This is a genomic window from Pseudomonas sp. ABa2, assembly GCF_056676075.1.
The window spans coordinates 1,116,988-1,173,090 of record NZ_CM155239.1 but is presented as its reverse complement, the minus strand read 5'-3'; the positions used below and the strand labels follow the sequence as shown (position 1 = coordinate 1,173,090).

At 66.8% G+C, this 56,103-nt stretch carries 53 protein-coding genes and 1 tRNA gene (2 of these 54 cut by a window edge); 20 read left to right on the top strand and 34 right to left on the bottom strand.

Annotated elements, in window-relative coordinates:
- The 17 genes from AC1G9C_RS05595 to trmJ form a co-directional block, all read right to left on the bottom strand.
- Positions 1-531, bottom strand: partial view of a tetratricopeptide repeat protein gene (locus AC1G9C_RS05595; RefSeq protein WP_397498536.1) — the 5' portion only. 114 nt of this gene lie to the left of the window's left edge; the window shows 531 of its 645 coding nt (coding positions 1-531); the start codon lies at positions 529-531; its stop codon lies beyond the left edge, outside the window.
- 52 nt (positions 532-583) lie between these two features.
- On the bottom strand, positions 584-1,864 hold the full coding sequence (gene hisS, locus AC1G9C_RS05590; RefSeq protein WP_480409655.1) for a histidine--tRNA ligase: 1,281 nt from the start codon (positions 1,862-1,864) through the stop codon (positions 584-586).
- A gap of 20 nt (positions 1,865-1,884) precedes the next feature.
- On the bottom strand, positions 1,885-2,997 hold the full coding sequence (gene ispG, locus AC1G9C_RS05585; RefSeq protein ID WP_021441919.1) for a flavodoxin-dependent (E)-4-hydroxy-3-methylbut-2-enyl-diphosphate synthase: 1,113 nt from the start codon (positions 2,995-2,997) through the stop codon (positions 1,885-1,887).
- Positions 2,998-2,999: 2 nt separating this feature from the next.
- The gene (locus AC1G9C_RS05580) at positions 3,000-4,064 is read right to left on the bottom strand and encodes a RodZ domain-containing protein (RefSeq protein WP_480409654.1); all 1,065 of its coding nucleotides are present in this window, start codon (positions 4,062-4,064) and stop codon (positions 3,000-3,002) included.
- Positions 4,061-4,822, bottom strand: coding sequence for a type IV pilus biogenesis/stability protein PilW (gene pilW, locus AC1G9C_RS05575; RefSeq protein WP_480409653.1), 762 nt, complete (start codon positions 4,820-4,822; stop codon positions 4,061-4,063). Before pilW ends, AC1G9C_RS05580 begins: the two co-directional genes overlap by 4 nt.
- Positions 4,823-4,835: 13 nt before the next feature.
- Positions 4,836-5,984 (bottom strand): dual-specificity RNA methyltransferase RlmN, encoded by a 1,149-nt coding sequence (gene rlmN, locus AC1G9C_RS05570; protein WP_021442756.1) that lies wholly within the window; start codon positions 5,982-5,984, stop codon positions 4,836-4,838.
- Positions 5,985-6,012: 28 nt separating this feature from the next.
- The gene (gene ndk, locus AC1G9C_RS05565) at positions 6,013-6,444 is read right to left on the bottom strand and encodes a nucleoside-diphosphate kinase (RefSeq protein WP_017675177.1); all 432 of its coding nucleotides are present in this window, start codon (positions 6,442-6,444) and stop codon (positions 6,013-6,015) included.
- Positions 6,445-6,544: 100 nt separating this feature from the next.
- Positions 6,545-6,745, bottom strand: a complete 201-nt coding sequence (gene iscX, locus AC1G9C_RS05560) for a Fe-S cluster assembly protein IscX (protein ID WP_021442757.1) — start codon at positions 6,743-6,745, stop codon at positions 6,545-6,547.
- Positions 6,746-6,758: 13 nt separating this feature from the next.
- Positions 6,759-7,100: an ISC system 2Fe-2S type ferredoxin gene (gene fdx / locus AC1G9C_RS05555; RefSeq protein ID WP_021442758.1), complete on the bottom strand. Its 342-nt coding sequence runs from the start codon at positions 7,098-7,100 to the stop codon at positions 6,759-6,761.
- 4 nt (positions 7,101-7,104) lie between these two features.
- Positions 7,105-8,970: a Fe-S protein assembly chaperone HscA gene (gene hscA, locus AC1G9C_RS05550; protein WP_480409652.1), complete on the bottom strand. Its 1,866-nt coding sequence runs from the start codon at positions 8,968-8,970 to the stop codon at positions 7,105-7,107.
- A gap of 45 nt (positions 8,971-9,015) precedes the next feature.
- On the bottom strand, positions 9,016-9,537 hold the full coding sequence (gene hscB, locus AC1G9C_RS05545; RefSeq protein ID WP_457787826.1) for a co-chaperone HscB: 522 nt from the start codon (positions 9,535-9,537) through the stop codon (positions 9,016-9,018).
- Between the two features lie 9 nt (positions 9,538-9,546).
- Positions 9,547-9,870: an iron-sulfur cluster assembly protein IscA gene (iscA, locus tag AC1G9C_RS05540; RefSeq protein ID WP_021442761.1), complete on the bottom strand. Its 324-nt coding sequence runs from the start codon at positions 9,868-9,870 to the stop codon at positions 9,547-9,549.
- Positions 9,871-9,884: 14 nt separating this feature from the next.
- Positions 9,885-10,271 carry a Fe-S cluster assembly scaffold IscU gene (iscU, locus tag AC1G9C_RS05535; RefSeq protein ID WP_003246233.1) on the bottom strand — a complete coding sequence of 129 codons (387 nt, stop codon included), beginning with the start codon at positions 10,269-10,271 and terminating at the stop codon, positions 9,885-9,887.
- Between the two features lie 43 nt (positions 10,272-10,314).
- Complete coding sequence (locus AC1G9C_RS05530) at positions 10,315-11,529, bottom strand: IscS subfamily cysteine desulfurase (protein ID WP_122108834.1); 1,215 nt, start codon at positions 11,527-11,529, stop codon at positions 10,315-10,317.
- Positions 11,530-11,559: 30 nt separating this feature from the next.
- The gene (gene iscR / locus AC1G9C_RS05525) at positions 11,560-12,054 is read right to left on the bottom strand and encodes a Fe-S cluster assembly transcriptional regulator IscR (RefSeq protein ID WP_122108835.1); all 495 of its coding nucleotides are present in this window, start codon (positions 12,052-12,054) and stop codon (positions 11,560-11,562) included.
- 136 nt (positions 12,055-12,190) lie between these two features.
- A complete protein-coding gene (gene cysE / locus AC1G9C_RS05520; protein ID WP_021442764.1) occupies positions 12,191-12,976 on the bottom strand; it encodes a serine O-acetyltransferase in 786 nt (261 codons plus the stop codon).
- Positions 12,969-13,748 carry a tRNA (cytosine(32)/uridine(32)-2'-O)-methyltransferase TrmJ gene (trmJ, locus tag AC1G9C_RS05515; protein WP_480410389.1) on the bottom strand — a complete coding sequence of 260 codons (780 nt, stop codon included), beginning with the start codon at positions 13,746-13,748 and terminating at the stop codon, positions 12,969-12,971. The genes cysE and trmJ overlap by 8 nt, the downstream gene beginning before the upstream one ends.
- A gap of 145 nt (positions 13,749-13,893) precedes the next feature.
- On the opposite strand from trmJ, the gene suhB reads away from it, so the two are divergent.
- Positions 13,894-14,709: a type III secretion system regulator SuhB gene (gene suhB, locus AC1G9C_RS05510; RefSeq protein ID WP_480409651.1), complete on the top strand. Its 816-nt coding sequence runs from the start codon at positions 13,894-13,896 to the stop codon at positions 14,707-14,709.
- Positions 14,710-14,767: 58 nt separating this feature from the next.
- Here the strand turns inward: suhB and AC1G9C_RS05505 are convergent, their stop codons facing one another.
- The 6 genes from AC1G9C_RS05505 to queA form a co-directional block, all read right to left on the bottom strand.
- Positions 14,768-15,310: a glycine zipper 2TM domain-containing protein gene (locus tag AC1G9C_RS05505; protein ID WP_480409650.1), complete on the bottom strand. Its 543-nt coding sequence runs from the start codon at positions 15,308-15,310 to the stop codon at positions 14,768-14,770.
- Positions 15,311-15,426: 116 nt separating this feature from the next.
- On the bottom strand, positions 15,427-16,344 hold the full coding sequence (secF, locus tag AC1G9C_RS05500; RefSeq protein WP_480409649.1) for a protein translocase subunit SecF: 918 nt from the start codon (positions 16,342-16,344) through the stop codon (positions 15,427-15,429).
- Positions 16,345-16,346: 2 nt separating this feature from the next.
- Entirely contained in the window at positions 16,347-18,215 is a 1,869-nt protein-coding gene (secD, locus tag AC1G9C_RS05495) for a protein translocase subunit SecD (RefSeq protein ID WP_480409648.1), read from the bottom strand.
- Positions 18,216-18,283: 68 nt separating this feature from the next.
- The gene (gene yajC, locus AC1G9C_RS05490) at positions 18,284-18,616 is read right to left on the bottom strand and encodes a preprotein translocase subunit YajC (protein WP_021442770.1); all 333 of its coding nucleotides are present in this window, start codon (positions 18,614-18,616) and stop codon (positions 18,284-18,286) included.
- 40 nt (positions 18,617-18,656) lie between these two features.
- Complete coding sequence (tgt, locus tag AC1G9C_RS05485; protein WP_397498609.1) at positions 18,657-19,772, bottom strand: tRNA guanosine(34) transglycosylase Tgt; 1,116 nt, start codon at positions 19,770-19,772, stop codon at positions 18,657-18,659.
- Between the two features lie 20 nt (positions 19,773-19,792).
- Positions 19,793-20,836: a tRNA preQ1(34) S-adenosylmethionine ribosyltransferase-isomerase QueA gene (queA, locus tag AC1G9C_RS05480; RefSeq protein ID WP_480409647.1), complete on the bottom strand. Its 1,044-nt coding sequence runs from the start codon at positions 20,834-20,836 to the stop codon at positions 19,793-19,795.
- 112 nt (positions 20,837-20,948) lie between these two features.
- Here queA and AC1G9C_RS05475 point away from each other — a divergent pair.
- From AC1G9C_RS05475 to AC1G9C_RS05465, 3 genes are all read left to right on the top strand, one after another.
- Positions 20,949-21,033, top strand: a tRNA-Leu gene (locus AC1G9C_RS05475).
- Positions 21,034-21,366: 333 nt separating this feature from the next.
- Positions 21,367-21,579 (top strand): cold-shock protein, encoded by a 213-nt coding sequence (locus AC1G9C_RS05470; RefSeq protein WP_003298189.1) that lies wholly within the window; start codon positions 21,367-21,369, stop codon positions 21,577-21,579.
- Positions 21,580-21,684: 105 nt separating this feature from the next.
- A complete protein-coding gene (locus AC1G9C_RS05465; protein WP_397498561.1) occupies positions 21,685-22,182 on the top strand; it encodes an RDD family protein in 498 nt (165 codons plus the stop codon).
- 60 nt (positions 22,183-22,242) lie between these two features.
- Here the strand turns inward: AC1G9C_RS05465 and lptG are convergent, their stop codons facing one another.
- Both lptG and lptF read right to left on the bottom strand, forming a co-directional pair.
- A complete protein-coding gene (lptG, locus tag AC1G9C_RS05460; protein ID WP_021442063.1) occupies positions 22,243-23,307 on the bottom strand; it encodes an LPS export ABC transporter permease LptG in 1,065 nt (354 codons plus the stop codon).
- A complete protein-coding gene (gene lptF, locus AC1G9C_RS05455) occupies positions 23,300-24,424 on the bottom strand; it encodes an LPS export ABC transporter permease LptF (RefSeq protein ID WP_021442064.1) in 1,125 nt (374 codons plus the stop codon). The genes lptG and lptF overlap by 8 nt, the downstream gene beginning before the upstream one ends.
- A 141-nt stretch (positions 24,425-24,565) precedes the next feature.
- On the opposite strand from lptF, the gene AC1G9C_RS05450 reads away from it, so the two are divergent.
- The 9 genes from AC1G9C_RS05450 to rlmF all read left to right on the top strand — a co-directional run bounded on the left by AC1G9C_RS05450 (position 24,566) and on the right by rlmF (position 36,614).
- On the top strand, positions 24,566-26,047 hold the full coding sequence (locus AC1G9C_RS05450; protein WP_480409646.1) for a leucyl aminopeptidase: 1,482 nt from the start codon (positions 24,566-24,568) through the stop codon (positions 26,045-26,047).
- Positions 26,048-26,175: 128 nt separating this feature from the next.
- Entirely contained in the window at positions 26,176-26,592 is a 417-nt protein-coding gene (locus AC1G9C_RS05445) for a DNA polymerase III subunit chi (RefSeq protein WP_480409645.1), read from the top strand.
- Between the two features lie 13 nt (positions 26,593-26,605).
- A complete protein-coding gene (locus AC1G9C_RS05440; RefSeq protein ID WP_480409644.1) occupies positions 26,606-27,022 on the top strand; it encodes a DNA polymerase III subunit chi in 417 nt (138 codons plus the stop codon).
- Positions 27,023-27,149: 127 nt separating this feature from the next.
- A complete protein-coding gene (locus AC1G9C_RS05435; protein WP_480409643.1) occupies positions 27,150-29,981 on the top strand; it encodes a valine--tRNA ligase in 2,832 nt (943 codons plus the stop codon).
- Positions 29,982-30,083: 102 nt separating this feature from the next.
- The gene (gene nhaC / locus AC1G9C_RS05430; RefSeq protein WP_397498565.1) at positions 30,084-31,514 is read left to right on the top strand and encodes a Na+/H+ antiporter NhaC; all 1,431 of its coding nucleotides are present in this window, start codon (positions 30,084-30,086) and stop codon (positions 31,512-31,514) included.
- A gap of 194 nt (positions 31,515-31,708) precedes the next feature.
- The gene (nhaD, locus tag AC1G9C_RS05425) at positions 31,709-33,085 is read left to right on the top strand and encodes a sodium:proton antiporter NhaD (protein ID WP_021443322.1); all 1,377 of its coding nucleotides are present in this window, start codon (positions 31,709-31,711) and stop codon (positions 33,083-33,085) included.
- A 15-nt stretch (positions 33,086-33,100) separates the two neighbouring features.
- Positions 33,101-33,397: a winged helix-turn-helix domain-containing protein gene (locus tag AC1G9C_RS05420; protein WP_021443321.1), complete on the top strand. Its 297-nt coding sequence runs from the start codon at positions 33,101-33,103 to the stop codon at positions 33,395-33,397.
- 226 nt (positions 33,398-33,623) lie between these two features.
- Positions 33,624-35,453 (top strand): SLC13 family permease, encoded by a 1,830-nt coding sequence (locus tag AC1G9C_RS05415; protein WP_480409642.1) that lies wholly within the window; start codon positions 33,624-33,626, stop codon positions 35,451-35,453.
- A gap of 159 nt (positions 35,454-35,612) precedes the next feature.
- The gene (gene rlmF, locus AC1G9C_RS05410; protein WP_480409641.1) at positions 35,613-36,614 is read left to right on the top strand and encodes a 23S rRNA (adenine(1618)-N(6))-methyltransferase RlmF; all 1,002 of its coding nucleotides are present in this window, start codon (positions 35,613-35,615) and stop codon (positions 36,612-36,614) included.
- Between the two features lie 67 nt (positions 36,615-36,681).
- Here the strand turns inward: rlmF and AC1G9C_RS05405 are convergent, their stop codons facing one another.
- The 7 genes from AC1G9C_RS05405 to AC1G9C_RS05375 all read right to left on the bottom strand — a co-directional run bounded on the left by AC1G9C_RS05405 (position 36,682) and on the right by AC1G9C_RS05375 (position 45,332).
- A complete protein-coding gene (locus tag AC1G9C_RS05405) occupies positions 36,682-37,926 on the bottom strand; it encodes an SLC13 family permease (protein ID WP_457787838.1) in 1,245 nt (414 codons plus the stop codon).
- An 86-nt stretch (positions 37,927-38,012) separates the two neighbouring features.
- Entirely contained in the window at positions 38,013-38,726 is a 714-nt protein-coding gene (locus AC1G9C_RS05400; RefSeq protein WP_021443916.1) for a type 1 glutamine amidotransferase domain-containing protein, read from the bottom strand.
- Between the two features lie 300 nt (positions 38,727-39,026).
- Positions 39,027-39,569: an isochorismatase family protein gene (locus tag AC1G9C_RS05395; RefSeq protein ID WP_480409640.1), complete on the bottom strand. Its 543-nt coding sequence runs from the start codon at positions 39,567-39,569 to the stop codon at positions 39,027-39,029.
- A 2-nt stretch (positions 39,570-39,571) separates the two neighbouring features.
- On the bottom strand, positions 39,572-43,006 hold the full coding sequence (locus AC1G9C_RS05390) for an SbcC/MukB-like Walker B domain-containing protein (protein WP_480409639.1): 3,435 nt from the start codon (positions 43,004-43,006) through the stop codon (positions 39,572-39,574).
- 167 nt (positions 43,007-43,173) lie between these two features.
- The gene (locus AC1G9C_RS05385; RefSeq protein WP_122108853.1) at positions 43,174-43,533 is read right to left on the bottom strand and encodes a hypothetical protein; all 360 of its coding nucleotides are present in this window, start codon (positions 43,531-43,533) and stop codon (positions 43,174-43,176) included.
- Positions 43,534-43,695: 162 nt separating this feature from the next.
- Positions 43,696-44,910: an exonuclease subunit SbcD gene (gene sbcD, locus AC1G9C_RS05380; RefSeq protein ID WP_480410388.1), complete on the bottom strand. Its 1,215-nt coding sequence runs from the start codon at positions 44,908-44,910 to the stop codon at positions 43,696-43,698.
- Positions 44,911-44,912: 2 nt separating this feature from the next.
- On the bottom strand, positions 44,913-45,332 hold the full coding sequence (locus AC1G9C_RS05375; RefSeq protein WP_021444208.1) for an Lrp/AsnC family transcriptional regulator: 420 nt from the start codon (positions 45,330-45,332) through the stop codon (positions 44,913-44,915).
- A 125-nt stretch (positions 45,333-45,457) separates the two neighbouring features.
- On the opposite strand from AC1G9C_RS05375, the gene yjeH reads away from it, so the two are divergent.
- Both yjeH and AC1G9C_RS05365 read left to right on the top strand, forming a co-directional pair.
- Positions 45,458-46,711 carry an L-methionine/branched-chain amino acid transporter gene (yjeH, locus tag AC1G9C_RS05370; protein WP_480409638.1) on the top strand — a complete coding sequence of 418 codons (1,254 nt, stop codon included), beginning with the start codon at positions 45,458-45,460 and terminating at the stop codon, positions 46,709-46,711.
- Positions 46,712-46,915: 204 nt separating this feature from the next.
- Positions 46,916-48,289, top strand: coding sequence for a TAXI family TRAP transporter solute-binding subunit (locus AC1G9C_RS05365; protein WP_480409637.1), 1,374 nt, complete (start codon positions 46,916-46,918; stop codon positions 48,287-48,289).
- Between the two features lie 85 nt (positions 48,290-48,374).
- On the opposite strand, the gene AC1G9C_RS05360 is transcribed toward AC1G9C_RS05365, so the two are convergent.
- The gene (locus AC1G9C_RS05360) at positions 48,375-49,985 is read right to left on the bottom strand and encodes a M28 family metallopeptidase (protein ID WP_480409636.1); all 1,611 of its coding nucleotides are present in this window, start codon (positions 49,983-49,985) and stop codon (positions 48,375-48,377) included.
- Positions 49,986-50,334: 349 nt separating this feature from the next.
- Between AC1G9C_RS05360 and yejK the strand changes: the two genes are divergently transcribed.
- Genes yejK through AC1G9C_RS05340 form a run of 4 tightly spaced genes read left to right on the top strand, consistent with a single transcriptional unit; the run spans position 50,335 to position 53,455 of the window.
- A complete protein-coding gene (gene yejK / locus AC1G9C_RS05355) occupies positions 50,335-51,342 on the top strand; it encodes a nucleoid-associated protein YejK (protein ID WP_021445742.1) in 1,008 nt (335 codons plus the stop codon).
- 50 nt (positions 51,343-51,392) lie between these two features.
- Complete coding sequence (locus AC1G9C_RS05350; RefSeq protein WP_021445743.1) at positions 51,393-52,280, top strand: DUF4344 domain-containing metallopeptidase; 888 nt, start codon at positions 51,393-51,395, stop codon at positions 52,278-52,280.
- 12 nt (positions 52,281-52,292) lie between these two features.
- Positions 52,293-53,138 (top strand): polyphosphate kinase 2 family protein, encoded by an 846-nt coding sequence (locus tag AC1G9C_RS05345; RefSeq protein WP_480409635.1) that lies wholly within the window; start codon positions 52,293-52,295, stop codon positions 53,136-53,138.
- Complete coding sequence (locus tag AC1G9C_RS05340; protein WP_480409634.1) at positions 53,135-53,455, top strand: glutaredoxin family protein; 321 nt, start codon at positions 53,135-53,137, stop codon at positions 53,453-53,455. Before AC1G9C_RS05345 ends, AC1G9C_RS05340 begins: the two co-directional genes overlap by 4 nt.
- A 12-nt stretch (positions 53,456-53,467) precedes the next feature.
- Here AC1G9C_RS05340 and qhpR read toward each other — a convergent pair whose 3' ends face one another.
- A complete protein-coding gene (gene qhpR, locus AC1G9C_RS05335; RefSeq protein WP_480409633.1) occupies positions 53,468-54,547 on the bottom strand; it encodes an AraC-like transcriptional regulator QhpR in 1,080 nt (359 codons plus the stop codon).
- Positions 54,548-54,935: 388 nt separating this feature from the next.
- Between qhpR and exaC the strand changes: the two genes are divergently transcribed.
- Positions 54,936-56,103, top strand: partial view of an acetaldehyde dehydrogenase ExaC gene (gene exaC / locus AC1G9C_RS05330; RefSeq protein ID WP_480409632.1) — the 5' portion only. 353 nt of this gene lie beyond the right edge of the window; the window shows 1,168 of its 1,521 coding nt (coding positions 1-1,168); the start codon lies at positions 54,936-54,938; its stop codon lies beyond the right edge, outside the window.

Here is a 56,103-nt window from a genome sequence, read left to right as displayed (position 1 = left end):
CCCCAGCTGCACCAGCAGGTCGCCCCTGAGCTCTTCGCGGCTGGCCAGGAAGGCCGTATCGGCTTCGCCGGCGAGCAGCGCCAGGGCCTCCTCGGCCTTGTCCTGCGCGGCCAGCACACGGGCCAGGCGCTGCCGCGCCAGTTCGCCCAGGGTGGCATCGGCCGGCTTGTCGAGCACGCCCTGCAGCGCCGCCGCGGCGTCGTCCAGCTTGCCCGCCTCGACCGCCACCTTGGCGACGAACAGGCTGCCGTACTGCGCGTAGTGGCTGCCGGCATATTCGTTGTTGAGCTTGCCGGCCAGCTCGGCGACCTTCGCCGCGTCGGGCTCGCCAGCCGGGTTCAGCGCGGTCTCCAGCAGTTGCTGGTAGATCTGCGAGGCGCCCTGCGCCTGGTTGCTCTGGTACTTCTGCCAGCCCTGCCAGCCGAACACCACCACCAGGGCCAGCACGCCGCCAGTCAGCAAGGGTTTGCCGTTGCGCTGCCACCAGTCCTTGATGACCGCCAGCTCTTCTTCATCGGTACGCGAAACCACCCCAATACTCCTATCGCTCGACCCCATGACAGGTCGTTGAGAAAACTACCTGTTAAATACGGGCTGCCAGGTGTTCGGCCAGGGCCGCCCAGGCAATGTTCTGTTGTTCGCTGTCGTCGCGCAGCGGCTTGCAACCTACCACTTGCCGGGCCAGTTCGTCTTCACCCATGACCAGGGCGTACAACGCGCCGCTCTTGTCGGCCTTCTTCAACTGGCTCTTGAAGCTGCCGCCGCCGGCGTTGAGCTGCAGACGCAGCCCCGGCAATTGATCGCGCAGGCGCTCGGCCAGGGCCAGGGCGGCCAGTTCGGCCGGCTCGCCGAAGGCGCACAGGTACAGGTCGACCTGGCGGGCAATCTCCGCCGGCACCTGGTCCAGGGTCTCGATCAGCAGCACCAGACGCTCGATGCCCATGGCGAAGCCCACGCCCGGCGTCGGCTTGCCGCCCATCTGCTCGACCAGGCCGTCGTAGCGGCCGCCGGCGCAGACGGTGCCCTGGGCGCCGAGCTTGTCGGTAACCCACTCGAACACGGTCTTGCTGTAGTAATCGAGGCCGCGCACCAGCTTGGGATTGATCACGTAGGGAATGCCGGCGGCATCGAGACGGGCCTTCAGCCCCTCGAAATGCACGCGCGATTCCTCGTCCAGGTAGTCCGCCAGCTTCGGTGCGTCGACCAGCAGGGCCTGGGTCTCGGCCACCTTGGAATCGAGGATGCGCAGCGGGTTGCTGGCCAGACGGCGGCGGCTGTCCTCGTCGAGCCGCTCGCCGCGTGCCGAAAGGTAGTCGACCAGGGCGTCGCGGTAACGTGCGCGCGCCTCGCTGGTGCCCAGGCTGTTGAGTTCCAGGGTCACCGCGTCGCGGATGCCAAGCAGGCCCCACAGGCGCCAGGTGAGCACGATCAGCTCGGCATCGATGTCCGGGCCGTCGATATTGAAGACCTCCACGCCGATCTGGTGGAACTGCCGGTAGCGCCCCTTCTGCGGGCGCTCGTGGCGAAACATCGGACCGATGTACCAGAGCTTCTGGGTCTGTCCGCCACCGGCCAGGCCATGCTCGAGCACGGCGCGCACGCAGGCCGCGGTGCCTTCCGGACGCAGGGTCAGGGAGTCGCCGTTGCGGTCCTCGAAGGTGTACATCTCCTTCTCGACGATATCGGTGACCTCACCGATGGAGCGCTTGAACAGTTCGGTGAACTCGACGATGGGCATGCGGATCTGGCGGTAGCCGTAGCCGTCCAGCAGGCTCGCCACGCGGCCTTCGAAGTAGCGCCAGAGCGGGGTCTGCTCGGGCAGGATGTCGTTCATGCCACGAATGGCTTGCAGGGTCTTGCTCACAGGAAATCCTTAACGCCGCGTCAGCCGCGGACGATCACGGCCGCATCGGCGGCGGCCTTCTCGGCCGCCTTGTCGCGAATGAGCCGTTCCAGCTCATCCACCAGATTGTCATTGGTCAGTTTCGAGGCGGGCTTGCCGTCGATATAGACCAGGTTGTTCGGCGTACCGCCGGTCAGGCCGATATGCGCTTCCTTGGCTTCGCCGGGGCCGTTGACCACGCAGCCGATCACCGCCACGTCCAGCGGCACCAGCAGGTCCTCGACGCGGCTTTCCAGCTCGTTCATGGTCTTGACCACATCGAAGTTCTGCCGCGAGCAGCTCGGGCAGGCGATGAAGTTGATCCCACGCGAACGCAGGCGCAGCGACTTGAGGATGTCGAATCCGACCTTGATCTCCTCCACCGGATCGGCGGCCAGGGAGATGCGGATGGTGTCACCGATGCCCTCGGCCAGCAGCATGCCCAGGCCCACGGCCGACTTCACCGTACCGGAGCGCAGACCGCCGGCCTCGGTGATGCCCAGGTGCAGCGGCTGCTCGATCTGCTGGGCCAGCAGGCGATAGGCGGCGACGGCCATGAACACGTCGCTGGCCTTCACGCTGACCTTGAAGTCGGGGAAGTTCAGCCGATCCAGGTGCTCGACATGGCGCAGTGCGGATTCCACCAGCGCCTCGGGGGTGGGTTCGCCGTATTTCTTTTGCAGGTCCTTTTCCAGCGAGCCGGCGTTGACCCCGATGCGGATCGGGATGCCCTTGTCGCGGGCAGCCTCGACCACCGCCCGGACCCGATCCTCGCGGCCGATATTTCCCGGATTGATGCGCAGGCAGTCGACGCCCAGCTCGGCCACGCGCAGGGCGATCTGGTAGTCGAAGTGGATGTCGGCAACCAGCGGCACACGCACCTGCTGCTTGATCTTGCCGAAGGCCTCGGCGGCGTCCATGTCCGGCACCGAGACGCGCACGATGTCGGCGCCGGCGTCTTCCAGGCGACGGATCTGCGCCACGGTGGCGGCCACGTCGTTGGTGTCGGTGTTGGTCATGCTCTGCACCGCGATCGGCGCATCGCCGCCCACCGGTACCGAGCCGACCCAGATCTTGCGCGACAGTCGGCGCTTGATCGGCGATTCGCAATGCATGCTTACAACCCCAGCTTCAGGCGCGCGGTCTCGCCCGTGATGAAGGGCGAAACGTCGACCGCCTCGCCGTTGTAACTGACCTGGGCGCCACGGGCGAAGCCCAGGCGCAGCTCCATGGGCGCCTTGCCGGTCAGCTCGATGCGCTCGCCGCTGCGTTTGAGTGCGCTGACCAGCACCTTGCCGTCGGCATCGGTGACCTGGGTCCAGCAATCGGCGCTGAACTGCACGCTGAGCGCGCCCTGCCCGGCGGCCAGCGCAACCGGCGCGGCCGGCTCCGCAGCAGCCGGCGCCGGGGCGACCGGAGCAACCGGAGCAACCGGAGCAACCGGAGCAACCGGAGCAACGCTAGCAGGGCTGCTCGGCTCGCTGGGCGCAGATTCTGGCGCAGGCACGGACTGGCTCGGCACCGGCACGGCAGCGCTGGACTCGCTCGCGGCGGGCTCGGCGGCCGCCTGCTCGGCAGCGCTGTCGGCCGCGCCGTCCACGGTCTCGCTCGGCTCGACCGGCAACAGCAGCGGGCTGGTCGGCTCGCCGCCCTGGGCGGCCACCACCGCCTGGTCTTCCGGCTCGGCCAGCGAGTGCACCTGGGTGGTGCCATCGGCACCGTCCACTTCCACCTGATCGAGCCCCAGGCCGGCCAGGTCCGGCGCAGGACGCCCCTGCTCCTGCCACCAGAGGAAACCGGCGCCGATCAGGGCCAGCAGCAGCAGGAAGCTGACCAGACGCAGAATGCTTTGCGAGTAGCGTGCCGGCTCCTCGATGCGCCCAAGGCTGTGCACGCTGCTGCCGCTGGCATCGGTGCCGGTGAACTGGTCGAACTCCAACACCAGACGGTTCTGGTCCAGCTCCAGCAACTTGGCATAGGCGCGGATATAACCGCGGGCGAAGGTGGTGCCCGGCAGCTTGTCGAAGGCGCCGGCCTCGAGCTGACTAAGACGTTGTGGCGTCAGATTGAGCTGCCCCGCCACCTCGGCGACGCTCCAGCCCTTGATCTCGCGGGCCTGACGCAGGCTCTCGCCCGGATTGTTCGGCATCGGCTGGGTAACTTCGCTATGCGCCGCTTTCATTGTTGCCCCGAAACGTATTGCTGATATTCCTGAGACGCCGGATACAACCGGCGCAGTTGCAGGCCCAGGCTGGCGGCCGTGTCCCGATCCTCGAAGACCTCCGCCAGACGCGCACCGAGCAGCAAGCTGCGGGCGTTCTGCGGCGACATTTCGCTGAAGGCCTGGTAATAACTGCGCGCCGGCACATAGGCTTTGTCCTCGTAGGAGAGCATGGCCATCTCCAGCAAAGCCCGCGGCTGCCGGCTGCTGAGGCGCAAGGTACGCTGGAAGTATTCCTTGGCCTGCTCGCGCTGTCCCAGCTGCAGGGCGGTCAGCCCGAGATTTTCGAATACCCGCGAGCGCTCCGGGTAGAGGTTGTCTTCGGCCGCCTTGAGATAGGTATTCATGGCGTCCTGATAGCGCTTCTGCTCGAACAGGAAACTGCCGTAGTTGTTCAGCAGGCGCGCATCCTTGGGACGCTGCGACAGGGCCTTGCGAAAATGCTCATCGGCCAGCTGCGGCTCCATTTCCAGCTGGAAGGCCATGGCCAGCGCGGCATGTGCGTCGGCATTGGACGAATCCAGGTCCAGCGCGTTCTTCAGAGGCACTTTGGCGCGCTGAGTGTCGCCCTGCTGGATATAGGCGATGCCCAGTTGCACATAAGCATCGCGCGCATCGTCGCGCCCCTTCGCCGTACGCATGGGGTCGACATCCCCCGTGGTCACACAACCGCCAAGCAGACTGGCAACTAGCAATAACAGCGCAGGGCGCAGGGTCATGGGCATCCTCTCTTCAGCTTCGATTGGCGGCGGGGCGAGGCTCTTGCGCCTCGCTGCCCAGTTGGCGCACGGCAATATAGCGCTCGCTGCGACGGGTACGGTCCATGACCTGGCCAACCAGCTGGCCACAGGCGGCGTCGATGTCGTCGCCGCGCGTGGTGCGCACGGTGACGTTGTGCCCGGCCTTGTGCAACAGGTCTTGGAAACGGCGGATGGCGTTGTTGCTCGGCCGCTCGTAACCCGAGAAGGGGAAGGGATTAAACGGAATCAGGTTGATCTTGCAAGGCACATCGGCCAGAAGTGCGACCATCTGCTCAGCGTGCTCGGGCTGATCGTTGACGCCCTTGAGCAGGGTGTACTCGATGGTCAGCACACGCTTCTCGCCAAGCTTGGCGACGTAACGCTTGCACGCCGCCAGCAACACGTCCAGCGGGTACTTCTTGTTGATCGGCACCAGCTGGTTGCGCAGCTCGTCGTTGGGCGCGTGCAGCGACAGGGCCAGGGACACGTCGATCACCTCGGCCAGCTTGTCGATCATCGGCACCACGCCCGAGGTGGACAGGGTCACCTTGCGCTTGGAAATGCCATAACCCAGATCGTCCATCATGATCTGCATGGCGGAAACGACGTTGTCGAAGTTCAGCAGCGGCTCGCCCATGCCCATCATCACCACGTTGGTGATGGCACGGTCGATCTTCGCCGGCACGCTGCCGAAGGACTTGTTGGCGATCCACACCTGGCCGATGATCTCGGCGCTGGTCAGGTCGCTGTTGAAACCCTGTTTGCCGGTGGAGCAGAAGCTGCAGTCCAGGGCGCAACCGGCCTGCGACGACACGCACAGGGTGCCGCGGCCGTTCTGCGGGATGTACACGGTTTCCACGCAGCTGCCCGACGCCACGCGCACCACCCACTTGCGCGTGCCATCGGCGGAAATATTTTCGCTGACCACTTCCGGGCCGCGAATCTCGGCAGAGGCCTCGAGCTTTTCGCGCAAGGCCTTGCCGACATTGGTCATGGCGGCGAAATCATCGACGCCAAAGTGGTGAATCCACTTCATTACCTGGCCGGCACGGAAGCGCTTCTCGCCGATGGACTCGAAGAACTGTTCCATTTCCGGCTGGGTCAGGCCCAGCAGGTTGATCTTGCCGGTGGTATTGGTCATGGCTTCACCCTCGCATCTTTCGCCGTGATCAGCGAATGCGCGCGCACAGCTCGGTGGCGGAGAAGAAGTAGGCGATCTCGCGCGCAGCCGAAGCCTCGGAGTCGGAACCGTGTACGGCGTTCTCGTCGATGGACACGGCGAAGTCGGCGCGGATGGTGCCGGCAGCGGCTTCCTTCGGGTTGGTGGCGCCCATCAGCTCGCGGTTCTTGGCAACGGCGTTCTCGCCTTCCAGCACCTGCACGATGACCGGACCGGAGGTCATGAAGGCAACCAGGTCCTTGAAGAAGCCGCGCTCGCTGTGCTCGGCGTAGAAGCCAGCGGCCTCGCGCTCGGACAGCTGCACCATCTTCGACGCGACGACGCGCAGGCCGGCCTTTTCGAAACGGGTGGTGATTTCACCGATGACGTTCTTAGCGACGGCGTCAGGCTTGATGATGGAGAAAGTACGTTGAACGGCCATGTGAAGCTCCAGAAACTTAGGGTTAAAGCGAAAAATTAAACCCGCGAATTATACGCGGGTTCCGGTTAAAAGCGTAGGGCGGGCGCCATGAGCGCCTGTTTCAGTCGAGTTCTTCGATCCAGGCCGCCTGAATGGCTTCGAGCACCTTCTCGCCGCCGCGCTGCGGGTCGTCGGCGAAATCCGGCAACTCCAGCACCCAACGATGCAGATCGACGAAATTCACGTAGCGCGGGTCGACATCCGCCTTGCGTTCACTGAGCTGGATGGCGATTTCCAGCACATCGGTCCACTTCAGACTCATGCTGTTTTCCTGATCAATGCGGCGCTTCGGCCGCGTGATTGAGCGAATACTTGGGAATCTCGATGGTGAGGTCTTCCTCGCCGACTCGCGCCTGACAGGCCAGACGCGACTGCGCCTCCAGCCCCCAGGCCTTGTCCAGGTAATCCTCTTCCAGCTCGTCGGCCTCGTTCAGCGAATCGAAGCCCTCGCGCACGATGCAATGGCAGGTGGTGCAGGCACACACGCCGCCGCAGGCGCTCTCCATCTCGATATGGTGCTGGTGCGCCAACTCCAGGATGGAAACGCCGGGCTCCGCCTCGACCACCATGCCATCCGGGCAGAACCGCTCATGGGGCAGAAAAATGACCTGCGGCATCAGTTTAGTCCTCGATCTCGTTCAGATTGCGCCCGGCCAGCGCGGTTTTTACCGTCGAATCCAGGCGCCGAGCGGCGAAGGCGTCGGTCACCTGCGACAGACGCTTGCTCTGCCGCTCGATGGCCGGGCCGTCATTGCTGGCGAGCAGCTCGCGCAGCTCCTGCACCTGCAATTCGATGACCTCACGCTCCTCGGCATCGAGCAAACGCTCGCCATCGGCCTGCAGCGCCGCCTCGACCGCCTCGATCAGGCGCTGGGCGTCGACCTGCAGCTCGCGCAGGGCGCGGGCGGCCTTGTCGTCGCCGGCGTTCTGGAAGGAGTCCTGCAGCATGCGCGCGATCTCGCCATCGGTCAGGCCGTAGGACGGCTTGACCTGAATGCTCGCCTCCACCCCGGAACCCAGCTCGCGGGCGGCGACGCTGAGCAGACCGTCGGCATCGACCTGGAAGGTCACACGAATCTTCGCCGCGCCGGCCACCATCGGCGGGATGCCGCGCAGCTCGAAGCGCGCCAGGGAGCGGCAGTCGGCGATCAGTTCGCGCTCGCCCTGCAGCACGTGGATCATCATGGCCGTCTGGCCATCCTTGTAGGTGGTGAAGTCCTGCGCGCGCGCCACCGGAATGGTGGTGTTGCGCGGAATCAGCTTCTCCATCAGCCCGCCCATGGTTTCCAGGCCGAGCGACAGCGGGATCACGTCGAGCAGCAGCAGCTCTTCGCCGTCGCCGCGATGATTGCCGGCCAATGTGTCGGCCTGGATCGCGGCACCGATGGCCACCACCTGATCCGGGTCGATGTTGGTCAGCGGCGTGCGGCCGAACAGCTCGCCGACCGCTTCGCGTACCCTGGGCACCCGGGTGGAGCCGCCGACCATGACCACCGCACTGACCTCCTCCAGCTCGACGCCGGAGTCGCGCACGGCGCGGCGGCAGGCCTTGAGGCTGCGTGCCAGCATCGGCTCGATCAGCGCCTCGAACTGCGCGCGCGACAGCGTGCCGCGCCAATCGCCATGGGCCAGCTCGACGCTGTCGGCGGCGGTCAGCCCTTCCTTGGCCGCGCAGGCGGTTTGCAGCAGGCTGCGCTGGGTCGCCGGGTCGAGGTCGCTGGACAAGCCGGCCTGGCCGATGATCCAGTCCGCCACGGCGTGATCGAAATCGTCACCGCCCAGGGCGCTGTCGCCGCCGGTGGCCAGCACCTCGAACACGCCGCCGGTCAGGCGCAGGATGGAAATGTCGAAGGTACCGCCACCCAGGTCGTAGATCGCCACCACGCCCTCGGCCTTCTGATCCAGGCCGTAGGCCACGGCGGCGGCGGTCGGCTCGTTGAGCAGGCGCAATACGTTGAGGCCGGCCAGGCGCGCGGCGTCCTTGGTGGCCTGACGCTGGGCATCGTCGAAATAGGCCGGCACGGTGATCACCGCCCCGACCAGCTCGCCGTCCAGGGCCTGCTCGGCGCGCAGGCGCAGCGTCTTGAGGATTTCCGCGGAGACTTCGACGGGGCTCTTGGCGCCCTGCACCGTCTCGATAAAGGGCATATGCGACTCGCCGACCGCGAAGCGATAAGGCATCTGCTCGCCGAGCTGATGCACATCGGCGATCCCGCGGCCCATCAGGCGCTTGACCGACAGCACGGTATTGAGCGGGTCGCGGGCGGCCGCCAGCTTGGCCGACTCGCCAACCTCGACGCTGCCTTCGTGATAACGCACGGCCGACGGCAGGATGACCTTGCCCGCGGCATCGGCGATGGGCTCGGCCAGGCCGCTGCGCACGGCGGCGACCAGAGAATTGGTGGTGCCCAGGTCGATACCCACCGCCAGCCTACGCTGATGGGGTTGCGGGCTCTGCCCTGGCTCGGCGATCTGCAATAAGGCCATGGTCTTCTTGAAATCATCAGGCAGGCTGCCGGGGCAACCCACGGGTTAATCGTCGAGGCGCTCTTCTAACTGGCGCACTTCATGGGAGAGCTTGTCGAGGAACTGCATGCGGCGCATCAGGCGCTCGGCCTCCTCGCGCCGGGCGTCATCGTCCCAGCAGGCGGCGAAGCTGTCGTTGAGTTGCTCCTGCGCGCCCTTGAGGCGGCGCTTGAAGGCGGCCACGCCAGCCAGGTCGGCGTCGTCCTGCAGCTCCTCCAGCTCCTCGCGCAACTGCATCTGCTGCAGGAGGAAGTCCGGATCCTGCACCGTCACCTCCAGCGGCAGCTCGGGGCCACTCAGGGCCAGCAGGTAGCGCGCACGCCGCGACGGCGTCTTCAGCACCTGGTAGGCCTCGTTGAGGCTGGCCGAGCGCTCCAGCGCCAGGCGCTGCTCGCGCTCGCCGGCGTCGGCGAAACGATCCGGGTGAACCTGGCGCGCCAGCTCGCGATAGCGCGCGGCCAATTGCTCAAGATCGAGACGAAAACTCGGCTGCAGCTCGAACAGGGCGAAATGACAAGGAGTACCCACGCGATAGCCTCAGACGTTGAAGCTCTCGCCGCAGCCGCATTCGCCGCGCACGTTGGGGTTATTGAACTTGAAGCCCTCGTTGAGGCCTTCCTTGACGAAGTCCAGCTCGGTGCCGTCGAGGTACACCAGGCTCTTGGGGTCGATGATCACCTTGACGCCGTGACTCTCGAACACCTGGTCCTCGGCCGCCAGCTCGTCGACGAACTCGAGCACGTAGGCCAGACCCGAACAACCGGTGGTGCGCACACCGAGGCGAATGCCCTCGCCCTTGCCGCGCCCATCGAGGGAACGCTGCACGTGGCGAGCCGCCGCTTCAGACATGGTGATGGCCATTGCAAACCTCGTCTTTAGAGCAAGCCTTTCTTCTGCTTGTAATCGCGCACGGCCGCCTTGATGGCGTCCTCGGCGAGCACCGAGCAGTGTATCTTCACCGGCGGCAACGCCAGTTCCTCAGCCAGCTGGGTATTCTTGATGCTCTCGGCCTCGTCCAGGGTCTTGCCCTTCATCCACTCGGTGGCGAGGGAGCTGGAAGCGATGGCCGAACCGCAGCCATAGGTCTTGAACTTGGCGTCTTCGATCACGCCGCTCTCGTTGACCTTGATCTGCAGGCGCATCACGTCGCCGCAGGCCGGCGCACCGACCATGCCGGTGCCGACGTCCGGGTCTTCGGCATTCAGTTTGCCGACATTGCGCGGGTTCTCGTAGTGGTCAATGACCTTGTCACTGTAAGCCATGGTGCTATTCCTCTCTCATCAGGTGCCGCTCTTCGGGCAGCTATCAGTGTGCTGCCCATTCCACGGAGGAAAGGTCGACACCTTCTTTGAACATATCCCACAGGGGCGACAGTTCGCGCAGCTTATCCACCGCCTCGCGCACCTTGGCGGCGGCGTAGTCGACTTCCTCTTCGGTGGTGAAGCGGCCGAAGGTGAAGCGGATCGAGCTGTGCGCCAGTTCGTCATTGCGGCCCAGGGCGCGCAGCACGTAGGACGGCTCCAGGGAAGCCGAGGTGCAGGCGGAACCGGACGACACGGCGAGGTCCTTGAGCGCCATGATCAGCGACTCGCCCTCGACGTAGTTGAAACTCAGGTTGAGGTTGTGCGGCACGCGCTGGGTCAGGCTGCCGTTGACGTACAGCTCTTCCATGCCTTCGAGCTGGCGGTAGAAACGATCGCGCAGGGCTTTGACGCGCTGGTTTTCCGCAGCCATTTCTTCCTTGGCGATACGGAAGGCCTCGCCCATGCCGACGCACTGGTGGGTGGCCAAGGTGCCGGAGCGCATGCCGCGCTCGTGGCCGCCGCCGTGGGTCTGGGCCTCCAGGCGCACACGCGGCTTGCGCCGTACGTAGAGGGCGCCGACGCCTTTCGGGCCGTAGGTCTTGTGCGCGGAGAAGGACATCAGGTCGACCTTGAGCTTGTCCAGGTCGATCTCCACCTTGCCGGTGGACTGCGCCGCATCGACATGCAACAGCACGCCGCGCGAGCGGGTCAGCTCGCCGATGGCGGCGATGTCGTTGATGGTGCCGATCTCGTTGTTGACATGCATCACCGACACCAGCGTGGTGTCGTCGCGCAGCGCGGCCTCGACCATGGCCGGGGTGATCAGGCCGTCTTCGCCGGGCTCCAGGTAGGTGACCTCGAAACCTTCGCGTTCGAGCTGGCGGGTGGTGTCCAGCACCGCCTTGTGCTCGATCTTCGAGGTGACGATGTGCTTGCCCTTGCTGGCGTAGAAGTGCGCCACGCCCTTGATGGCGAGGTTGTCGGACTCGGTCGCGCCGCTGGTCCAGACGATCTCGCGCGGGTCGGCACCCACCAGTTCGGCGACCTGGCGGCGAGCGTTTTCCACCGCCTCTTCGGCCTTCCAGCCGAACACGTGGGAACGCGAAGCCGGGTTGCCGAAGTTACCATCGACCAGCAGGCACTCGCTCATCTTCTGCGCCACACGCGGATCGACCGGGGTGGTAGCGGAGTAATCGAGGTAAATCGGCAATTTCATCAGGCTTCTCCTATCAGGCAAACGCCCTGCTCATTCGACGGCGGACGCTTCAATCTTGTCCAGGTGTGGCACGGTCCTGCCAGTACAGCGCCGCTGATCCTGGCGCAGCGCGACTTCCTGCACCTCGCGGCGCGCGACCAGATCGGCCAGGCTGATGCCACTGAGGAACTCGTGAATCTGCTGACTGAGGTCGCACCACAGATGATGGGTCAGGCAGGTGTCGCCGGCATGGCAATCGCCCTGCCCCTGGCAACGGGTGGCATCCACCGACTCGTTGACCGCATCGATCACCTGGGCCACCTGGATGCCGCGCATATCGCGCGACAGCTGATAGCCACCGCCCGGCCCGCGCACACTGGACACCAGATTGCCGCGCCGCAGCTTGGCGAACAGTTGCTCCAGGTAGGACAGGGAGATACCTTGCCGCTCGGAAATATCGGCCAGGGATACGGGACCGTGCTGCGCGTGCAACGCCAGATCGAGCATGGCGGTAACGGCGTAACGGCCTTTGGTGGTCAGTCGCATGGCTCTACCACGAATCACTGAATTGCGGCGAAGTATGCGATTCCCGAGTATTTAAGTCAACTATAAGACCTATTGATTTACTCGGGATTGAGCGCGAAAAGAGGCGGCATCATAGCAAAGACCGCCTCGCCGCGCATCAGGCCGCCGGCTTGTCGCCCTGCTGCTGGTCCTTGCACACCTCGGCGAAGTCCTCGTCGCGCAGCACCGGCAGGTCCTTGGCGCAATAGTCGCTACCCAGGGCGGTGAGCGCCTTGCACATGCCCTCCAGACGGCCGTCGACCGCATGCAGGTGATCGAGCAACTGGCCGATGGCGCGCGCCACCGGGTCCGGCATGTCCTGACCGACGCCATAGGCATCGAAGCCGATCTTCTCGGCCATCGCCTGACGCTTGGCCTCCTGCTCGTCGTCGGACTTGACGATGATCTTGCCGGGAATCCCCACCGCGGTGGCGCCGGCCGGTACTTCCTTGGTCACCACGGCATTGGAGCCGATCTTGGCACCGGCGCCGACAGTGAACGGACCGAGCACCTTGGCCCCGGCGCCGACCACCACGCCGTCCTCCAGGGTCGGGTGGCGCTTACCCTTGTTCCAGCTAGTGCCGCCCAGGGTCACACCCTGATAGAGCGTGACGTCGTTGCCGATCTCGGCGGTCTCGCCGATGACGATGCCCATGCCGTGGTCGATGAAGAAACGCCGACCGATCTTCGCCCCCGGATGAATCTCGATACCGGTCAGCCAGCGGCCGAAGTTGGACACCACCCGCGCCAGCCACTTCCAGCCCGAGCGCCACAGGGCGTGGGCAACGCGATGCAGCCAGACCGCATGCAGACCCGGGTAGCAGGTGACCACCTCGAAGGCGTTGCGCGCCGCCGGATCGCGGTGAAACACGCTCTGGATATCTTCTCGCATGCGCTCAAACATCGGACTTCCCCTGCTTGTGAGGCTCACCGCGCACGGCCTTCTCGGTCTCAGTGAGAATGCCGCGCAGGATATTCATTTCCAATTTGCTCACCGCACTGCGCCCATACAGGCGACGCAGACGGGTCATCAGGTGCCGCGGCTTCAGCGGATCGAGGAAACCGATCATCACCAGCACCCGCTGCAGGTGGCCGTAGAAGGACTCCAGCTCATCCGCCGTAGCCGCCTGGGAATTGAGCATGGCAGTGGTTTCCAGCTTCTCCACCTTGGTCGGCAGATTCTGCGCCGCCAGCCAGGCCATGCGCACTTCGTAGGCCAGCACCTGCACCGCCGCCGCCAGGTTCAGCGAACTGAACTCGGGATTGGACGGGATATGCACGTGGTACTGGCAGCGCTGCAGCTCCTCGTTGGTCAGCCCGGCGTACTCGCGACCGAACACCAACGCCACCTCGCCGCCGGAGGCAGCCTGCTCACAACTGGTCACCCCGCACTCGCGCGGATCGAGCAGCGGCCAGGGAATGCGCCGATCCCGCGCACTGGTGCCGATCACCAGGCTGCAGCCGACCAGCGCCTCCTCCAGCGTGCCGACCACCAGCGCCGCATCGAGGATATCCGTGGCGCCGGAGGCGCGCGCCACCGCCTCGCCGCTGGGAAAATCCTCGGGATCTACCAGCACCAGACGCGACAGGCCCATGTTCTTCATCGCCCGCGCCGCGCCGCCGATATTGCCCGGATGACTGGTGTTGACCAAAACCACGCGAATATTGTCCAGCAACGCAGGCACTCTCAGAGACGACAAGGGGGCAACGATCTTACCCAAGCCCTCGGATTAATGCCATGCGGCGTACAGACGGCACTGCATCCGCCGGACTTTTCTGCTAACATGGCCGGCTTTCTTTAACGCCCCAGGTGAACCTTCCATGCAGCCCATGCTGAATATCGCCCTGCGCGCCGCTCGCAGCGCCGGTGAAATGATCTTTCGCTCCATCGAGCGCCTGGACGTCATCTCGGTCGACGAGAAGGATGCCAAGGATTACGTCACCGAGGTCGATCGCGCCGCCGAACTGATGATCGTCCAGGCCATTCGCAAGGCCTACCCGACCCACAGCTTCCTCGGCGAGGAAGGCGGTGCACTGGAAGGCAGCGGCGAAGGCGCCGACTACCAGTGGATCATCGACCCGCTGGACGGCACCACCAACTTCATCCGCGGCGTGCCGCACTTCGCCATCAGCATCGCCTGCAAGTACCGCGGCCGCCTGGAGCACGCCATCGTGCTCGACCCGGTGCGCCAGGAAGAATTCACCGCCAGCCGCGGCCGCGGCGCCGCCCTCAATGGCCGCCGCCTGCGCGTGAGCAACCGCAAGAGCCTGGACGGCGCCCTGCTCGGCACCGGCTTCCCGTTCCGCGACGGCCAGCTCGATCACCTGGACAACTACCTGAACATGTTCCGCAGCCTGGTCGGCCAGACCGCCGGCCTGCGCCGCGCCGGCGCCGCCAGCCTGGACCTGGCCTACGTCGCCGCCGGTCGCTACGACGCGTTCTGGGAGTTCGGCCTGTCCGAGTGGGACATGGCCGCCGGCGCCCTGCTGATTCAGGAAGCAGGCGGCCTGGTCAGCGACTTCAGCGGCGGCCACGAATTCCTCGAGAAGGGCCAGATCGTCGCCGGCAACACCAAGTGCTTCAAGGCCGTGCTGACCGCCATCCAGCCGCACCTAGCACCGTCGATGAAGCGCTGAACACCAGTCGCCCGACAATAAAAAAACGCCCCGAGGGGCGTTTTTTTATGAACGGCGATTATTGCGCCTGCTGCACCAGCACCAGCTCGCCCTGCTTGTTAACCGGAATCTGAGCGCCCGGATCGCGGTCCATGCGCACGGTGCCGACCTGCTCGCCCAGCTGATACTTGACGTCGTACCCCACCAGCTTCTCGCTGGTGTCGGTCACGGTGTTGCAGCGGGTTTCGGTGGTGGTGTAGGTGTCGCGCGCCTGCATGCCCTCCTGGATCTTGTTGCCGGCGTAGCCGCCGCCGACCGCACCGGCCACGGTGGCGATCTTCTTGCCGGTGCCGCCGCCGACCTGATTGCCCAGCAGACCGCCGGCGATGGCGCCGATGGCGGTGCCGGCGATCTGGTGCTGATCCTTGACCGGCGCCTGACGGGTGACGGTGACGTCCTTGCACACCTCGCGCGGCGTCTTGATGGTTTCCTTGACCGGGGTCACCGCCAGCACTTCGGCATACTGCGGGCCGCGATCGACCAGGCTGTAAGTGGCAACCGCGCCGCCAGCGGTAACGCCGACAGCGCCCAGCACGGTACCGATCAACATCGACTTGTTCATGATTCTCTCCTAGGCTCGGCGACTCGCGCCTTTCTCCTTGCCTAGGACAGCAGAAGGCCGCGACAAGTTCGCCCTGTCGCGGCCCGCGTGCGCATTACATGAAGCAGGTCACAGCCTCAGGGGCGCCCGTCGTCGGCCTCGGCTTCGACGGCCGGCGGAATCAGATCCTCGACGCTCAGTTTCAACCAGATCAGCACCACGGCGCCGATGTACACCGACGAGTAGGTACCCACCACCACGCCGACCAGCAGGGTCAGGGCGAAGGCCGCCAGCACGTCGCCGCCGAAGAACAGCAGCGCCAGCAGGGCCAGCGCGGTGGACAACGAGGTGGCGATGGTGCGCAGCAGGGTCTGGGTGATCGAGATGTCGATGTTCTCGACCAGCGACGCCTTGCGCAGCATGCGGAAGTTCTCGCGGATGCGGTCGTAGATGATGATGGTGTCGTTCAGCGAGTAACCGATCATCGCCAGTACCGCCGCCAGCACGGTCAGGTCGAAGGGAATCTGGAAGAACGCCAGCACGCCAAGGGTGATCACCACGTCGTGCACCAGGGAGGCGATGGCGCCGACGCCGAATTTCCACTGGAAGCGAAACGCCAGGTACAGCAGGATGCCGCCCAGCGCCAGGAGCATGGCGATGCCGCCCTGGTCGCGCAGTTCCTCACCCACCTGCGGACCGACGAACTCGACCCGCTTGACCTCGAACTCGGTGGTGCTGTCGACCTTGCGCAGGGCCTCGGCCACCCGGTTGCCCAGGTCGGGGTCATCGCCCGCCAGGCGCACCAGCACATCGGTGCTGGCGCCGAAGTTCTGCACCACGGCGTCGGCGTAACCGGCCTGGCCCAGCTCGCGTTTGATCAGCTCGAGGTCGGCCGGCTGCTCGTATTGCAGCTCGATCAGGGTACCGCCGGTGAAATCCAGACCGAAGTTCAGACCCTTGGCGAACAGCGCCCCGAGCCCGACCAGGGTGAGCACCAGGGTCATGGTAAAGGCGATGTTGCGCACCGCCATGAAACGAATGGTTGACTTGATCATGGCTAGATCCACAGCTTCTTGAAGTTACGGCCACCGAAGATCAGGTTGACCAGGCCACGGGTGAACATGATGGCGGTGAACATCGAAGTGACGATGCCCAGCGACATGGTCACCGCGAAGCCCTTGACCGGGCCGGTGCCCATGGCGAACAGGATGCCGCCGACCAGCAGGGTGGTCAGGTTACTGTCGAGAATTGCCGAGAAGGCGCGGTCGAAACCCTCGTGGATGGCGCGCTGCACGGGCAGGCCATTGGCCAGTTCCTCGCGGATACGCGAGAAGATCAGCACGTTGGCGTCCACCGCCATGCCCAGGGTCAGCACGATACCGGCGATGCCCGGCAGGGTCAGGGTGGCGCCGATGGCCGACATCAGACCGACCAGCAACACCAGGTTGAACGCCAGCGCGACGGTCGCCAGCACCCCGAAGAAGCGGTAGATGGCGATGATGAACAGCGCCACGAAGATCATCGCCCACTCGGTGGATTCGATGCCCTTGGCGATGTTCTCGGCACCCAGGCTCGGACCGATGGTGCGCTCCTCGGCGAAGTACATCGGCGCCGCCAGGCCGCCGGCACGCAGCAGCAGAGCCAGCTCGGAGGATTCGCCCTGGCCGTTGAGGCCGGTGATGCGGAACTGGCTGCCCAAAGGCGACTGGATGGTCGCCAGGCTGATGATCTTCTTCTCCTCGACGAAGGACGATACGGCCACTTCCTGCTCGACACCGTCGACCACCTGACGCACGTAGCGGGTCACCGGCTTCTGCTCGATGAAGATCACCGCCATGCTGCGCCCCACGTTGTTGCGCGTGGCACGGTTCATCAGGTCGCCGCCGTGGCCGTCGAGACGGATATTGACCTGCGGCCGGCCGTTCTCGTCGAAGCTGGCCTGGGCGTCGGTGACCTGGTCGCCGGTGATGATCAGCTCGCGCTCGAGCTGCACCGGCGGCCGGCCTTCCTCGCGGAAACCGAAGGTTTCGGTGGCGCCGCGCGGCGCGTCGAAATCGGCCTGCAGGCGGAATTCCAGGTTGGCGGTCTTGCCGAGGATGCGCTTGGCTTCGGCGGTGTCCTGCACGCCCGGCAGCTCGACCACGATACGGTTGGCACCCTGACGCTGCACCAGCGGCTCGGCCACGCCGAGTTCGTTGACCCGGTTGCGCACTGTGGTGAGGTTCTGCTTGATCGAGTACTCGCGAATCTCGGCGATCTTCGCCGCGGTCAGGCCGAGTTGCAGCACCTGCTGACCACCGCGCTCGACGGTGGTGATCTCGAAATCGTTGAAGTCCTTGCGGATCAGGCGCTGAGCCTGCTCCAGCGCATCGCTGTCGGCGAAGCCGAGCTGAATGCGACCGTCCTGTTCCGGCATGCTGCGGTAGCGAATGCGATCCTTGCGCAGCAGGCTCTTGATCTCGCCTTCGTAGACCTTGCGCCGTACATCCAGCGCCTTGTCCATGTCGACTTCCAGCAGGAAGTGCACGCCGCCGGACAGGTCCAGGCCCAATTTCATCGGGCTGGCGCCGAGGCTGCGCAGCCAGTCGGGGGTGGTCTGCGCCAGGTTCAGCGCCACCACGTAGTCGTCGCCGAGGGCGCGGCGGACCACGTCCTTGGCCGGCAGCTGGTCATCCTGCTTGGTCAGACGGATCAGGCCAGTGCGGCCGCGTTCGTCGAGGCCGATGTCCTTGACCGCGATGCCGGCATCCTGCAGCGCCTTGCCGGCACGATCGAGATCGGCCTGCTCGATGCTCAGCGCCGAGCTGGCGCCGCTGATCTGCACGGCCGGATCGTCCGGATAGAGATTGGGGATGGAGTACACCAGGCCGACGGCCAATACGGCCAGAATCAGCAGGTACTTCCACAGAGGGTATTTATTGAGCATGAACGAGCCGCCCGCTTATGACGCGGGGCGCTAAAAGCGCCCCGTCGAGTGGAAAACTAACAACCGAATCAGATGGCTTTCAGCGTGCCCTTGGGCAGGGTGGCGGCGATGGCCTGCTTCTGGAACTTCAGCTCGACGCTGTCGGAAACCTCGATCACCACGAAATCGTCGGCCACCTTGGTCACCTTGCCGGCGATACCGCCGCTGGTCACCACCTCGTCGCCCTTCTGCAGGCTGCCGAGCAGGTTCTTGTGCTCCTTGGCGCGCTTGGCCTGGGGACGCCAGATCATCAGGTAGAAGATGACCAGAAAGCCGATCAGGAACACCCACTCGAAGCCGCTACCGGCAGGGCCGGCAGCCGGAGCGGTGTCAGCGTAGGCGGCGGGGATGAAAAAGCTCATGTATCACTCCTAATGGAAAGGATGTTGAATCGTTCGGGAATCAGTCCAGCGGCGGCACGGGCAGGCCGCGCTTGGCATAGAAGCTTTCGACAAAGGCGGCCAATGTACCCTGTCCGATAGCCTCGCGCAAACCAGCCATAACCCGCTGATAATGCCGCAAGTTATGGATGGTATTGAGCATGCTACCGAGCATTTCGCCGCACTTGTCCAGGTGATGCAGGTAGGCGCGGGAGAAGTGTTTGCAGGTGTAACAGTCGCAGCTCGGATCCAGCGGCGAGTCGTCGTGCTTGTGCACGGCATTGCGGATCTTCACCACGCCGCTATCGACGAACAGGTGGCCGTTGCGTGCGTTGCGCGTCGGCATCACGCAGTCGAACATGTCCACCCCGCGGCGCACGCCCTCCACCAGGTCTTCCGGCTTGCCCACGCCCATCAGGTAGCGCGGCTTGTCGGCCGGCATCTGCGGCGGCAGGAAGTCCAGTACGCGGATCATCTCCTCCTTCGGCTCGCCCACCGACAGACCGCCGATGGCCAGGCCGTCGAAGCCGATCTCGCACAGCCCTTCCAGCGAGCGCATGCGCAACTCTTCGTGCATGCCGCCCTGGACGATGCCGAACAGCGCCGCCGTGCTCTCGCCATGCGCGGTCTTGGAACGCTTGGCCCAACGCAGCGACAGCTCCATGGAGCGCTTGGCCACGTCGAACTCGGCCGGGTACGGCGTGCATTCGTCGAAGATCATCACGATGTCCGAGCCCAGGTCGCGCTGTACCTGCATCGACTCTTCCGGGCCCATGAACACCTTGGCGCCATCAACCGGCGAGGCGAAGTACACGCCCTCCTCCTTGATCTTGCGCATCGCGCCCAGGCTGAACACCTGAAAACCGCCGGAGTCGGTGAGGATCGGCCCCTGCCACTGCATGAAGTCGTGCAGGTCGCCGTGCTTCTTGATCACTTCCATGCCCGGGCGCAGCCACAGGTGGAAGGTGTTGCCGAGGATGATCTGCGCGCCGATATCCTCGACGTCGCGCGGCAGCATGCCCTTGACCGTGCCGTAGGTGCCCACCGGCATGAAGGCCGGGGTCTCGACCACGCCACGGGGGAAGGTCAGCCGGCCTCGACGGGCCTTGCCGTCGGTAGCGAGCAACTCGAAGGACATGCGACAGGTGCGCGACATACTCAAACCTCGGGCCCGCGCGCGGCGGGATTGCGGGTGATGAACATGGCATCACCGTAACTGAAGAAGCGATAGCCCTGCGCCACGGCCGCGCGGTAGGCGGCCATGGTCTCGGCGTAGCCGGCGAAGGCCGACACCAGCATCAGCAGGGTCGACTCGGGCAAATGGAAATTGGTCACCAGGGCATCGACCACATGGAACGGGCGGCCCGGGTAGATGAAGATGTCGGTGTCGCCGCTGAAGGCTTTCAGCTCGCCATCGCGCGCCGCCGTCTCCAGCGAGCGCACGCTGGTGGTGCCCACCGCAATCACCCGACCGCCGCGCGCCCGGCAGGCGGCCACGGCGTCGACCACGTCCTGACCGACCTCTAGCCATTCGCTGTGCATATGGTGGTCTTCGATGCGCTCGACACGCACCGGCTGGAAGGTGCCGGCACCGACGTGCAGGGTGACGAAGGCGGTGTCCACGCCCTTGGCGCGGATCGCCGCCAGCAGCTCGTCGTCGAAATGCAACCCGGCGGTGGGCGCCGCCACCGCACCGGCCTTCTCGGCGTAGACGGTCTGGTAGCGCTCGCGGTCGGCCTCGTCGTCCGGCCTGTCTATATAAGGCGGCAGCGGCATATGACCGACGCGTTCGAGCAACGGCAGCACCGGCTCGGTAAAGCGCAGCTCGAACAGGGCGTCGTGACGCGCGACCATCTCGGCCTCGCCGCCACCATCGACGAAAATCTGCGAACCGGGCTTGGGCGATTTGCTGGAACGCACGTGCGCCAGCACGCGGTGCTGATCCAGCACCCGCTCCACCAGCACCTCGAGCTTGCCGCCGGAGGCCTTCTGGCCGAACAACCGCGCCGGAATCACCCGGGTATTGTTGAACACCATCAGATCGCCGGCGCGCAGATGGCCGAGCAGGTCGGTGAACTGGCCGTGGCGCAGTTCGCCGCTGGGCCCGTCCAGTTGCAGCAGACGGCTGGCCCGACGTTCGGCCAGGGGATGACGGGCGATCAACGACTCGGGAAGATCGAAGTGGAAATCGGCAACACGCATGATCGGAGGGGGCAATTCTGCAGGGCGGCAAAGCTTACCGGAATTCCCCCAAACTGGCCACGCACGCCGATTGACCGGACTCTGAGGCATCCCTATACTGCGCCGCCATCGTGCCCCGGTGGCGGAATCGGTAGACGCGGCGGATTCAAAATCCGTTTTCGAAAGGAGTGGGAGTTCGAGTCTCCCCCGGGGCACCAGCTTAGAGCCCGCAAGACCTTGGTCTTGCGGGCTTTTTCATACCCGCGCCAGGGACTTCGCGCCGTACCGCACAAGTGCTGCAACTGCACTTTCCCAGCCCCTCGGCGAGCCCCGTAAAACCTGGCCAACAGCCGCGCCGGCGGGGGTTGGCAATTGCGCAAAAGTTAGCGTAGAGTGATTGCACTGTTTGCATGGGTCGCTGTGAATCGTGACCTGGTGCAGTAGATCATCAAGATCCGCTACATCCCGCTCGACTTCTATTACTCCTTGCAACCAGTCTCAGCCCTCTATAGTTAGAGGCTGTCATCAACTCTAGTTTCAAGGAAAAAGACATGTCGAATCGTCAGAACGGTACCGTCAAGTGGTTTAACGACGAGAAAGGTTTTGGTTTTATCACTCCCGAGAGCGGTCCGGATCTGTTCGTGCACTTCCGCGCGATCGAAGGCAATGGTTTCAAGAGCCTGAAAGAAGGTCAGAAAGTCAGCTTCGTCGCTGTGCAAGGTCAAAAAGGCATGCAGGCCGACCAGGTTCAGATCCTGGGCTGATCGCCGCTGCTTTGAAGAACCCCTGATGCTGCATCGGGGGTTTTTTTATGCCTGTGGAAAAGTCGCGGTTAGAATGGCGCGCCCTATCGTCACAGCGAGCCCATCATGCCGAGACACCAGCTGCGCCCGCAGGGGGACTTCCCCACTGCCGGCCTGATCCGTCGCCTGGCGGCGATTTTCTACGACTTCCTGCTCTGCGTCGCGCTGATCATGGTGGTCACCCTGATCTATCAGCAGGGCATCCTGCGCCTGATCCACGGCAGCGAGACCCTGCTGGCCATGGCCGAAGCCGGCGCCCTGGACAACGACCCGATCCTGGCCAGCCTGGTGCTGCTCAGCCTGTTCGCCTTCTTCGCCAAGTTCTGGACCCACAACGGCCAGACCCTAGGCATGCAGGCCTGGGGCCTGCGCATCCAGAACGCCGACGGCAGCGCCATCGACCTGTGGCAGGCGCTGCTGCGCTTCGTGGTCGCCATCGGCTCCTGGCTGTTCGCCGGCCTCGGTTTTCTCTGGATGCTGTGGGACAAACAGGGCCGCACCTGGCACGACATTTACTCCGACAGCCGCGTGGTGCAGCTGCCGAAGAATATCCACAAGAAGTAGCGCGGCGCAGGCAGAAAAAAGCCGGCTCTGATAGCCGGCTTTTTCATGCGCACGCGCAGCTCAGCCCGCACGCCTCAGCAGCCACACCCCGGCCAGCGCGCAGATCCCCGCCGGCACCAGCACCGCCAGCAGCGGCGAGAAGCCGAACACCAGACTGGACGGCCCGAGCAGGTCCTGGGCGATGCGGAACACGAAGCCCACCAGCACGCCGGTGAACACCCGCTGCCCCAGGGTCACCGAGCGCAGCGGGCCGAAGATGAAGGAAATCGCCATCAACACCAGCGCGCCGGTCACCAGCGGCTGCAGCACCTTGCTCCAGAACGCCAGCCAGTAGCGGGCGTTGTTCAGGCCCTGCTCGCCCAGGTAGTGGATGTACTGCCACAGGCCGCTGACCGACAGCGACTCTGGCTCCATCACCACGGTGCTGAGCAGTTGCGGGCTCAATTCGATGTCCCAGCGCTCCTCGGGACTCTTGACCACCTCGGTGGCGCCTTCGCGGAAGTGGGTGGTCTGCACATTGCGCAACACCCAGTGATCGCCGCGGTGCTCGGCGCGCCGTGCAAAGCTGGCGGACTGCATGCGCCGTTCGTCGTCGAAGCGGTAGCGGGTCACCCCGAGCAGCAGGCCATTGGGTTGCACGGCGTTGATATGCACGTACTCCTGCCCCTGACGGTGCCACATGCCGCGCTTGGAGCTCTGCGCGGCGCCGCCGCCCTGGGCCAGGGCGCGGTCGGCCTGGGCCTGGTTCTCGGTCAGCGGCGCGACGTACTCGCCGACCAGAATGCCGGCCAGCATCAGCACCAGCATGGGCTTCATCACGGCCCAGACGATGCGGCCGATGGACACCCCGGCGGCGCGCATGATGGTCAGTTCGCTGTTGCTGGCCAGGCTGCCGAGGCCGATCAGGCAGCCGATCAGCGCCGCCATCGGCAGCATCTCGTAGGCACGCCGCGGCGCGGTCAGCAGCACGTACCAGAGCGCCTGGCCGACGCCGTAGTCGCCCTTGTTGAGGTCGCCCAGCTCGTCGATGAAGGCGAACAGCAGGGCCAGGCCGAGGATGATGCCCAGCACCGCGAGAATGGCCAGGAACACCTGGGTGCCGATGTACCTATCCAGCTTAGCCATGGGCCACCTCCACTGCCGCAGCGCGGCGGCCGGCCCACCACAGGCTCAATTGTTCCCAGTACAGCAGCAGCACACCGATCGCCAGGAAGATGCCATGCACCCACCACAGCCCCAGCCCGGGCGGCAGCTTGCCCTTGTCCAGCGCGCCGCGGGCCGCGATCAGCAGACCCAGATAGGCCATATACAGGAAGATTGCCGGCAACAGCTTGAGGAAGCGCCCCTGGCGCGGGTTGACCTTCGACAGCGGTACCGCCAGCAGGGTGACCACGAACACCAGCAGCGGAATCGACAGGCGCCACTGCAGTTCGGCCTGCAGGCGCGGATCATCGCTGCCCAGCAGCTCGCGGGTCGGCATCGCCTCGCGCTCGCTGGCCTCGATGGCCACCTCCGGCTTGGGCAGCAGCACGCCGTAGGTGTCGTACTGGATGGCGCGGTAATCGGCTTCGCCCGGCTCGCCGTCGTAGCGGTAGCCGTTCTCCAGGATCAGGTAGCGACTGCCGTCGGCCTGGATTTCCTGGCGCCCGCTCTCGGCCACCAGCACGGTGATGCCGCGTTCGGATCGACCGTCGGCGGAGAAGCGCTTCTCCGACATGAACACCCCGCGCAACTCGCTGCGGTCGGCCGACAGCTCCTGCGAATAGGTCACCCGCGAGCCGTCCTTCATCGACTGGAAGCGCCCCGGTACCAGGGTGTCCAGCTCGGTCAGGGCATCCTGTTCGTTGAGAATGCGCGACACCTCGGCCACCCCCTGCGGCGCCAGGCCCATGCTCAACCAGCCGGCCAGCAGGGCGACGATCAGCGCCGGCGCCATGCTGTAGGCGGTCAGCCGTTGCTGGCTGACGCCGGTGGCCGAGAGCACGGTCATTTCGCTGTCGAGATAGAGACGGCCATAGGCCAGGAGGAAACCGAGGAACAGGCCCAACGGCAGGATCAGCTGGAGGAAGCCGGGAATCCGGTACCCCATGATCAGAAACAGCACGCCGGGGTCCAGCGCCCCCTGCGCGGCCTGCGCCAGGTACTTGATGAAACGGCCGCTCATGATGATCACCAGCAGCACGGCGCTCACCGCACTGAGGGTTACCAGCACTTCGCGGGACAGATAACGGAAGACGATCAAACCGGACGCTCCAGGGTTGTCAGGCTCGGGCGCGAACGCTCACACTAGCCGCACCTTTGCCGGCCCGCCTTGCGGCGGGCCCTCGAAAAAATAGCGGGCATTATCCGCCAAACCCGACTCTTTGTCTTGGGGACAGCTCATATGGAATTCCTCGTCAAAAGCACCCGCCCGGAAACCCTGAAGACCGCCACCCTGGTGCTGGCCATCGGCGAAGGCCGCAAGCTGGGCGAAGCCGCCAAGGCCGTCGACGCGGCCAGCGGCGGCGCCCTCTCCGCCGTGCTCAAGCGTGGCGACATCGCCGGCAAGCCGGGCCAGACCCTGCTGCTGCACAGCCTGCCCGGACTCAAGGCCGAGCGTGTGCTGCTGGTGGGCAGCGGCAAGGGCGATCTATCCGACCGTCAGTTGCGCAAATTGGTTGCAAGCCTGCAGGGCGTGCTCAAGGGCCTCGGCGGCAGCGACGCCGTGCTGGCCCTCGGCGAGCTCAAGGTCAAGGGCCGCGACGCCTACGGCAAGGCGCGCCTGATCGTGGAAACCCTGGCCGACGGCGACTACCTGTTCGAGCAGTTCAAGAGCCAGAAGGCCGATGCCCGCGCGCTGAAGAAGATCACCCTGATCGCCGACAAGGCCGAACTGGCCGCGGTCGAGCGCGGCGCGCAGCACGCCCGCGCCATCGCCAGCGGCATGGCGCTGACCAAGAACCTCGGCAACCTGCCGCCGAACCTCTGCCACCCCAGCTACCTGGCCGAAGAGGCCAAGGCTTTGGGCAAGGCGCACAAAAACCTCAAGGTGGACATCCTCGACGAGAAGAAGCTCAAGGAACTCGGCGCCGGCGCCTTCCTCGCCGTGGCCCAGGGCAGCGAGCAGCCGCCGCGGATGATCGTCATGCACTACCAGGGCGGCAAGAAGGACGACAAACCCTTCGCCCTGGTCGGCAAGGGCATCACCTTCGACACCGGCGGCATCAGCATCAAGCCGGCGGCCGGCATGGACGAAATGAAGTACGACATGTGCGGCGCCGCCAGCGTGTTCGGCACCCTCAAGGCGGTGCTCGAGCTGCAACTGCCGATCAACCTGGTGTGCCTGCTGGCCTGCGCCGAGAACATGCCCAGCGGCCGCGCCACTCGCCCCGGCGATATCGTCACCAGCATGAGCGGGCAGACCGTGGAGATCCTCAACACCGACGCCGAAGGCCGCCTGGTGCTGTGCGACACCCTGACCTACGCCGAGCGCTTCAAGCCGCAGGCGGTGATCGACATCGCCACCCTCACCGGCGCCTGCATCGTCGCCCTGGGCAGCAACGTCTCCGGCCTGATGGGCAACAACGACGCGCTGATCAAGCAGATCCTCAAGGCCGGCGAGCAGGCCGACGACCGCGCCTGGCAGCTGCCGCTGTACGACGAATACCAGGAGCAGCTGGACAGCCCCTTCGCCGACATCGCCAATATCGGCGGGCCCAAGGCCGGCACCATCACCGCCGGCTGCTTCCTCTCGCGCTTCGCCAAGAACTATCACTGGGCGCACCTGGATATCGCCGGCACCGCCTGGATCAGCGGTGGCAAGGACAAGGGCGCCACCGGCCGCCCGGTGCCGCTGCTGACCCAGTACCTGCTGGATCGCGCGTAGGTTGACGCTAAGCGCAGCGAAGCCCGACGAGGAGCGCGCAGCGCTCCGCCCGGCGGCCTGAAGCCAAGGCCGCCGAGCACATTGGCGACTCAAGCCCCCAGCCACCCATAGCGTTCACCGAGCCCCTCATGCGTATCGAGTTCTACGTCCTCTCCTCCAGCGACGCCGAAGGCCGCCTGCGCGCCGCCTGCCAACTGGCGCTGAAGGCCTGGAGCGCCGGCCTGCCGGTGTTCGTCCGCGGCGGCGACACGGCGCAGTGCGAGGCGCTGGACCAGTTGCTGTGGGCGTTCAAGGCCGAGCGCTTCGTGCCCCACGACCTGCACCGCGATGCGCCGCAGTCGCCGGTGACCCTGGGCCTGGACGAGGCGCCGGGCTTCGAGCAGGGCGTGCTGATCAACCTCGGCAGCAGCCTGTCGCCGCATGTCGAACGCTTCGCGCGGATCATCGAGATCGTCAACCAGCAGCCGGATCTACTCGACGCCTGTCGCGAGAATTTCCGTACCTATCGCCAGCGCGGGTATGATCCCAAGCGCGTAGAACTGTAAAGCGCGTCGCCCCATGGACAAGCCCCCGCACAAGCCGACCCAACTGCTCAACGACCTCGAGTCGATCCGCGAACTGCTGGGCGACGAAAGCCTCGAGCCGCCACTGCTGATCGATTCGCTCGACCCGGACAGCATCCCAGTGCTCTCCGATATCGTCAGCGCGCCGCCCGGCCCGCCGCCGCCCTTCAATATCGCCCCGCCGCCCAGCGGCCCGTCAGCCGCTGCCAGCAGCGCCACGCTGCGCGCCAGCTTGGAGCCGCGCCTGCAAGACAGCGCTCGCGACCTGCAGCGCCTGGACAGCGAACTGCGTGCCGCCGCGCAACTGATCCTGCAGGACGTGATCGACGATTTCGTGCCGCAGATCGAGGCCGAACTCAAGCGCCGCCTGGAAGCCCGCCTGCCGCGCCTGCTGCCGCCGCGCAAACCCTGACCAAGGCCCTAACGCCTCTGGCGCGGCCCCGCTACCGCTCGCTGACGCGCTGCCCTTACGCCGCAAGGCCCATCCCCGTTATACTTGCCGGCTTTTCCGATCAGCCGTCACAAGGGTCCCGCCGCGCATGGACAAGACCTACCAGCCGCACGCCATCGAATCCAACTGGTACCAGACCTGGGAGCAGAACAACTACTTCGCCCCACAGGGTAGCGGTGAGCCGTACTGCATCATGATCCCGCCGCCGAACGTCACCGGCAGCCTGCACATGGGCCACGGCTTCAACAACTCGATCATGGACTGCCTGATCCGCTTCCGCCGCATGCAGGGCCGCAACACCCTGTGGCAGCCGGGCACCGACCACGCCGGCATCGCCACCCAGATGGTGGTGGAGCGCCAGCTGGCCGCGCAGGGCATCGGCCGTCACGACCTGGGCCGCGAGAAGTTCCTGGAGAAAGTCTGGGAGTGGAAGGAACAGTCCGGCGGCACCATCACCCGGCAGATCCGCCGCCTGGGCTCGTCGGTGGACTGGTCACGCGAGCGCTTCACCATGGACGAGGGCCTGTCCGAAGCCGTTAAAGAGGCCTTCGTGCGCCTGCACCAGGATGGTCTGATCTACCGCGGCAAGCGCCTGGTCAACTGGGACACCAAGTTCCACACCGCCATTTCCGACCTCGAAGTGGAAAACCACGACGAGAAGGGCCACCTGTGGAACCTGCGCTACCCGCTGGCCGACGGCAAGAAGACCGCCGACGGCAAGGATCATCTGATCGTCGCCACCACCCGCCCGGAAACCATGCTCGGCGACGCCGCCGTGGCCGTGCACCCGGAAGACGAGCGCTATAAAGCCCTGATCGGCAGCTTCGTCGAACTGCCGCTGGTGGGCCGCCGCATCCCCATCATCGCCGACGACTACTGCGACCCCGAGTTCGGCACCGGCTGCGTGAAGATCACCCCGGCGCACGACTTCAACGACTACGAAGTCGGCAAGCGCCACAACCTGCCGCTGATCAATATCTTCGATGCCGACGCCGCCGTACTGGCGCGCGCCCAGGTGTTCAATATCGACGGCAGCGTCAACACCGAGGTGGACGGCAGCCTGCCGGCCGAATACGCCGGCCTGGACCGCTTCGAGGCGCGCAAGCGCATCGTCGCCGCCTTCGAAGCCGCAGGCCTCTTGGAGAAGATCGAAGACCACGCCCTGAAAGTGCCGAAGGGCGACCGCTCCGGCACCGTGATCGAGCCCTGGCTGACCGACCAGTGGTACGTCTCCACCAAGCCGCTGGCCGAGAAAGCCATCGCCGTGGTCGAGAGCGGCGAGATCCAGTTCGTGCCCAAGCAGTACGAGAACATGTACTTCAGCTGGATGCGCGACATCCAGGACTGGTGCATCAGCCGTCAGCTGTGGTGGGGCCACCGCATCCCGGCCTGGTACGACGAGGCCGGCAACGTCTACGTCGGCCGCGACGAGGCGGAGGTGCGCGCCAAGCACAACCTCGGCGATGCCGCCCTGCGCCAGGACGAGGACGTGCTGGACACCTGGTTCAGCTCCGGCCTGTGGACCTTCTCCACCCTCGGCTGGCCCGAGCAGACCGATTTCCTCAAGACCTTCCACCCCACGGACGTGCTGGTCACCGGCTTCGACATCATCTTCTTCTGGGTCGCCCGGATGATCATGCTGTCGACCCACCTGACCGGGCAGATCCCGTTCAAGACCGTGTACGTGCACGGCCTGGTGCGCGACGGCCAGGGGCAGAAGATGTCCAAGTCCAAGGGCAACGTGCTCGACCCACTGGACATAGTCGACGGCATCAGCCTGGACGAGCTGCTGGAAAAGCGCACCAGCGGCATGATGCAGCCCAAGCTGGCCGAGAAGATCGCCAAGCAGACCCGCGCCGAGTTCCCCGAAGGCATCGCCGCCTACGGCACCGACGCCCTGCGCTTCACCAACCTGGCGCTGGCCTCCACCGGCCGCGACATCAAGTTCGACATGGGCCGCGTCGAGGGCTACCGCAACTTCTGCAACAAGCTGTGGAACGCCGCCAACTTCGTCATCGAGAACACCGATGGCCAGGACACCGGCGTCAACGGCGAGCCTGTGGATCTGTCGCCGGTCGACCGCTGGATCATTTCCGCCCTGCAGCGCTGCGAGCAGGACGTGACCCGCCACCTCGACGCCTTCCGCTTCGACATGGCGGCACAAGCCTTGTATGAGTTCATCTGGGACGAGTACTGCGCCTGGTACCTGGAACTGGTCAAGCCGGTGCTGTGGGACGAGAACGCCCCGATCGAGCGCCAGCGTGGCACCCGTCGCACCCTGGTGCGCGTGCTGGAAGTGATCCTGCGCCTGGCCCACCCCTTCATGCCCTTCATCACCGAAGAAATCTGGCAGCGCATCAAGGCCCTGGCCGGCAAGGACGGCGCCACCCTGATGCTGCAGCCCTGGCCGGTCGCCGCCGAGGAGCGCATCGACGCCGCCGCCGAGGCCGATATCGAGTGGGTCAAGCAGCTGATGCTCGGCGTGCGCCAGATCCGTGGCGAGATGAAGATCTCCATGGCCAAGCGCATCGACATCATCGTGCAAAACGCCGCGGCCTCCGACCTGCGCCGCCTGGCCGACTTCGAGCCGCTGCTGAACAAGCTGGCCAAGCTGGAATCGGTGCGTGTACTGGCCGCCGGTGAAGAGGCGCCGATGTCCGCCACCGCCCTGGTCGGCGAGATGCAGGTGCTGGTGCCGATGGCCGGGCTGATCGACAAGGACGCCGAGCTGGCGCGGCTGGACAAGGAAATCGCCCGCCTGCAGGGCGAAGTGCAGCGCGTCGGCGGCAAGCTCGCCAACGAGGGCTTCGTCGCCAAGGCGCCGGCCGAAGTGCTGGACAAGGAACGCGCCAAGCTGGCCGAGGCCGAGCAGGCGCTGAGCAAGCTGGTGGAGCAGCGCGGCAAGATCGCCGCGCTCTGATCCCTGCGCAATACCCACAGGCCCGCGCCCTAACCGGCGCGGGTTTTGTTTTTTCTGCAGAGGCCCGACTCGGCCTCCGTTTCATCGATTGACCGGTACCCCATGACTGCCCGCTCCCCTTCCCTACTCGACGCGCTGCTGCCGATCGGCGTGCTGGTGCTGCTGCTCGGCCTTTCCGTCTACCTGTTCGGCGACGGCTCCTCCAGCGGGCCGAACCAGATCGCCCTGATGAGCGCCGCCTTCGTCGCCGGCCTGGTCGGCCTGAAGAACGGCCTGCGCTGGGCCGAGATCGAGGAAGGCATACTCGCCGGCATCCATATGGCGATGAAGGCCAACCTGATCCTGCTGGCGGTCGGTGCGCTGATCGGCACCTGGATTCTCGCCGGCACCGTGCCGACCATGATCTGGCTCGGCCTGAAGCTGATCAGCGCCGAGTACTTCTACCTCACCAGTTGCCTGATCTGCGCGCTCACCGCGCTGTCGATCGGCAGCTCCTGGACGGTGGCCGGCACCCTCGGCATCGGCCTGATGGGCGTGGCCGCGGGCCTGGGCCTGGATCCGGCGATCACCGCGGGGGCGATCATTTCCGGCGCCTATTTCGGCGACAAGCTGTCGCCGCTGTCGGACACCACCAACCTGGCCCCGGCCGCCGCCGGCGCCGAGCTGTTCGCGCATATCCGCAACATGCTGCGCACCACGCTGCCGGCGCTGCTGATCGCACTGGCGATCTTCTTCGTGCTCGGCCAGCAGGCCGGCGCCAGCCACGACACCGGGCGCATCGCCGAGGTACTGGCGGCGCTGGAAACGCAGTTCAGCCTGGGCTGGCACCTGCTGCTGCCGGTGGCCTTTCTGCTGCTGCTCGCGGTGCGCCAGTGGGCGGCCTTCCCCGCGGTGTTTCTCGCCGCCCTGCTCGGCGCACTGTTCGCCGTGCTGTTCCAGCCCGAAGTGATGAGCCGCCTGGCCGATCCGGCGGCCGGCGCCCTGGCGCCGCTGAAGACGGTATGGAGCGCGCTGTTCGCCGGCTATCAGTCGGCCAGCGGCAACGCCGAGCTGGACGGCCTGCTGTCCAAGGGCGGCATGGCCAGCATGCTCACCACCGTGTGGCTGATCATCTGCGCCATGTGCTTCGGCGGCGTGCTGGAGCGCCTCGGCCTGCTCCAGCGCCTGCTGCACAGCGCGCTGCGCCTGGTACGCAGCGACAGCGGCCTGGTCGCCAGCACCATCACCACCAGCATCGGCACCAACGTCATCACCGCCGACCAGTACATCGCCCTGGTGCTGCCGGGGCGCATGTACCGCGCCGAGTACGAGAAGCGCGGCCTGCCGCCGACCAGCCTGTCGCGCGCCCTGGAAGACGGCGGCACCCTGACCTCGGTGCTGGTGCCCTGGAACACCTGCGGCGCCTACATGGCCGCCACCCTCGGCGTGGCCACCCTGAGCTACCTGCCCTACTGCTTCTTCAACCTGATCATGCCGCTGCTGGCCATCGCCCTGGCCTATATCGCGCCGCCCAAGCCGCAAGCGCTCGACTAGGCATCCGCGCTAGCCACCGGGGCGACCGCCGCGCCGTCCCGGGACTCCTCATCAGGTCGCAAAACGCTGCTGCTGTTTGCCCCTTTTCGCCATAAAAGCCTTCCCTTTTTCCAATTGATTCAGGCATCTTCAGCCGCCTGGCTACAACCTCCGGCACTTCCCGACCAATAAAAATCAGAACGGAACCCCCGAACATGTATGCGTTGATGGCACTCGTCTTTGTCCTCGGCTACCTGTGCATCGCACTGGAGCACCCGTTAAAGATCGACAAGGCGGCCTCCGCGCTGCTCACCGCCGTGGTCGCCTGGACTATCCTGGTACTGGGCGCCGACAGCATCCTGCCGCTGCTGGGCACCGGCACCGCCGGCGCCAGCACCAACACCCATCACGTGGTCGAGGAACTGCGCCACCACCTGGGCGAGATCTCCGAGATCCTGTTCTTCCTCATGGGCGCCATGACCATAGTCGAGCTGATCGACGCCCACGAAGGCTTCAAGGTGATCACCGACCGCATCCGCACCACCAAGCGTGTGCACCTGCTGTGGCTGGTGGGGCTGATCACCTTCTTCCTCTCCGCCGCGCTGGACAACCTGGCCACCACCATCGTGATGATCTCGCTGCTGCGCAAGCTGATCGCCGACCAGCACGAGCGCTGGTTCTACGCCGGCATCGTGGTGATCGCCGCCAACTCCGGCGGCGCCTGGTCGCCCATCGGCGACGTCACCACCACCATGCTGTGGATCGGCGAGCAGGTCACCGCCACCGGCATCATCGCCAAGCTGTTCCTGCCCAGCCTGGTCTGCCTGCTGGTGCCGCTGATCCTCATGAGCTTCGTGCTCAAGGGCGAGGTCACCCCGCCGCGGCTCAAGGAAAGCGCCGAAAGCCGCCGCGACCCGACCACCCCGTTCGAGCGCAACCTGGTGTTCTGCTTAGGGCTAGGCGCGCTGATCTTCGTCCCGGTGTTCAAGACCATCACCCACCTGCCGCCGTACATGGGCATCCTCTTCGGCCTCGGCCTGCTGTGGGTGACCACCGAAATCATCCACCGCAGCAAGAACAGCGAGGACAAGGACCCGCTGTCGGTGGTCGGCGTACTGCGCCGCATCGACATCACCAGCGTGCTGTTCTTCCTCGGCATCCTGCTGGCGGTGTCGGCGCTGTCCAGCGCCGGCCACCTGATCCAGGTCGCCACCTACCTCAAGGACAGCCTGGGCAACGTCTACAGCATCGCCATCTCCATCGGCATGCTGTCGGCGGTGGTGGACAACGTGCCAATGGTCGCCGGTGCGATGAAGATGTACCCGCTGGTCAGCCCGGAAACCCTGGCCACCGCCGCAGCCAGCGAACTGCCCTGGCTGCGCAACTTCGTGGTCAACGGCAACTTCTGGGAAATGCTCGCCTACTGCGCCGGCACCGGCGGCAGCTGCCTGATCATCGGTTCGGCGGCCGGGGTGGCGGCCATGGGCATGGAGAAGATCAACTTCATCTGGTACCTGAAGAAGATCACCGGCCTGGCCTTTATCGGCTACCTGGCCGGCGCCGCCACCTATATCGCCATCGCCAGCCTGTAACAGGGAGCGCCGCACATGGACGTGAGCAAGACCCGCACCAGCTTCTACCGCCGCCTCTACGTCGCCTGGCTGATCGACAGCGGCCAGGCCACCAGCGTGCCGGCGCTGATGGCCGCCACCGGCATGCCGCGGCGCACCGCCCAGGACACCCTGGCGGCGCTCGCCGAACTGGATATCGACTGCCAGTTCGAGCAGAACGCGGGCGAGCGCAACAACGCCGGGCACTACCTGATCCGCGACTGGGGCCCCTTCGACAAGCGCTGGATCGCCGCTAACCTGCAACAGATCAAGACCACCCTCGGTTATCCCTGAAATACTCGCCAGCATTTAGAGCCTGCTCACAGCCTAGCGAGCTAGGTTCCTGCAAGGCGAAAACAGGAGAGGAGGCGCAGTTTACTTGTGGTAAATGAGCACTACTCGTTTCACTCGCCCTTCGGGCCGCGCTGAAGCGCGTTAGCCGCAAGCGGCTTGCCGAGCCTGTTTTCAACGCAGCAGGGCCGACGCGCAGCAGGTTGTGAGCAGGCGTTAGGGAGTTGCGATGAATCCGGATCTGCTCTGGGTGCTGGCCTTGCTGGCCGGCGCCGTCACCCTCTTCGTCATCGGCAAGCCGCGCATGGACGTGGTCGCCCTGCTGGTGCTGGTTGCCCTGCCGCTGAGCGGCGTGCTCGACCTGCAACAGAGCCTGGCCGGCTTCAGCGACGCCAACGTGATCCTGATCGCCGCGCTGTTCGTCATCGGCGACGGCCTGGTGCGCACCGGCATCGCCTACCGCCTCGGCGACTGGCTGGTGGCCAGGGCCGGCAGCAGCGAGACGCGCCTGTTGATCCTGCTGATGCTGACGGTGGCCGGCCTCGGCTCGGTGATGAGTTCCACCGGCGTGGTGGCGATCTTCATCCCGGTGGTGCTCGGCGTCGCCGCGCGCCTGCGCATCGCCCCGGCGCGGCTGATGATGCCGCTGGCCTTCGCCGGGCTGATCAGCGGCATGCTCACCCTGGTGGCCACCCCGCCCAACCTGGTGGTGCACGCCGAACTGCGCCGCGCCGGCCTGGACGGTTTTTCCTTCTTCGACTTCACCCCCATCGGCCTGGCCGTGCTGCTGCTCGGTATCGGCTACATGCTGCTGGCGCGGCGCTGGCTGGCGCGCAGCGCGGCCGGCAAGGGCGATGAGCCGCCACGCCTGACCCTCGCCGACCTGGCCGAACGCTACCGCCTGAACGGCCGCGAGCGGCGCCTGCAACTGCGCGCCGACTCGCCGCTGGCCAACCAGGTGCTCAACGAGCTGGCACTGCGCCGCGACTACGGCATCAACGTGATCGCCGTCGAGCGTCGCCGACGCCTGCGCACCCTGCTGCTGGTGGCCAGCGGCAACACCCAGCTGGAGCCCGGCGACGTGCTGCTGGTGGACATCGCCAGCCCCGCCATCGGCCTGCTCGGCAGCTACCAGGCGCTGGGCCTGGAACCCATGCCGCTGCCGCACTCCTACTTCAGCCTGCACGCCCACCAGCTGGGACTGGCCGAGGTGGCGCTGCCGCCGGAGTCGCAGCTGCCGGGCAAGACCATCCAGGAACTGGGCTTTCGCTCGCGGCACAAGCTCAACGTGGTCGGCCTGCGCCGCCAGGGCCGGGCTCTGGAAGGCCTGCTGGTGGACGAGAAGCTCAAGGCCTCGGACTGCCTGCTGGTAGCCGGCGAGTGGAAGGACATCCACCGCCTGCAGGCGCAGAGCCGCGATTTTCTGGTGCTCAGCCTGCCGGCGGAAGTGGCCGAGGTGGCGCCGGCCGCGCGCAAGGCGCCCTACGCCCTGCTCAGCCTGGCGGTGATGGTGGCGCTGATGGTTTCCGGCCTGGTGCCCAACGTGCTGGCCGCACTGATCGCCTGCCTGCTGCTGGGCGCGTTTCGCTGCATCGATCTGGACAGCGCCTACCGCGCCATCCACTGGCCGACGCTGATCCTCATCGTCGGCATGCTGCCCTTCGCCCAGGCCCTGCAGCAGACCGGCGGCGTCGAGCTGGCGGTCCAGCTGCTGGTCGGCGGCCTGGGCGGCGCCGGGCCCTACCTGATCCTCGCCAGCCTGTTCACCCTGACCGCGCTGATCGGCCTGTTCATCTCCAACACCGCCACCGCGGTGCTGATGGCGCCGGTGGCCATCGCCACCGCGCAGGCGCTGGACGCCTCGCCGCTGCCCTTCGCCATGACCGTGGCGCTGGCCGCCTCGGCGGCGTTCATGACGCCGATCTCCTCGCCGGTCAACACCCTGGTGCTCGGCCCCGGCCAGTACCGCTTCGGCGACTTCGTGCGCACCGGCGTGCCCTTCACCCTGCTGGTGATGGTCGTCAGCGTGCTGCTGGTACCGCTGATCTTTCCGCTCTGAACTTGGCCTGGGCGGCCCCGCGACACCCTGCAGGGGCATGCGGTACAGCGTACGCGCCCGTAGAAGCGGCTTCAGCCGCGCAGAGGCGCGAGACGCCGCGGCTGCGCGCCAGGCCTGGCTGTGGGAAAATCCCGCGCCCCGACCCGCCAGATGCCCGCCATGCCCCAGCCGCCGAAACGCCCGCGCAAGCCCGCCCCGCCCGCCGTCAAGACCGCTCCGGCCAAGGGCCAGCTGCACCCGCGCAATCGCCACCAGGGCCATTACGACTTTCCCGCGCTGATCCAGCTCAGCCCCGATCTGGGCCGCTTCGTCATCGCCAACCCCTACGGCAAGCCGAGCATCGACTTCGCCGACCCGGCCGCCGTGAAGGTATTCAACCGCGCCCTGCTCAAGCAGTTCTACGGCATCGAGCACTGGGACATTCCCGACGGCTACCTGTGCCCGCCGATCCCCGGGCGCGCCGACTACCTGCACAACCTCGCCGATCTGCTGGCCAGCGAAAATGCCGGGCAGATCCCGCGTGGCGGCGCCATCCGCGCCCTGGATATCGGCGTCGGCGCCAACTGCATCTACCCGCTGATCGGCCACTGCGAATACGGCTGGCACTTCACCGGCGCCGATATCGCCGCCGAGGCGCTGGCCTCGGCGCGCGCCATAGTCGCCGCCAACCCGCAGCTGAGCGGCGCCGTCGAGCTGCGCCAGCAAAGCGCGCCGCAGCATATCTTCCAGGGCCTGCTGCAGCCCGGCGAACGCTTCGACCTGAGCCTGTGCAACCCGCCCTTCCACGCCAGCGCCGACGACGCCAGCCGCGGCAGCACGCGCAAGTGGCGCAACCTCGGCAAGCTCGACCCCAAGCGCAAGCTGCCGGTGCTCAACTTCGGCGGCCAGGCCGCCGAGCTGTGGTGCCCGGGCGGCGAGGCGGCCTTCCTCAAGCGCATGGCCAGCGAGAGCGCGCAGGTGGCCGAGCAGCTGCTGTGGTTCAGCAGCCTGGTGTCCAAGGGCGGCAACGTCGAACTGCTGCAAGGCTGGCTGGCCAAGGCCGGCGCCTGTGAGGTGCGGGTGCTGGGCATGGCCCAGGGCCAGAAGCAGAGCCGCCTGGTGGCCTGGACCTTCCAGGATGCCGAGCAGCGCAGCGCCTGGCGGCAAACCCGTTGGCGGTGAGAGCTGCTGGTGCGCCCGGAGCCCCCTACGCGCTATCCCCTAGCGGGCTCCGGGCGCATCAAGTCACCTACCAGGGCAACCAGCCGCCCAGGCCCAGCCACAAGCCCGCCGCGGCCATGCTCAGCAGGGTCACCGGCACGCCGCTGCGGGCGTAGTCGACGAAGCCGATGCGCACGCCCTGGCGCTTCGCGCCCTCGGCGACGATCAGGTTGACCACGCTGCCGATCAGCAGCAGGTTGCCGGCCAGGGTCGACATCAGCGCCAGGCCCACCAGCACCGGCTCCGACAGTTCCGGCAGCAGGCCCAGCAGCAGCACCACGAAGGGCACGTTGCCGATCAGGTTGCTGGCCAGCAGCGAGGCCGAGGCCAGCGCCCACACGCCCTGCGGCAACAACCCCTGTTCGGCGAGCCAGTGGCCGGCGCCGGCCAGCTCCGGCAACTCCAGCGCCGCGCCGCTGACCAGAAACAGCCCGGCGAACAGCAGCAGCAGGTTCCAGTCCACCTTGTGCACGTAGTCGCGGCTGTCCACCCGCCGCGACACCATCACCAGCGCCGCCACCAGCAACGCCGACAGCTCGCGCGGCAGCGCCGTGGCGAACAGCGCCAGCAGCGCCAGGCTGGCCGCCAGCGGCTTGAGGTAGCTGTGCGCGCCGTAGATGCGCGCCGCCGGGGTTTCCTCCGCCGGCAGCGGCTGCGGCGTGCCCCAGCGCCCCCGCCACTGCAGCCAGAGCACGGCGTAGACGATGGCCATAGCCAGCAGCGCCACCGGCGCGGCCAGGGCCAGGTAGCCCCAGAAATCCAGGCCGCCGGCCTGACCGATGAGGATGTTCTGCGGGTTGCCGATCAGGCTGGCGGCCGAGCCGGCGTTGCACGACAGCGCCAGGGCCAGGAGAAACGGCCGCGGGTCGAGGCCGCGCAGCTGCAGGCTGTGGCACAGCAGCGGGGTCAGGGCGAAGGCGACGATATCGTTGACCAGCAGCGCCGAGAGCAGCCCGCCGAGCAGCACCACCCCGGCCAGCAGCAGCGCCGGGCGCCGGGCATGGTGGGTCAGGTACTGGTTGAGCCAGGCGTACACCCCGGAAAAGTCGAACTGCGCGGAAATCAGCATCAGCGCCAGCAACAGCAGCAGCGCCCCGGCATCCAGGTGCCGCGCCGCCTCGTCCATGCTCAGCGCGCCGCTGACCAGCAACAGCACCGCGGCGCAGCCGGCGATCCAGCTGCGGTCGATGCGCAGCCCGCGCACGCCGCCGGCGGCCATGCCCAGGTAGGTGAAAAAGAACAGGCCGATAACCAGCCAGGAAGTGATCGTCATGCCCGCTCCGCCCAGTGCGCCGCCCTGCCTGTGTGGCAGTAGCGGCGCACTCTAGCGCCAGCGGCGGGACAAGGGAATGGGGCGCCTCAGGCCCCGACCATGCCCTCGGGCGCCGCCCCCTGCTGCAGCTCGGCCAGCACCAGATCGGCCACCGGTCCGCCGGAGGCCGGGTTCTGCCCGGTGATCAGGCGCTGGTCGGCGATGGCGAACGGCAGCCAGGGCTCCGGCGCCTTCTCGTAGTGGGCGCCACGCCGGACCAGCTCGGTCTCGGTGAGAAAGGGCACGTGCTGATCCAGCTGGGCGAGCTTCTCCTCGGTATTGGAGAAGCCGGTGACGCGCTTGCCGGCCACCAGCAGCGCGCCGTCGGACAGCTTGATATTGAGCAGGCCTACCGCGCCGTGGCAGACCGAGGACACCACCCCGCCGGCCTCGTAGATATCGCGCGCCAGCGCCTGCAGCGCGGCGTTGTCGGGGAAGTCCCAGATCACCCCGTGGCCGCCGGCGTAGTAGATCGCGGCGTAGTCCTCGGCCTTGACCTGATCCGGGCGCAGGGTGGTGCCGAGGCGGTTCATGAAGGCCTTGTCCTGATACCACTGCCAGTCCACCGGTTCGGCCATCGACAGGCTGTGCGGGTCGATGGGCGTATAGCCGCCCAACGGGCTGACGTAGTCCACCGTGTGACCGTCCGCCTGCAGTTTCTTGACGAAATGCACCGCCTCGCCCAGCCACAGACCGGTGGCCCGGTCGAGGTTGGGATACTTGGCCACGCTGGTCAGCACCACCAGGATCTTCTTGCCCATCGCTTCTGCTCCTGTAGCGAGTGAAGGGCGCCGCCCGCGCGGCGCATACCCCACCACAGTAGAACAGTTGCCGGCCCTTTCCCCGCCAGCGGACGGACGGCCCTGACCCTGGCGTGGATGTCGCTTTTCACATCCGCCAGAACCCTGCATCGGCGAAGCGTGATCCATCCTCCGCACTGCGCCGGAAAGCGACAGATCATTCGTATCGCGACACGAGTGGATCCCCGCCTTCGCGGGGATGACGGGAGTTGGACTGGTCATTCCCGCACAGGCGGGAACCCAGCAAGCCGCGTGATAACGCTAGCGGATAAACTCGCGGCTGACCTGGCGGAACAGCTCGCTGCCGGCCTGCTCCAGCCACTCGAAGGCGACCATCTCGCGCGAGACGATCGCCGCCCCGGCGCGCTGCATCCGCGCCAGGCCCAGGGCCTTGTCGCGCGGCGTGCGCGAGCCCACCGCCTCGTCCACCACGAACACCTCGCGCCCGGCGGCCAGCAGGCCGAGCACCGTCTGCAGCACGCAGACGTGGGTTTCCGCGCCCATCACCACGAACTGCCGACGCGCGCCGCCGGGCAGGTCGAACAGCCCGGCGCCGGCCGTGGCGGCAAAGTGGATCTTCTCGCGCACCGCGCCCGCCGGCAGCAGGTCGCGCAGCGGCGCCAGGGTCGGTCCCAGGCCCTTGGGGTACTGCTCGGTGGCGATCACCGGCACCTGCAGGCGCTGCGCCAGACGCAGCAGCCAGGCGGCCTGCTCGGCCAGCTCGGCGGCGCCGTCGATGGCCGGCAGCAGGCGCTCCTGCAGGTCGATCAGCAGCAGGGTGGACTCATTGGCTTGCATCAACATCGCTATGCTCCTTCCTTCACCGCAAAACGCGCGTCGAGCCGGCTGTAGCCGAGGCCGACGCCCTTGTATACGCGCAGCTGCACCGGGATGCGCTCCTTCATCGCCTCGACGTGGCTGATCACGCCGATGGTCTTGCCGCTGGCGTTGAGGTTGTCCAGCGCGTCCAGGGCCACCTCCAGGGTCTCGCCGTCCAGGGTGCCGAAGCCCTCGTCGAGAAACAGCGAGTCGATGCTGGTCTTGTGGCTGACCAGATCCGACAGCGCCAGGGCCAGCGCCAGGCTGACCAGGAAACTCTCGCCGCCGGACAGGGTGCGGCAGTCGCGCGCCACGTCGGCCTGCCAGGTGTCGAGCACCTCCAACTCCAGCTCGCCGCTGCCCTTGCGCGCCAGCTGGTAGCGGCCGTGCAGGCGCGCCAGCTGGCGGTTGGCCAGGTGGATCAGGTGATCCAGGGTCAGGCCCTGGGCGAACTTGCGGAACTTGGCGCCGTCGGCCGAACCGATCAGGCCGTTGAGCTGCTGCCACAGGGCGTGCTCGCTCTGCTGCGCTTCGATCTCGGCGAACAGCGCCTGCTGGCTGCTGCGCCGCGCATCGTCGGCCTGCAGTTGCGCGCGCAGTTCGCCCTGGCGCTGGCTCAGCGCGCGCACTTCGTGCTGCAGCGCCTGCAGCTGCACGTCCAGCTCGGCCAGCGCCAGTTCGGTCTGCGGCGCGGCGCGCAACTGCTGCACCTGCGCCTCGGCGGCGGCCAGCAGGGTCGCGGCCTCGGTCAGGGCGCGCTGCAGTCGCGCCTGCAAGGCGGCGAGACGTTCGCGCTCGTCCTCGGCCAGCAGCGCGGCGAGGAACGCCGGCAGGTCGGCGAAGGGGCTGGCCGCCAGCGCCTGCTGCCAACGCTGCTCGGCGTCGTTCAGGCGCGCCTGCAGTTGCTGCAGCAGCGCCTGCTGGCTCTGCTCCCGGCCACGCAGGGCATCGCCCTCGCGCTGGGCGCTGGCAAGAGCGGCGGCCGCGTCGTGCAGGGCCTGCTCGGCTTGCGCCGCAGGCTCGGGCTCGGCCAATGCCGAGGCGCCTGCGGCCTGCCAGCGCTGCCGCCACTGAGCGGCCTGCGCCTCGGCCTCGGCGAGCAGGTGCTGCGCCTCGCGCTGCAGCTCCTGCAGCTGCTGATCCTGCGCCTGGGCCTGCTGCCAATCGCGCCAGGCGTTTTGCTGTTCGGCCAGCCAGGCGGCGCCATCGGCCGGCAACTGGTTGGCGAAGCCGTCCAGGCTGGCCAGCAGCGCCTGCCCCTGGTGCTGCAGCTCCCGCTCCAGCTGCTGCAGACGCCCCTGCTGCTCGGCCTGGCGCGCCTGCAGGTTGTCCAGATCGCGCGCCAGCAGCGCCTGGCGTTGCTGCGCATCGGCCAGGGCCCGCTCGGCGACCTCGCGGGCGCCGCGCGCCTGCGCCAGTTCGGCCTGCCGGCTCTCGACCTGGGCCAGCCGGCTCTGCACTTGCGCCAGGCTCTGTTCATGGCTGCGCTGCAGCTCGGCCAGGGCCGCGCCATCGGCCAGCGACAACGCCTGCTCGGCCAGTTGCTGCTGCCACTGCCCATCCAGCTGGGCGGCCTGTTCGCGGGCCTGCTCCAGCTGCTGCTGCAGCTGGGCGATCTGCGTGGTCAGGCGGGTCAGCTCGTCGCGCAGGGTGGCGCCCTGGTTTTCCAGCTGCGCCAGGTCGTTGCGGCCCTGCTCCAGCGCCTGGCGCGTGGCCGAGACGTCGAGCGCCTGGTACTGGCTGACCGCCGGGTGCTCGTGCGAGCCGCACAGCGGGCAGGCCTCGCCCGGCTGCAAGCGGGCGCGGTAGGCCTCCAGATCCTGAATGCGCTGCTCCTGCTCCAGCAGCTTTTCCTTGTCGGCCAGCTGCTGCTTGAGCAGCTTGTAGCGCTCGCGCAGGCCGCCGATTTCGTCCTGCTTGCCGGCATGCTGGTGCTGCAGCTGCGCCAGCCGTGGGGTCAGCTCGGCGAGCTGCCCGGCCAGGCGTTCGCGCGTCTGCGCCAGCTGCTCCAGACGATCCAGCGCCCTGCCCTGCACCTGCAGCTGCTGCCAGCGCTCGCGCAGCCCGGCCTCGCCGCCGTCGCCGAGCAGGGCCTGCAGCTCGCCCTGCTGCCGGGCTTCGCTGGCGCGCGCCTGCTCCAGGCGCGCGGCGGCTTGCTCATGCTGCGCCGAGAGCTCCTCGCCTTGACGCTGCAGGGCGACGAGTTGCTCGGCCTCATGCGCCAGGCGGGTCTGCAGCGCCTGCTGCTCCCTGAGCAGTTGCCCGCGCTGGTCGAACTGCGCGCGCCAGCCGCCAAGCAACTCGCCCAGCCGCGCCTGCTGCGGAGCAGCGTTCAGGCGCGCCTGCAGGCTTCGCCGCCGATCGAGCAGCGCCTGCAATTCGCCCTGGCGCAGACTCAAGACTTGCTCGGCATAGCGGCTGGCCAGCCAGAGTTGCTGGCGCTCGCGCTCGGCACTGCCGCGCTGCTGCCGTTGCAGCTCGTCCAACCCCTCGTGCGCCTGCTGCCTGTCCTGCTGCGCCTGCTGCCAGCCCTGGTACAGCGGCTGCAACCGCGCCGCCGGCTCGCTGGCGGCCAGGCGCTGCAGCTCGCCAGCCGCCTGCGCCTGAGCCTGCTGCGCCTGCTCCAGGCCCAACCGCGCCTGCTGGCACTGCTGCTCGGCCTGTTGCAGGGCCTCGCGCCAGCGCCGCTGAGCCTGCAGGTTTTGTTGCCGGGCCAGCAGCGGCGCCTCCTCCTGGCTCAGGCGCTGGTGCTCGGCCTGCAATTCGCCGCGCTGCGCCTCGTCGAGCAGTTCCATGCCCTGGGCACGGCTTTGCAGCAGGTTCAGCGCCTGCTCGGCGGCCTTGGTGCGCTCGTAGACCTGCTGCGAAATCCGCCCGTACACCTCGGTGCCGGTCAGCTCCTCAAGCAGCTCGGCGCGCTGGTTGGCGCCCGCCTCGAGAAAGGCGGCGAAACCGCCCTGGGCCAGCAGCATGGACTTGGTGAAGCGCTCGAAGTCCAGGCCGGTGAGCTCGGCGGTCAGGCTCTCCTTCTCGCGAATCTTGTCGGTGAGGATCTCGCCGCCGGCGATGCGCGCCAGCTCCACCTTGGGCGCCTGCAGCGCGCCGTCGACCTTGTCGCGCGCGCGGCGCTGGCTCCAGAAGGCGCGATAGCCCTGCCCCTTGACCTCGAACTCGACCTCGGCCAGGCAGTCGGCGGTGTGCCGGGTCATCAGCTCGTTGCCGCTGGCCGACAAGGTGCCCATGCGCGGCGTGCGGTGATACAGGGCCAGGCAGATGGCGTCGAGCAAGGTGGTCTTGCCCGCCCCGGTGGGCCCGGTGATGGCGAACAGGCCGCTGTCGGCGAAGGGCGCGGCGGAAAAATCGATCTTCCACTCGCCCTTGAGCGAGTTGAGGTTCTTCAGGCGCAGGCTGAGGATTTTCATGCGGGAATGGCTAGCCGGGAATCAGGCGGGCATTCTGGCATTGTTGGCAGGGTTGTGCAGGCGCGGTGGACTGGACAGATGGCGCTATCGCCCAACGATAACCACAGAGTCAAATACCGCGACACGTTTCACCCTGTGGCTATCGCAACGGTGCGCCAAGATTATCCTTATTGGGCAGACCATATATGGTGATCGCCAAGGCTGGCATGCAGTGCGGCCCTGACATCGCCGGCGGATGCGCTAGCAGCAGCTATGCAGACGGCAACGGTGTTCTTCGAGCCCTTCTTTCGTTGCACCTCGATCTTGTAGGGATAGGTCCTGTTACCAATCGGCACCGCATCGACGTGCAATTTGTCGCTCTCGTACTGCGAGTTCTTCGTCCGATTTCTAAAGATCTTGGAAGTGTCGTCAATCGAGTCGATAAGCCCCTGCGCCTCTTGAAACAAGCGCGGCTCGATACTGATGTCCTCGAGACCACGCCCACCGGTAGGCGCCCCCTCATCGTTGATGTTTGGATTTAAAGCCATGCTTCGCTCCTTGAATAACCTGGTCATGGTGAGTTGGCGGCGAGCAGCATCCCTGAGCCAAACTGCATGGACCAAATTCTGCGGATCGCTGGCGAGCCCCCGAGCCTTGCAGGGTAGTCGTACTTGGACCGTCATGCCCGACGACGCTTGGAGCGGCCGGCTTCAATCCCCCGTCAACTCGTCCAGCACCCGGCGGTAAAGCCCCTGCAAGCGCTGCGTCTCTTCCTCGCCCAGTTGCTCCTGCTGCAGGCGTCTGTCGAACACCTCGGCGGCGGACAGTTCATCCAGCGTCTCGCGCGCCTCGCTGGCCAGGCTGGCGGCGGCGTTGCCGCGTTCGCGGCGGATGCGCAGCACTTCCACCGGCAGCCCTTCGCACAGCGCGGCGATGCGGCTCTGCAGGTCGCTCAGGTAGTCGTCGCCGCGCACCTGCACCTCCAGCCATACCGGCCGCTCGGCGCTGCCCCGGGCGGCCTGTTCGGCGATGGCACCGGCTAGTTCCGCGAGCGAGCCGCGCAGACTGGCCAGGGGCTGGAAGCAGGGTACGGGCAGCGGCGTGACCGCCTGCAAAGCGCCGGCGCCGAACTCGACCAGCAGCACTTCCTTCTGCTGCCTGGCCTCGTCGAAGGACAGCGCAATCGGCGAGCCGCAGTAGCGGATCTGCTCCAGGCCGGCGACCTTCTGCGGCCGGTGGATATGGCCCAGGGCGATATAGTCGGCCGGCGGGAAGGCGCTGGTGGGAAAGGCCTCCAGGCTGCCGACGTAGATCTCGCGCACCGACTCGCTGGCGCTGGCGCCGACCGTGGTGAGGTGGCCGCTGGCGACGATCGGCAGGGCCAGGCCCAGTTCGGCGCGGCGGGCCTCGGCCAGGGCGAACAGCGTCTGGTAGTGCTCGGCGATGGCCTGCTGCAGCGACTGCTGCTTGTCCTGCGCGCTCTGCCCAGCCTGGCTGGCCAGCACCTCGCGCGGACGGATAAAGGGAATGGCGCAGAGGATGGCGCCCGGCGCGCCGGCGCGGTCGTGCAGCACCAGCACCTGTTCGGCGGGGTCGAGGCCGACACCGGGGACCACCCGCGCGCCGAGCTGGGCCAGCAGGGTTCTGCTCTCGCCGAGCATGGCCGGCGAGTCGTGGTTGCCGCCGAGCACGATCAGCGCGCAGCCGGCGTCGCGCAGCTCGACCACCAGGCGGTTGTACTGCTCGCGCGCATAGCTGGGCGGCGCGCCGGTGTCGAACACGTCGCCGGCGATCAGCAGCACGTCCACCGCATGCGCCCGCACCTGTTCCAGCAGCCAGGCGCAGAACGCCTGATGCTCGGCCTGGCGGGTCTTGCCCATGAAGTGCTGGCCCAGGTGCCAGTCGGAGGTGTGCAGCAGGCGCAGGCTCACAGCGGCCACTCCTGCACCACCATATGGGTCTTGACCCGCTGCATCTGCGGGAAGGCCTCGAGGGCGTCGCGGATCTCGCTCAGGCGCGTCATGCTGGCCGCCTCGACGTACACCAGCATGTCGGTCTCGCCGCTGATGCCGCAGCAGCGGCGGATCTCCGGGTACAGGCGCATGCGCTCGACGTAGTCCTGGCAGCGGCCGTCCTTGTAGAACAGCTCGAAGAAGGCCTTGACCGCGTCCGCCCCCGGCTCGGCGACCTGGGCGTGGTAGCCGCGGATCACCCCACCGCCTTCCAGCTGGCGGATGCGCTCGCTGACCGCCGAACGCGAGAGGTTCACCTCGCGGGCGATCTGGCTGACGGGGGTGCGCGCATCGCGGCGCAGCAGGGCGAGGATCTGGCGGTCGAACTTGTCCACGGGGGCTCTCAAACAACAAGCGGGTTGAGGGACAGAACCGCCGTTTCGACGGCGAAAGCCGACGCCCTGCACGGGAGCGCCGGCTTACCATGGCGGGATTCTGCGCAAGGACACGAGCATACCCCATGAGTCGACTGAACAAGGAACTGGGCCTGCTGCAGGGCATCGCCCTGCTCAGCACCTCGCTGCTCGGCACCGGCATCTTCGTGGTGCCGGCGCTGGCCGCCACCGCCGCCGGGCAGGCCTCGTTGTGGGCCTGGCTGGTGCTGATCGCCCTGGTGCTGCCGGTGGCCTTCACCTTCGCCCAACTGGGCAAACGCTTCCCCCATGCCGGCGGCGCGCCGCACCTGATCGGCCGCGCCTTCGGCCAGCGCCTGGAAGGGGTCAGCGCGCTGCTGTTTCTCGCCGTGCTGCCGGTCGGCCTGCCCGCCGCGCTGCATATCGCCAGCGGTTTCTGGCTGGCCCTGTTCGACCTCTCCAGCGCCGGGCTGCTGGCGATCCAGCTGGCCACCCTCGGCGCCATCCTGCTGCTCGGCCAGCGCCCGGCCAGGGCCTCGGGCGTGCTGCAGGGGCTGATCGCGGTGGCGATTGTCGCCAGCGTGGCGCTGATCTGGTGGGTCGGCGACCTGCCGCGCGCCAGCCAGCCGCTGCTGCCGCCGCTGAGCGGCCAGTGGCAGCTGCTGCCGGCGGCGCTGGGGATGATGTTCTGGTGCTTCGTCGGCATCGAGGCCTTCACCCACCTGGGCGAGGAGTTCAAGCGCCCCGAGCGCGACTTCCCCCTGGCCCTGCTGCTCGGCGTGCTGCTCGCCGGCCTGGTGTACTGGGCCTGTTCGGTGGCGGTGCTGAGCTTCGCCACCCATGGCGATGTGCACAGCGACACCACCGCCCTGCCGCGGTTGTTCGAGCTGCTGCTGGGCGAGCGTGCCCGCGTGCTGGTGGCGCTGGTCGGCTACCTGGCCTGCTTCGCCTCGATGAACGTGTATATCCAGGGCTTCGCCCGGCTGATCTGGAGCCTGGCCGACGAGGGCAAGCTGCCGGCGCCGCTGGCCCGACGCAACGGCCAGGGCGTGCCGGCTCGCGCGCTGCTGCTGGTGGTCGCCAGTTGCGCCCTGTGCGCACTGCTGGCCGCCGTGCTCGAGCTGTCGGTGGACGACCTGATCCGCTACGCCAACGGCAACTTCGTGCTGATCTACCTGTTCAGCATGGCCGCCGGCGCGGTGCTGCTGCGCGGGGTGTGGCGCTGGCTGGCCGGGCTGGCCACGCTGCTGTGCGCCGCGGTACTGACGATGCTCGGCGGCGATGCGCTGTACGCCCTGGTCCTGCTCGGCCTGTTGCTGCTGCTCGATCAATTGCGTGCGACGCGCAGGTCCCTGGCGTAGGGGGCGCCATGGGCACAGGAGGTCGATAGGCATCGTTTGCACTGCGCACGCCACGACACCCTATGGCGTGACCACAAGGCGCTTGGGGTTCTATCCTTGCAGCGAACCCGCCTGCCCTTATCCGGCGCTGCGCGCCAGCTTCTCCTGCGGGAGAAGGACACCAGGAAGGCGTCGCTTCGCGACTTTCACCCCCAAGGATGCCCCATGCGCCGCGTGCTGAACGACCTGAAGATCATGATCCTGGCCAACCTGTGGATAGTGCCGGTGGTGGCCGCGCTGGTCTGGGCGCTGTTCCAGTTCGTCGCCCCGCCGCCGCCGATGAGCGCCAGCATGGCCACCGGCACCCAGGGCGGGGCCTACCAGCAATTCGCCGAGCGGCTCAAGGAGGAACTGGCCAAGGAAGGCTTCGAGCTGCACCTGGTGCCCACCTCCGGCTCGCGCGACAACCTGCAGCAGTTGCTGGCCGACGCTCCCCAGGTGCAGATCGCCCTGGTGCAGAGCGGCCTGGAACGCCAGCTCGCGCCGGCCGAGCAGCAACGACTGGAGAGCCTGGGGGCGATCTACCAGGAACCGCTGTGGCTGTTCTATCGGCGCGAGGCCAGCCTCGACCGCATCGCCGACCTGCTGCCGCTGCGCCTCGGCCTCGGCGGCGAAGGCAGCGGCACCCGCGCCGCCAGCGACGCCATTCTCGCCGCCAACGCCATCGCCCCAGAGCAATACCCCGCCACCTGGCACAGCCTCGGCGGCGGCAAGGCGGCCCGCGCGCTGCTGGCCGGCGAGCTGGACGCGGCGTTCTTCGTCGGCCCGGCGGAGAACGCCCTGGTGCAGCAGCTGGCGGCCAGCCCCGACATCGCCCTGGCGCACTTTCGCCGCGCCGCCGCCTACGAGGCGCGCCTGCCCTTCTTCAACCGCGTCACGGTCGGCGAGGGCCTGCTCGACCTGGCCAGCAACGCGCCGGATCGCGACATCGTCACCCTCGCCCCGGTGGCCACCCTGGTGGTCAACGAAGAGTTCAACCCCGGCCTGGTGCCGCTGTTTCTCGCCGCCAGCCGCGAGGTGATGAAGAACGGCACCCTGCTCGACGCCGCCGGCGCCTTCCCCAGCGCCGAGCCGCGCACCTTCGAGCTGCACCAGGATGCCGAGCACTACTACGCCAAGGGCCTGCCGATCCTGCAGCGCTACCTGCCGTTTCGCATCGCCTCGCTGGCCGACCGCTACATCATCCTGCTGATCCCGCTGATCGTGGTGATGATCCCGCTGGTCAAGGCGGTGGGGCCGATCTACCAGTGGCGCATCCGCGCGCGCATCTACCGCTGGTACAAGCACCTGCGCGAGATCGACCGCAAGCTGCACGCCGGTTCCTTGCCGGCCGAGCTGGACAGCGAGATCGAACGCCTGGAACAGCTGGAGGACGAACTGGCGGCGGTCGAAGTGCCGCTGTCCTACTCCAACGAGCTGTACGAGCTGCACATGCACCTGCGCTACGTGATCGAGCGCTTGCGAGCGCTGCAGCAACGCCGGCGAGACGCCCCGCAACATGCCCCCTCGTCCCTGGCGCCGTCTGCGGATCGAGACTAGCGCAGGGCAACGAAAAAGCCCGCGAATCGACCGCGGGCTTTTTCTTGTACGCCGTAGGGTGCGCCGTGCGCCCCGGCGAACGACGCTACTTGACCCAGTGCTTACCCCAATGGGTGATGTCGTAGGCTTGCGCGCTGCGCATCAGCCCGCGCTCGGCCCGGCTGGCCTCGATCTCGTCGTCCACCACCTTGGTCGACAGCGCCAGCCAGCTGGCGACGAAGGCCATGGCATCGCCGTTGACCTCCAGGGCGCGCCGGTCGAGGTTGTTCAGGTCGTCGCAGACGTCGTGGTAGCAGGGATCGAAGGCGATGCCGGCGGTACCGCCGTAGCGACTGGCCTGCTCTTCGGACTTGACCACCTCGGCCCCGGTGAACAGCCCGCCGAAGGCGATGCCGTCGAGGAAGAACTGCGCGTAGTCGGAGCGGAAGCTAATCTCGTCGCCTTCGAACGGCAGACCGCGCAGGCGGTAGTACTCGCCGAACAGCCGCTCGATCGCGGCCGAGCCGGGCGGCCCCTGCAGGCCGAAGTCGGAGCCGTCGCCGTCGTAGATGAAGTAGGCGAAGTTCGGCGAGGCGATCATGTCGAAGTTCAGGTAGGCCTTGATCTTCGCCTTATCCTCGTCGGCCAGCTGGTTGACGTAGTAGGTCGACCCCACCAGCCCCGACTCCTCGGCGCCCCACCAGGCGAAACGCAGCTTGTTCTGCGGCTTGGCCTTGGCCATCTGCACGGCCAGCTCCAGCAGCGCGGCGCTGCCCGAACCGTTGTCGTTGATCCCGGCACCCTCGAACACCGAGTCCAGGTGCGCGCCGGCCATCACCACGTTGTCCGGATTGCCGCGTTTGCTCTCGGCGATCAGGTTGTGGGTCTCGGTGCGCTCGCGTACCACGTCGGCGACCATGCGCAGCCGCAGCTCGGCGGTCTGCGCCAGGCTCACGCCCAGGTCATAGGTGGTGAACAGCACCGGAATGCCGCCGGCATAGCCGTCGCCCAGGGTGGCGTTGAGCAGCCCCTTGCGATCCTCGCTGTCGCCCTGGTTGAAGATGACCACCCCAACCGCGCCGGCGTCGGCGGCGTGCTCGGCCTTGATCTGGAAGTTGCAGGCCCCGCGCTGCAGCAGGGCGATGGCGCCGGCGGGGAACGCGGCGAAGTCCTCGGCCTCGCAGCCGCTGGTGGACAGGTTGCCCTCGCCCAGGGCGATATCCACCGCCACCACCGGCGCGGCGACGTCGCCGGCCTCGGTCTGCGACAGGTAGGTGAAGTCCACCTCCCATTCGTACTGCGCCGGCGTCGGCGCCAGGCTCTGCAGCACGCCAGGGCCTTGCGGGTAGAAGGCGCTGAACGGGAAGGCCTGGCGGCTGACGGCATAGCCGGCGCTCTCCAGGGTGGCCTGCACGTAATCGAGCGAGCCCTGATAACCGGACAGCCCCGCCGCACGGTTGCCGCCGTTGGCCTGGGCGATATCGTTGAGCATCTGCAGGTGGATCAGGCTGTTGGCCGCCTGCATGCAGCGCGGCAGCAGCAGCGGCGTGGCGCTCAGCACCCCGGAGCGGCACTCGGCCGGGCCAAGCCGCGTCGGGCTCCAGAACTGATCGAACAACTCGGTGAGATCCGGCGCCTTGGCCGCCACGGCCTGCCCGGAAAGTGCCGCCAGCAAGGCGGCGCCCAATACACGGCGATTATTGATCTTGTTGCGCATGTGTTCCTCCAATCCATATTTGGAGATCGAGAAAGGCGGCGACGCTTGTGGCGCCGCCGCGGTGCGTCCCTTTACTGCGTCGTGTGGACGTCACAGACGCTAGACCGGGAAGCGCCATCGCGCGAATCGGAAAGCGCATTTTTTCCAGAAAATAGAGCTCTATCACTGCAGATAGCGGCAAATAGCCAGCAATCTCCCTTCGCATCCTGTGCCCAACGGCATCCCGGGCATGGAGTCGGCAGCGATGTCGGGTAGACTCTGCGCATGCCGCAACGCTGCCGATGCGCGAGCCCTTCTTGCTCCCCTGCGGCGTTACTCCCATCGCGAACCCGCCAAAGACCGAACCGCCATGCCGATCCGCCACTGCATCGTCCACCTGATCGACAAGAAACCCGATGGCAGCCCTGCCGTGCTGCACGCCCGCGACAGCGAGCTGAGCGCCTCGCCGGCCATGGAGAACCTGCTGGCCGACCTCAACGAGAGCTACAACGCCAAGCAGGGCAAGGCCTGGGGCCTGTTCCACGAGGAGTCCGGCGCCTACCCCTTCAGCGGCTGGCTGAAGAGCTATCTGGATGGCGAGCAGGATTTCACCGCCTTCAGCCGCCAGGCCGTGGAACAACTGCAGAAGCTGATGGAGGAATCCAACCTGTCCACCGGCGGCCACGTGCTGCTGGCGCACTACCAGCAGGGCATGACCGACTACCTGGCCATCGCCCTGCTGCACCACAGCGAAGGCGTGGCGGTGACCGAGGCGCTGGACGTAACCCCGGCCAAGCACCTGGACCTGGGCCAGTTGCACCTGGCCGCGCGCATCAACATCAGCGAGTGGCAGAACAACAAGCAATCCAAGCAGTACATCTCCTTTATCAAGGGCAAGAACGGCAAGAAGGTCTCCGACTACTTCCGCGACTTCATCGGCTGCCAGGAAGGCGTCGACGGCCCGGGCGAGACCCGTACCCTGCTCAAGGCCTTCAGCGACTTCGTGGAAAGCGAGGATCTGCCGGAGGAGCAGGCGCGCGAGAAGACCAAGACCCTGGTCGGCTACGCCACCAGCCAGGCCAAGATGGGCGAGCCGATCACCCTCGACGAGCTCTCCGGACTGATCGACGAGGAGCGTCCACGCGCCTTCTACGAACATATCCGCAACAAGGATTACGGCATGGCCCCGGAATTTCCCGCGGACAAGCGCACCTTGAGCCAGTTCCAGCGCTTCACCGGCCGCGCCGAGGGCCTGTCGATCAGCTTCGAGGCGCATCTGCTGGGCTCGAAGGTCGAGTACGACGAGGGCCGCGACATGCTGATCATCCGCCAGCTGCCGACCCAGCTGAAGGATCAACTCAAGCGCCGCCAGGACTGACGCGCGCCCCGGCTGAGCTAGACTGCAAGAACACGCTGCGAGGTGCGCCCATGCCCTCGTCCCCTGCCTTGCGCCGCCACTGCGCCGCCGCCCTGCTGGGCCTCGTCCTGCTGGCGGCCGACGCCTCCGAGGAGCCGCCGATCGAGGCGCTGCTCAGCGACGAAGAGCGCTTCATCAGTGCCAACGCCGAGTTCACCCTGCTCCACGAGATGGGCCACCTGCTGATCGCCGAGCTGGATCTGCCGGTACTCGGGCGCGAGGAGGACGCCGCCGACCAGCTGGGCTTCCTCAGCCTGTTCCTCAGCGCCGACCGGCAGCGCGACGCCGGCTTCTATGCCCGACTGCTGGACATCGCCGACTACTGGCGCCTGGAATGGCAACGCCCCAAGCCCGACTACGAGGAGGTGCACGCCTGGGCCAGTCACGGCCTGGACGCGCAGCGCTTCTACAACCTGGCCTGCCTGATCTATGGCAGCGACCCGGATCGCCTGGAGTGGGTACCCAAGGTCACCGGCCTGCCGATGGAGCGGGCGCTCTATTGCGACCAGGAATACCAGCAGGTCAGCCGGGCCCTGGCCTGGGTCAAGCGCCAGCACGGGCGCAGGCCGGGCGAGCCGCACGGCCATCGCATCCGGGTGATCTTCGATGCGCCCGCACAGCGCATCGCCAACGGCGCACGCCTGCTCGCGCTGCTGCAGGACAGCGGCGAGGTGGAGGCCATCGCCGCCCGCGCCAGCGCCGTTTACCGCCTGCCACGTGACCTGATCCTGCGCGTGGTCAATTGCGGCGCCGCGGATGCCTGGTACAGTCGAGACGCTGGCGAGTTGGTGCTGTGCTACGAACGCCTGGCACATTTCCAGCTGCTCGCCGCCCAGTTGCCGCGCCTGCGCCTGAACGGCGCGGCCATGCTGTGTCCGGCCTGCCGGCCACCCCGCTGAAGGAACCCGCCCATGAGCCAGCGCCTGCCCAACGCCCTGCTCGACGCCTGCCTGTGCGACGTGCGGGCGCCGCTGGCGGGCGATCCGGCGCGCACCCTGGGCCTCGACAAGGCCGAGGCCAAGGCCCGCCTGGAACGGCTCAAGCCCTGGCTGCAGGAGCAGCAGACGCGCCTCTGGGCCAACCGCCGCCAGGCCCTGCTGCTGGTGCTGCAAGGCCCGGACTGCAGCGGCAAGGACGGCGTGATCCGCCGCGTGCTCAGCGCCTGCAACCCGCAGGGCCTGGCCGTGCACAGCTTCCAGGCGCCGAACGCAGCCGAGCGCGGCCAGCACTTCCTGCAACGCTACCGCCAGCGCCTGCCAGCCCCCGGCCTGCTCGGCGTCTTCAACCGCAGTCATTACGAGGCGCTGATCTGCGACCCGCTGGACGGCCTGTGCGGCGACGACGAGCTGCCGGCACGCCTGGCCGCGGCGCTGGAATTCGAGCAGGGCCTGGCGGCGCAGGGCATCGTGGTGCTCAAGTGCTACCTGCAGATCGACCAGGCCGAACAGTACCGCCGCCTGGTCGAGCGCCTGGAGCAGCCGGCGAAACGCTGGAAGCTCAAGCTCAGCGACCTGCAGTCGCACCAGCAGTTCGGCGAACGCCAGCGGCGCTGGAGCGCGCTGCTCGCCGCCAGCCACAGCGGCGCCGCACCCTGGTACCTGATCCCGGCGCACAAGCGCTGGCTGCGCGACCTGCTGGTGGCCAGCCTGCTGGCCCGCGAGCTGGAAAGATTGCAGCTGCAGTGGCCGGATCGCCCGGCGCCCTTTACCCTGGAACAACTGCAAGCCGCCACCACGCACAAGGACGCGCACCAATGAAGAAAATCCTGCTGATCCTCGCCGCCCTGGCCCTGTGGCAGAACTGGGACAGGCTCGAACGCTGGCTCAAGCCACCGCAGGCCGGCAACGCCAGCGGCGAGGTCGTGCTCTACGCCACCAGCTGGTGCGACTACTGCGCCAAGACCCGCGAACTGTTCGCCGCGGATGGCATCGCCTACCGCGAGGTGGACATCGAGAAAGACAGCGCCGGCCGCGCGCGCCATCAGGCCCTGGGCGGCCGCGGCGTGCCGCTGATCGATATGCGCGGACGGATCATCCACGGCTACGACCAGCGCGCCATCCGCGCCGCCTACTGAAACGACACGACCTCAGTGTGTGCGGTGGCTGTCATGCCGCCACTGCCGCGGACTGACGCCAAACCAGCGGCGGAACGCCCGTGAGAAGGCACTGGTTTCCGAATAGCCAAGCAGCGGCGCCAAGTGGGAAATGGGCAGCTGTTGCTGACGCAGGTAGCAGCCGGCCAGTTGCCGACGCACGGCGTCCACCAGTTGCGAGAAGCTCTGGCCCTGTTCACGCAAGCGCCGCTGCAACGACCAACTGGTCATCCCCAGTTGCTCGGCGACTGCCTCCAGAGCCGGCTCACCGAACAGCAGCTGCTGACGAATCTGCTCGCGCACATCGTTGACCACGTCACGCTCGCCTGGGCCGCCCAGGCTGCTGATGCGGTTCAGTGAATCCTGCATCACCATCAACAGTACCGGGTCGCTCTCGGGCATGGCGCGGTTCAGGCCGCGCTTGGGGATCGACAGGGAATTGAAGGGCTGCTCGAAATACACCGGCGCATCGAAGACTTTGCAGTGCTCGTGCCAGTGCTCGGGGCGCGGATGTTCGAAGTGCACCGCGCGTGGCGCCCAGTGGCTGCCGAGTGCGTGGCGCAGCAGATTGAGCACCATTCCCAGAGTCAGCTCGGCATCCTGACGCCGACTGAGAATGGCGCCATGGCGTACCTGATAGTCAAAGCGATAGCACTCGCCCTCGTCGACCAGACGAATCAGGCTGTTGCGTTGATGCAACGGAAACGCACGCGCAAAATTGATCAGCGCCTGCTCCAGGGTTGCGGAACAGAGCCCGATGTAACCGAGCAACCCCAGCGCCTGCGGCTTGAACTGCTGACCATAGTAGAGGCCGAAGTTGTCGCAACCGGACTGGTGCGCAGCCTCTTCCAGCACCTGGCAGTAATTGGGCAGGGCCAGACTCAAAGCGGGATGGCGCAAGCACTCGGGATCGATACCGGAAATGCCCAGGATACGGTCAGGATCACCGCCCTGCTTTTCGATAAAGCTGCACAGGCCGCTCGCGGCAGCCGCCAGTACGCCGGCATTGGCGGGTGCGCTCGAGAGCAGCGAGGTGCAGAGAGAAGCGCCGGCCTGGGAGAGAAAGGAACTCATTGGCTCCTCCTTGGTAGCGATGCGCCTTGGTAAGCAAAAAGCACGCCTGCACTGTTGCGACCTACAGGTTGTGCTGCCCACTCGAGCAAAAGCCGCGGCGTAGTTGAAAGATCGCGGCGCCTTGCTGCTCTGTTCGCCCTGCACGATCGCTCACGCACACAGAAAAGTGAGTCATTTTGAAACGTACGCACCAAAGCAGGGCGCGCGAATTGACCCATGACGACACCCCTCCCAGCGCACCGGTAAAAGTTGACTTTGCACGACAGCGCCCCTCGCCCAGGGTCAAGTTTCCCGGCGTGAATTCCCCCCATGATGTGCCTGAGCCTTATTTGAGAACACCGCTCACCCGCCTCGAACAATTACAACAACATCGCTTCGGAGAACGCTCATGATCTATGCCAAACCGGGTACCCCAGGCGCCGTCGTCAGCCTCAAGCCGCGCTACGGCAACTACATCGGCGGCGAATTCGTCGCCCCGCTCAGTGGCCAGTACTTCAGCAATACCAGCCCGGTCGACGCCTCGGTGATCGCCGAATTCCCCCGTTCCAATGCCGCCGACATCGACAAGGCGCTGGACGCCGCCCACGCCGCCGCCGACGCCTGGGGCCGCACCAGCGTGCAGGAGCGCTCGCACATCCTGCTGAAGATCGCCGACCGCATCGAAGCCAACCTCGAGCTGCTGGCCGTGGCCGAGACCTGGGACAACGGCAAGGCCGTGCGCGAAACCCTGAACGCCGACGTGCCGCTGGCCGCCGATCATTTCCGTTACTTCGCCGGCTGCATCCGCGCCCAGGAAGGCAGCACCGCCGAGATCAACGACGGCACCGTGGCCTATCACTTCCACGAGCCGCTGGGCGTGGTCGGGCAGATCATCCCGTGGAACTTCCCGCTGCTGATGGCCGCCTGGAAACTGGCCCCGGCCCTGGCTGCCGGCAACTGTGTGGTGCTCAAGCCGGCCGAGCAGACTCCGCTGTCGATCACCCTGCTGGCCGAGATCATCGGCGACCTGCTGCCGCCCGGCGTGCTCAACGTCGTCCAGGGCTTCGGCCGCGAAGCCGGTGAAGCCCTGGCCACCAGCAAGCGCATCGCCAAGATCGCCTTCACCGGCTCCACCCCGGTCGGCTCGCATATCCTCAAATGCGCCGCCGAGAACATCATCCCGAGCACCGTCGAGCTGGGCGGCAAATCGCCGAACATCTTCTTCGCCGACATCATGAAGGCCGAGCCGGCCTTTATCGAGAAGGCCGCCGAAGGTCTGGTGCTGGGCTTCTTCAACCAGGGCGAGGTGTGCACCTGCCCGTCGCGGGCGCTGGTGCAGGAGTCGATCTACGACGCCTTCATGGCCGAGGTGATGAAGAAGGTCAAGCAGATCAAGCGCGGCAACCCGCTGGACACCGAGACCATGGTCGGCGCCCAGGCCTCGCAGCAGCAGTTCGACAAGATCCTTTCCTACCTGGAGATCGCCCAGCAGGAAGGCGCCCAGGTGCTCACCGGCGGTGCGGCCGAGCGCCTGGACGGGGATCTGGCCAGCGGCTACTACATCCAGCCGACCCTGC

Excerpts from the sequence above, each read along its gene's own strand:
- fdx (WP_021442758.1), bottom strand. The coding sequence starts at position 7,100 with ATGCCGCAGGTCATTTTTCTGCCCCATGAGCGGTTCTGCCCGGATGGC.
- AC1G9C_RS05340 (WP_480409634.1), top strand. The coding sequence starts at position 53,135 with ATGAAGAAAATCCTGCTGATCCTCGCCGCCCTGGCCCTGTGGCAGAAC.
- AC1G9C_RS05360 (WP_480409636.1), bottom strand. The coding sequence starts at position 49,985 with ATGCGCAACAAGATCAATAATCGCCGTGTATTGGGCGCCGCCTTGCTG.
- nhaC (WP_397498565.1), top strand. The coding sequence starts at position 30,084 with ATGACTGCCCGCTCCCCTTCCCTACTCGACGCGCTGCTGCCGATCGGC.
- AC1G9C_RS05505 (WP_480409650.1), bottom strand. The coding sequence starts at position 15,310 with ATGAACAAGTCGATGTTGATCGGTACCGTGCTGGGCGCTGTCGGCGTT.
- lptG (WP_021442063.1), bottom strand. The coding sequence starts at position 23,307 with ATGGCTAAGCTGGATAGGTACATCGGCACCCAGGTGTTCCTGGCCATT.
- yjeH (WP_480409638.1), top strand. The coding sequence starts at position 45,458 with ATGAGTCGACTGAACAAGGAACTGGGCCTGCTGCAGGGCATCGCCCTG.
- iscX (WP_021442757.1), bottom strand. The coding sequence starts at position 6,745 with ATGAGTCTGAAGTGGACCGATGTGCTGGAAATCGCCATCCAGCTCAGT.
- hscA (WP_480409652.1), bottom strand. The coding sequence starts at position 8,970 with ATGGCCTTATTGCAGATCGCCGAGCCAGGGCAGAGCCCGCAACCCCAT.
- AC1G9C_RS05420 (WP_021443321.1), top strand. The coding sequence starts at position 33,101 with ATGGACGTGAGCAAGACCCGCACCAGCTTCTACCGCCGCCTCTACGTC.
- cysE (WP_021442764.1), bottom strand. The coding sequence starts at position 12,976 with ATGTTTGAGCGCATGCGAGAAGATATCCAGAGCGTGTTTCACCGCGAT.
- rlmN (WP_021442756.1), bottom strand. The coding sequence starts at position 5,984 with ATGACCAATACCACCGGCAAGATCAACCTGCTGGGCCTGACCCAGCCG.
- AC1G9C_RS05580 (WP_480409654.1), bottom strand. The coding sequence starts at position 4,064 with ATGAAAGCGGCGCATAGCGAAGTTACCCAGCCGATGCCGAACAATCCG.
- AC1G9C_RS05405 (WP_457787838.1), bottom strand. The coding sequence starts at position 37,926 with ATGACGATCACTTCCTGGCTGGTTATCGGCCTGTTCTTTTTCACCTAC.
- yejK (WP_021445742.1), top strand. The coding sequence starts at position 50,335 with ATGCCGATCCGCCACTGCATCGTCCACCTGATCGACAAGAAACCCGAT.
- nhaD (WP_021443322.1), top strand. The coding sequence starts at position 31,709 with ATGTATGCGTTGATGGCACTCGTCTTTGTCCTCGGCTACCTGTGCATC.
- queA (WP_480409647.1), bottom strand. The coding sequence starts at position 20,836 with ATGCGTGTTGCCGATTTCCACTTCGATCTTCCCGAGTCGTTGATCGCC.
- ispG (WP_021441919.1), bottom strand. The coding sequence starts at position 2,997 with ATGCATTGCGAATCGCCGATCAAGCGCCGACTGTCGCGCAAGATCTGG.
- tgt (WP_397498609.1), bottom strand. The coding sequence starts at position 19,772 with ATGTCCTTCGAGTTGCTCGCTACCGACGGCAAGGCCCGTCGAGGCCGG.
- AC1G9C_RS05400 (WP_021443916.1), bottom strand. The coding sequence starts at position 38,726 with ATGGGCAAGAAGATCCTGGTGGTGCTGACCAGCGTGGCCAAGTATCCC.
- iscU (WP_003246233.1), bottom strand. The coding sequence starts at position 10,271 with ATGGCTTACAGTGACAAGGTCATTGACCACTACGAGAACCCGCGCAAT.
- AC1G9C_RS05530 (WP_122108834.1), bottom strand. The coding sequence starts at position 11,529 with ATGAAATTGCCGATTTACCTCGATTACTCCGCTACCACCCCGGTCGAT.
- qhpR (WP_480409633.1), bottom strand. The coding sequence starts at position 54,547 with ATGAGTTCCTTTCTCTCCCAGGCCGGCGCTTCTCTCTGCACCTCGCTG.
- AC1G9C_RS05415 (WP_480409642.1), top strand. The coding sequence starts at position 33,624 with ATGAATCCGGATCTGCTCTGGGTGCTGGCCTTGCTGGCCGGCGCCGTC.
- secF (WP_480409649.1), bottom strand. The coding sequence starts at position 16,344 with ATGATCAAGTCAACCATTCGTTTCATGGCGGTGCGCAACATCGCCTTT.
- pilW (WP_480409653.1), bottom strand. The coding sequence starts at position 4,822 with ATGACCCTGCGCCCTGCGCTGTTATTGCTAGTTGCCAGTCTGCTTGGC.
- AC1G9C_RS05445 (WP_480409645.1), top strand. The coding sequence starts at position 26,176 with ATGCGTATCGAGTTCTACGTCCTCTCCTCCAGCGACGCCGAAGGCCGC.
- rlmF (WP_480409641.1), top strand. The coding sequence starts at position 35,613 with ATGCCCCAGCCGCCGAAACGCCCGCGCAAGCCCGCCCCGCCCGCCGTC.
- AC1G9C_RS05440 (WP_480409644.1), top strand. The coding sequence starts at position 26,606 with ATGGACAAGCCCCCGCACAAGCCGACCCAACTGCTCAACGACCTCGAG.
- iscA (WP_021442761.1), bottom strand. The coding sequence starts at position 9,870 with ATGGCCATCACCATGTCTGAAGCGGCGGCTCGCCACGTGCAGCGTTCC.
- AC1G9C_RS05470 (WP_003298189.1), top strand. The coding sequence starts at position 21,367 with ATGTCGAATCGTCAGAACGGTACCGTCAAGTGGTTTAACGACGAGAAA.
- AC1G9C_RS05385 (WP_122108853.1), bottom strand. The coding sequence starts at position 43,533 with ATGGCTTTAAATCCAAACATCAACGATGAGGGGGCGCCTACCGGTGGG.
- AC1G9C_RS05345 (WP_480409635.1), top strand. The coding sequence starts at position 52,293 with ATGAGCCAGCGCCTGCCCAACGCCCTGCTCGACGCCTGCCTGTGCGAC.
- AC1G9C_RS05465 (WP_397498561.1), top strand. The coding sequence starts at position 21,685 with ATGCCGAGACACCAGCTGCGCCCGCAGGGGGACTTCCCCACTGCCGGC.
- suhB (WP_480409651.1), top strand. The coding sequence starts at position 13,894 with ATGCAGCCCATGCTGAATATCGCCCTGCGCGCCGCTCGCAGCGCCGGT.
- secD (WP_480409648.1), bottom strand. The coding sequence starts at position 18,215 with ATGCTCAATAAATACCCTCTGTGGAAGTACCTGCTGATTCTGGCCGTA.
- AC1G9C_RS05450 (WP_480409646.1), top strand. The coding sequence starts at position 24,566 with ATGGAATTCCTCGTCAAAAGCACCCGCCCGGAAACCCTGAAGACCGCC.
- yajC (WP_021442770.1), bottom strand. The coding sequence starts at position 18,616 with ATGAGCTTTTTCATCCCCGCCGCCTACGCTGACACCGCTCCGGCTGCC.
- ndk (WP_017675177.1), bottom strand. The coding sequence starts at position 6,444 with ATGGCCGTTCAACGTACTTTCTCCATCATCAAGCCTGACGCCGTCGCT.
- AC1G9C_RS05365 (WP_480409637.1), top strand. The coding sequence starts at position 46,916 with ATGCGCCGCGTGCTGAACGACCTGAAGATCATGATCCTGGCCAACCTG.
- iscR (WP_122108835.1), bottom strand. The coding sequence starts at position 12,054 with ATGCGACTGACCACCAAAGGCCGTTACGCCGTTACCGCCATGCTCGAT.
- AC1G9C_RS05435 (WP_480409643.1), top strand. The coding sequence starts at position 27,150 with ATGGACAAGACCTACCAGCCGCACGCCATCGAATCCAACTGGTACCAG.
- AC1G9C_RS05350 (WP_021445743.1), top strand. The coding sequence starts at position 51,393 with ATGCCCTCGTCCCCTGCCTTGCGCCGCCACTGCGCCGCCGCCCTGCTG.
- AC1G9C_RS05390 (WP_480409639.1), bottom strand. The coding sequence starts at position 43,006 with ATGAAAATCCTCAGCCTGCGCCTGAAGAACCTCAACTCGCTCAAGGGC.
- AC1G9C_RS05395 (WP_480409640.1), bottom strand. The coding sequence starts at position 39,569 with ATGTTGATGCAAGCCAATGAGTCCACCCTGCTGCTGATCGACCTGCAG.